Source organism: Kitasatospora sp. NPDC097691 (genome assembly GCF_040302665.1).
Lineage (GTDB): Bacteria > Actinomycetota > Actinomycetes > Streptomycetales > Streptomycetaceae > Kitasatospora.
The window spans coordinates 170,773-223,995 of sequence record NZ_JBEORY010000005.1; the positions used below are offsets into that span (position 1 = coordinate 170,773).

Sequence of the window (53,223 nt, forward strand, 5' to 3'; positions counted from 1 at the left end):
GCTTGGCGTTCAGCCAGAAGTCGAAGGTGAGGGTCTTGCCGTCCTCCTCCAGCGTCTTCTGGACGGCCTTGCGCTGGTCCTCGGGGAGCGCCGACATCCCGGCCACCAGGGCGGAGGTGTCCTCGACCGCCCGCAGGTGGGTGGTCTGGGTGCCCTTCAGGCTCTCCTGCCCGACCTTGGACGGCTTGCCGCTCTGGGCCGCGACGGTGAGCACGACGACCGGGTTCAGCATCTGGGCCGCCGCCCGGAAGCCGTCGCCGGCCTCGTTCCCGGCGGGCAGCTTCACCCAGTGCTTGCCGCCCAGGGCCGCGGCCGCGTCGTCGCCGCCGAGGTAGGCGTCCGCCCCGACCACCCGGATCCGGAGCTTCTTGCCCGCCATGTCGCCGGCCAGGTCCACGGAGGCCTTGCCCGGGTCCTTCCAGTCGGCGTCGCCGGTGCCGCCGCCCTTGGTGTCGTCCGGGGCGACCATGCTGACCTTGCCGTTGCCGGCCCTCTGCATGACCAGCGCGGAGGCGGCCAGCGCCCCCTTCGGGTCCCCGGCCAACGCCGCCGCGATCGGGTCGCCGCCGCCCTTGGCGTCGCCGGCCTTGGCGTCGTTGCCACCCTTGCTGCTGCAGGCGGTGACCGCACCGAGCAGGACGGCCGCCGTCGCGACGGCCGAGGCGAGGCGCACAGCGCGCATGGAGTCCCCCGTGAAGATCCTCGTCGACCCGTGGTGAAGCCGGTTCCCGGCTCTTCCCAGGTCGTTCCCAGTCATTCCCAGCCGGACTCTAACGGATCACCGGAGCCGCCACTCACCGGATGTCGGACCTCCCGTCAGCCGTCCGCGGCGGGCGACGCGTCCCCCGTCCCGGAGGACGGGACATCCGTCGTGGTCACGGTGGTTCCGGCGCTCCCCCGGGCCGTCTCACGCAGTCTCAGCAGCCGCTCGTCGGGCCCCACCCAGACGTCGAAGCCGATCGCCGTGACCCCGCGCTGCCGGTACCAGTCGACCGCGGCGGCACGCCGCTGCGGGCTCGACTCCCGGTCCGCACCGAAGAACTCGTCCACCGACGCGGAACCCCGGTAGTGCGCGACGGTCGTCCCGGCCAGCTGCTCGCCGCCGAGCGAAACGAGCGGGACGGTCTGGGCGATCGCGTACGCGCGGCTGCCCGGACCGGTGACCAGCGCGGTCGTCCAGCCGCCCGCGTAGCCGTCCGGATCGGGGCCTGCCGTCGGGTCCAGCGACTCGGCACCGGCCCGGTCGGCGTGCTTGGCCGCGCCACCCTGGTAGACGAGGTCGATCGCGCCGTTCTCCGACCTCAGCTGCCCGGTGCCGGCCTCGTCGGTGACGGTCAGCGCGGCCTCGTCCCGGGGGCCCCAGACCAGCGTGCCGCTCGCGGTGCGGCGCCCCTCCGGCCCCTCCCGCACCACCTCGATCCGGGCGCCGCCGGCGTCGTCCAGTGCCCGCGCGGCCGAGAGCACCACCTGCTTGGGCGGCACGGCCGTGGGGACGCCCGGCGTGCCCGTGTCAGGAGCGGCCAGGACGCTGCAGCCGGTGGCGGCCCCGAGCAGCAGCAGGGCGGCCGCCAGGGCGGCGGAGCGGGGGGCTGGCGGCACGGCACACTCCGTCGGTCGCAGGCTCTCCACGAGATCTGACCGGCAGAGCGTACGACGGTTCGTGCATCCGTTCCCATCCGGGCAGGTCCCGGCCCGGCAGCCGCTCCCGTCGCAACCCCGACCCCGGCTCCGGGAACGACTCCGGGAACGACGACGGGCCCGCACCCCCGGTGAAGGGGGTACGGGCCCGTCGTACGGACTGCTCTAGAGCACTGGGGCTCAGACCGCGGCCGGGTCCTCCTCGACGAGGAGGTTGCGGGTGCGGTTCGGGTCCACCATGATGCCGGGGCCCATGGTGGTCGAGAACGCGGTCTTCTTGATGTAGCGGCCCTTGGCGGCGGACGGCTTGGCGCGGAGCACCTCGTCCAGCGCGGCGGCGTAGTTCTCGACCAGCTGCTCGTCGGTGAAGGAGGCCTTACCGATGATGAAGTGCAGGTTCGAGTGCTTGTCGACGCGGAACTCGATCTTGCCGCCCTTGATGTCGTTGACAGCCTTGGCGACGTCCGGGGTCACGGTGCCGGTCTTCGGGTTCGGCATCAGACCACGGGGACCGAGCACGCGGCCCAGGCGGCCGACCTTGCCCATGAGGTCCGGGGTGGCGACGACGGCGTCGAAGTCCAGCTTGCCCTTCGCGACCTCGTCGATCAGCTCGTCGGCACCGACGATGTCGGCGCCCGCAGCACGCGCGGCCTCGGCACGCTCGCCGGTCGCGAAGACCAGGACCCGAGCGGTCTTACCGGTGCCGTGCGGGAGGATCACGGTGCTGCGGACCATCTGGTCGGCCTTGCGCGGGTCAACACCCAGACGCATGGCGACCTCGACGGTGCCGTCGAACTTGGTGGTGCTGGTGGCCTTGGCGAGGCGGACAGCCTCAAGGGGGGCGTAAAGGCGCTCGCGGTCGACCTTGGCGTCCGCGGCCTTCAGAGCCTTGCTGCGCTTCACTGCTGCTCCTGAATGGTGATTGGAGTTGTGGTGTCTCGGGCCTGCGCAGGCCCTACCACAGGGAACGAGAAGGGGATCAGCCCTCGACCGTGATGCCCATCGACCGGGCGGTGCCGGCGATGATCTTCTCCGCGGCGTCCAGGTCGTTGGCGTTCAGGTCGGGCATCTTGGTGGTGGCGATGTCGCGGACCTGGGCGCTGGTGAGCTTGGCGACCTTGGTCTTGTGCGGCTCGCTGGAGCCCTTCTCGATACCGGCGGCCTTCAGGATGAGGCGCGCGGCCGGCGGCGTCTTCGTGATGAAGGTGAAGGAACGGTCGTCGTAGACCGTGATCTCCACCGGCACGATCATGCCGCGCTGCGACTCGGTCGCAGCGTTGTAGGCCTTGCAGAACTCCATGATGTTGACGCCGTGCTGACCCAGCGCGGGGCCGACCGGCGGCGCCGGGTTGGCCGCGCCGGCGTTGATCTGGAGCTTGATAAGCCCCGTGACCTTCTTCTTCTTGGGAGGCATGTCTCTCCGGGTCCTTCCGAGAGGTGATTGCTGGTGCGTGCGGAACCGGGGCGACACCCGGCCGCCAGCACACACATCGAACCAGGCTAACGCGTCCGCGCCGCTGGACCAAAACGGATCCGGGGCGGGGCCGTCGGCCCCGCCCCGGATCCGAAGACCGTATGACTAGTTCTTCTGGATCTGGTCGAAGGAGAGCTCGACCGGGGTCTCCCGGCCGAAGATCTCGACCAGGCCCTTGACCTTCTTCGAGTCGGGGTTGATCTCGTTGATGGTCGCCTGCAGGGTCGCGAACGGGCCGTCGGTGACGGTGACCGAGTCGCCGACCTCGAAGTCCAGCACCTGGATCTCGCTCGGCTTGACCGGCGAGGGCTTGCCGGCCTCCTTGGCCGCCTGGCGCTCGACGTCGGGGGCGAGCATCTTGACGACCTCGTCCAGGGTCAGCGGGTACGGGTCGTAGGCGTTGCCGACGAAGCCGGTGACACCCGGGGTGTTGCGCACGACGCCCCAGGACTCGGGGGTGAGGTCCATGCGCACCAGGACGTAGCCGGGGAGCTTGTTCTGGCGGATGGTCTTGCGGTCGCCGTTCTTGATCTGGACGACCTCCTCCTGCGGCACCTCGGCCTGGAAGATGTACTCCTCGACGTTCAGCGAGACGGCGCGCTGCTCCAGGTTCTGCTTCACCCGGTTCTCGTAGCCGGCGTAGGTGTGGATCACGTACCACTCGCCCGGCATGAAGCGCAGGTCCTCGCGGAACTTGGCGACGGGGTCGACCTCGACCTCCTCGGCCTCCTCGACCTCGACCTCGGCCTCCTCGGCGGCGGCCTCGACGTCGCCCTCCTCGTGCAGCGCGGCCTCCTCGGCGGGCTCGCCGGCCTCGGCCTCGTCGTACGCCTCGACCTCGTCCTCGTCGCTGTCCGCGGCGTCCACGATCTGCTCGGCGGACTCGACGTCGTCAGCCAGCTCGGCCGCGTCCAGCTCGGCGGCGACATCCGCCTCGCGGACGGTCTCGTCGGCGTCGTACAGGGGGGACTCAGACACGGTGGCTGCTTCTTTCCTGGAGATGGTGAAGGTGGCGCGCTCCGGAACCGGACCCGGCACGCTGCCGCTCGCGCGGGCGCCTGGATGAGGCCTCGGAGACTTCAACAGTACCGAGTCAACGGTAACGGCGCGTACGACCTCCGCCGACAGCTCGACCCGGGCCGAAGATCGGCCCGGGTCGGGAGGCTGTTTCGAAGGTGGTCGGCTGCGTCAGCCAAAGATCCAGAGGCTCAGCTTGGAGAAGCCGTAGTCCAGGCCGGCCACGAAGGCCATCACGACGACGACGAACACGACCACGACGGTGGTGTAGTTGGTGAGCTCGCTCCGGGTGGGCCAGACCACCTTGCGCAGTTCGGCGATGATCTGGCGGTAGAACAGCGCCATGCGGGCGAACAGGCCCTTCTTGGCCCGCTTGCCGGACTTCTTGTCGCCCGAGCGGTTGGCCCGCTTGCGGTCGCGGCGCGACAGCGCCTTCTCCTCGCCCTCGGCAGGCGTGGTCCCGGCAGCGCCGTCGGCACCCTCGGGGTTGCCGCTCTCAGGCGTTGCGGTGGAGCCCGTGGTCTCCGTCACTCGTCCTCACCTGAATCCGGGTCCTGCCGGACCGTCGCCGCGCACCCTAGATGGAGCGCGACCGGCCGGCTTAGCGGTGCTGATCGGTGCCATCTCCGCATCAAGCCCGCTCGCTCTGTGGAGCGAACGGGCTGAATGCGGATCTAGCAGCAGGGCAAGAGGGACTCGAACCCCCAACCGCCGGTTTTGGAGACCGGTGCTCTACCAATTGAGCTATTGCCCTACGGTGCCTCGCGGCTCCGGTGGCGACCAACCTACCGCATCTCTCCCCGCTGTCTGCACAGGCGGTGAAAGCTCCGGTCTTTTCGGCGGGCCGTCGAGCAGCGAGTGTACGTGGTCGAGGGGCGTTTGGTCGAACCTCTTCTTCCGGGACGATCGATCGCCCGGCGGATGTCCGGTCCGACGGGGCGCCCGCCGACGGATCGCCGGGCGCCGGGATCCGGACGGAGCCGTACGGATACTGGAACCGCGCTGCCCGGTCCGTCCCGGTTCTGCGACGATGCAGGCATGAGCGCTTCCACCCCGCAGCCCGACCAGTCCATCCGCCCCGCCGACCGCCGGGTCTCCGCCCGGATCGGTGCGATCGCCGAGTCCGCGACCCTCGCCGTGGACGCCAAGGCCAAGGCCCTCAAGGCCGCCGGCCGCCCGGTCATCGGCTTCGGCGCCGGCGAGCCCGACTTCCCCACGCCGGATTACATCGTCGAGGCCGCCGTCGAGGCCTGCCGCGACCCGAAGAACCACCGGTACACCCCGGCGGGTGGCCTGCCCGAGCTGAAGGCCGCGATCGCCGCGAAGACGCTGCGCGACTCCGGCTACGAGGTGGACGCCTCCCAGGTGCTGGTCACCAACGGCGGCAAGCAGGCGATCTACGAGGCCTTCGCCGCGATCCTGGACCCGGGCGACGAGGTCATCGTCCCGGCCCCGTACTGGACCACCTACCCGGAGTCGATCCAGCTGGCCGGCGGCGTCGCGGTGGAGGTCGTGGCCGACGAGACCACCGGCTACAAGGTCTCGGTCGAGCAGCTGGAGGCCGCCCGCACCGAGAACACCAAGGTGGTGCTGTTCGTCTCGCCGTCCAACCCGACCGGCGCGGTGTACACCCGGGCCGAGGCCGAGGAGATCGGCCGCTGGGCGCTGGAGCACGGCCTGTGGGTGCTCACCGACGAGATCTACGAGCACCTGGTCTACGGCGACGCGGAGTTCACCTCGCTGCCGGCCCTGCTGCCCGAGCTGGCCGACAAGTGCATCGTGGTCAACGGTGTCGCCAAGACCTACGCGATGACCGGCTGGCGGGTGGGCTGGGTGATCGGCCCCAAGGACGTCATCAAGGCCGCGACCAACCTGCAGTCGCACGCCACCTCGAACGTCTCCAACGTCGCCCAGCGCGCCGCGATCGCCGCCGTCGCGGGCGACCTCTCGGCCGTGCACGAGATGCGCACCGCCTTCGACCGCCGCCGCCAGACCATCGTGAAGATGCTCAACGAGATCGACGGCGTCGTCTGCCCCGAGCCGCAGGGCGCGTTCTACGCGTACCCGTCGGTCAAGGGCCTGCTGGGCAAGGAGATCCGCGGCAAGCGCCCGCAGACCTCCGCCGAGCTGGCGAGCCTGATCCTGGACGAGGTCGAGGTCGCCGCCGTCCCCGGTGAGGCCTTCGGCACCCCCGGCTACCTGCGGTTCTCCTACGCGCTCGGGGACAACGACCTGGTCGAGGGCATCAGCCGGATCCAGAAGCTGCTGGCCGAGGCCCGCGACTGACGTCAAGCCGACATTCGGGATTCACCCGGCACACCGCCCTCTTTCACCCCTTCGGGGGACGAAAAGAGGGCGGTTCCCGTTCTGGGGCCGCATACGGCAGTATCGGTGAATGGAACGCCTGTTGAACCCGCGAGACGTCAGGGGCCTCCCGAAGGCCCACCTGCACCTGCACTTCACCGGCTCGATGCGCCCCGCCACGCTGATGGAGCTGGCCGACAAGCACGGCGTCCGGCTGCCGGAGGCACTGAGTTCCGGCGAGCCGCCCAAGCTGCGGGCCACCGACGAGCGCGGCTGGTTCCGCTTCCAGCGCCTGTACGACACCGCCCGCTCGGTGCTGCGGGACGAGACGGACATCCGCCGGCTGGTCCTGGAGACCGCGCAGGACGAGCGGCGGGACGGCTCCCGCTGGCTGGAGATCCAGGTCGACCCGACCTCGTACGCGCCCCGGCTGGGCGGGCTGATCCCGGCGCTGGAACTGATCCTGGACGCGGTGGACCAGGCCGCCCGGGCCACCGGGGTGGGCATCCGGGTGCTGGTCGCGGCCAACCGGATGAAGTCCCCGATGGACGCCCGGACGCTGGCCCGGCTGGCCGTCCGCTACGCCGACCACGGGGTGGTCGGCTTCGGCCTGTCCAACGACGAGCGCCGCGGCCTCGCCCGGGACTTCGACCGGGCCTTCGCGATCGCCCGCAGGGGCGGCCTGCTGGCCGCCCCGCACGGCGGGGAGCTGGCCGGCCCGGACTCCGTCCGGGACTGCCTGGACGACCTGGACGCCGGCCGGATCGGCCACGGCGTCCGGGCCGCCGAGGACCCGCGGCTGATGGAGCGGCTGGCGGCCCGGCAGATCACCTGCGAGGTGTGCCCGTCCTCCAACGTCTCGCTCGGCGTCTACGAGAACCCCGAGGAGGTCCCGCTGCGCAAGCTCTTCGACGCCGGGGTGCCGCTGGCGCTGGGCGCGGACGACCCACTGCTGTTCGGCAGCCGACTGGCCGCCCAGTACGACCTGGCCCGGGACGTCCTGGGCTTCAGTGACACCGAACTCGCCGAGCTGGCACGGCAGTCGGTGCGGGGCTCGGTCGCGCCGGAGGCCGTCCGCAAGGAGCTGCTGGCGGACATCGACGCCTGGCTGGCGAACGGGCACGCCCCCGCGGACGCGCCCGTCACCGCCGCCGCGACCCCCTAGGACGCGCGCCGCCGGGCCGCGGCAGCCGTCCGCGCCGCCGGGCCCCGCCGCCGGGCCCTCCGCTAGAGCGCGACGCCCACCATCACCGGCTCGTTCACCAGCTCCACCCCGAAGGCCGCGCGGACCCCGTCCCGGATCTCCCGGGCCAGGGCCAGCAGGTCCTCGGCGGTGGCCGAGCCGCGGTTGGTGAGCGCCAGGGTGTGCTTGGTGGAGAGCGTCGCCGGGCCGCTGCCGTAGCCCTTGCCGAAGCCGGCCTTGTCGATCAGCCAGGCCGCCGAGGTCTTGGTGCAGCCCTCCGGGGCCGGGTAGGCGGGGGCGTTCTCGGTGCCCGGGCGGGTCCGGAAGGACTCGTACTGCGCGGCCGTGAGCACCGGGTTGGTGAAGAAGGAGCCCGCCGACCAGGTGTCGTGGTCCGCCGGGTCCAGCACCATGCCCTTGCCGGCCCGCAGCCCCAGCACCGCCTCGAAGGCCTCGACCAGCGGCACTCGCTCGTCCTGCCCGACCCCGAAGTGCTTGGCCACCTCGGCGTACTTGACCGGGCCGGAGAGGCCGGCGTGGTCCGCCAGGGCGAACCTGACCCGCAGCACCACGTAGCGGTCCGGCTCGGCCTTGAACCGGCTGTGCCGGTAGGAGAACGCGCACTCGGCGTTCGAGAGCGTGACCACCTCGTCGGCGGTGCGGTCGTAGGCGACCACCTCGGTGATCGTCTGGGCGACCTCCTGGCCGTACGCGCCGACGTTCTGCACCGGGGTGGCGCCGGCCGAGCCGGGGATGCCGGCCAGGAACTCGATGCCGGCCAGGCCGTGCTCGCGCACCGCCCGGGCGACCGCCTCCGACCACACCTCGCCGGCGGCCAGCTCCAGCACGGTGCCGTCCACGGCGAAACCGTCGGTGGCGATCCGCAGCACGGTGCCGGGGAAGCCGGCGTCGCCGATCACCAGGTTGGAGCCGCCACCGAGGACCAGCAGCGGCTCACCGGCCGCGTCGGCCTCGCGGACGGCGGCGATGACCTCGTCGTCGGTGTGGGCGGTCACCAGGCGGCGGGCCGGGCCGCCGAGCCGGAGCGTGGTCAGCGGGGCGAGGGGGGCGTCGTTTTCTACCAGCACGCCCACCAGCGTACGGGGGGAAGGACGGCCCCCCGGCCGCCCTTCCCCCCGTCCCGGTCCGGACCCGGGCGGGACCGGCGCCGTCACCGGCTCAGACCCGGCCCGCCCCGGCCCGGTCCGCCACCGGCTGCCCGGTGGCGGCCCCGGCGGCGACTGCGGCCCCGGCTGCGGGTCCGGCTGCGGCCTTGCGACGGCGCGGGATGAGCACCGCGGCGAGCGCCCCGGCCCCGACGGCCGCCGCGCCGACGTACAGGGCGGGCACCAGCCCGTCCGCGAAGGCCTGGGCCGACTGGTAGCCGCCCTGCGCCGAGAAGACCGCCGAGAGCACGGCGACCCCGAGCGCCCCGCCGACCTCGCGCAGCGCGTTGTTGGCGCCGGAGGCGATGCCCTGCTCCTTCGGCCGGACGCTCGCCATCACCAGCTGGGCGGTCGGGCCGAAGTACAGCGACATGCCGATCCCGCAGATCACGATGACCGGCACCTGTGCGGCGTAGTCGAAGCCGCCGCCGTCGGCGACGAGGCCGAACAGCGCGAGGCCGACGGCCTGGAGCGCCAGCCCGGCCACCACGATCGGCCGGCCGCCGATCCGGTCGGAGACGATGCCCGCGATCGGCGAGACCAGCAGCGGCATCGCGGTCCACGGCAGCATCCGGATGCCGGCCTCCTGCGGGCTGTAGCCGCCGACCCCCTGGAGGTACTGGCTGATCAGGAAGATCGAGCCGAACATCCCGAGGTACATCAGCAGGCTGGCCGCGTTGACGGCCGAGAAGGTGCGGCTGCGGAAGAGCCGCATCGGCAGCATCGGGTGGGCGGCCCCGCGCTGCTCGTACCGGACGAAGGCGGCCAGCAGCGCGGCACCGCCGATCAGGGCCCCGAGGACCAGCGGGCTGGTCCAGCCGTCCGGGTTGCCGCGGATCAGGCCGAGCACCACCCCGAACATCCCCAGGCTGACCAGCGCCGTTCCGGGCACGTCCAGGGCCCGGTCCGCGCCGCGGCTCTCGCCGAGCCGCCGGAAGGCCAGCGGCAGCAGGACGAGGCCGACCGGGACGTTCACCCAGAAGATCCACTGCCAGGAGAAGTGTTCGGTCAGCGAGCCGCCGATCAGCGGTCCGGCGGCGACGGCGAGGCCGCTGACGCCCGACCAGATGCCGAAGGCCATCCCCCGCTTGGCCTCGGGCACGGCCGCGGTGAGCAGGGTGAGGGTGAGCGGCATCATCACCGCGGCTCCGACGCCCTGGACGGCGCGGGCGGCGATCAGCTCGCCGATCTCCGGGGAGAGGGCGGCCCCGGCGGAGCCGGCCGTGAAGATCGCCAGGCCGACCAGGAAGATCCTCCGGCGACCGAAGCGGTCGCCGAGGGCGGCGCCGAACATCAGCAGCACGGCGAAGCTCAGGGTGTAGGCGCTGACCGTCCATTCGAGGTCGGACAGCCCGCCGCCGAGCTCCTCGCGGATCGACGGCAGTGCGGTGGTGACCACCAGGTTGTCCAGGGCGGCCATGAAGCTCGCCACGCTGACGATCACCAGGGTCCAGATCGCGGTCCTGCCGAGGACCGGTTTCTCCGTCATGACTTTCCCCAGGTTCCTCTAGGTTCTTCCGGGAGCTTCCAGGTAGTTATTGCTCAATAACTTTCAGGGGCCGAAAAGAGGCCGCGCGGGTGTCACCGCGCGGCCCGCCTACTCGGCCTTGTCGCACGTGTCGTCGAAGCCGTTCCAGATCCGGTGGTCCGGCGGGAAGCCCAGGGCCACCAGGGTGTTGATCAGCATCCCGTGCGCGAAGAACTGCGTGGCGTCCCTCATGTCGCCGCCGATCCGGATCCTGACCCGCTCGAACAGGCCCTCCCACAGCCGCCGGGCGCTCTCGCCGATCTCCTCCTCGCCGGACGCCCTGGCCGCGAACACCGAGACGTAGAGCTGCATCTGCATCATGAGCTGGTCGCGGTCCTCGACCAGCCCCATGTACGCCCCGGACATCGCCTCGGCTGCCGCCTCGCCGGTCAGGCCGGCCGAGGCCTCGTCGAAGACCCGCCAGGTCTCCTCCACGCAGCGCTCGGCGGCCGCCTCGAAGATGGCCTGCTTGCCCGGGAACAGCCGGAACAGGTACGGCTGCGAGACGCCCACCCGGCGGGCGATCGCCTCGGTGGAGGTGCCCCGGTAGCCGCCCCGGGCGAACTCGATCATCGCGGCACGGACGACGCTCTCGCGCCGCTCCTCCGCACTCATCCGCATACTCGACCTCGCCACGCCTTCCAAGTTAGTGGCCAATCACTATCTTCGCAAGACCGGCGACCGCGGCCGGGGTTTCCGCCGTACGGCCCCCGGTCGCGGCCCGGCCGGTCGATCGAGCGCTCGACCGACCGGCCCCGGCATCCCGGACCGGCCGTTCTCGGACCCGGTCGTTCTCGGAGCGGTCGTTCTCGGAGCGGCCCGCCTCAGACCAGCCGGACGACCGCCCTGGACATCCCGAGGACCTTCTGCCCGCCCGTGGTGGCCAGCAGGTCGACCTGCACCTTGCGGTCGTCCAGCTTCTTGGCGACCTTGGCCGAGACCTCGACCACCGCGCCGACCCCGTCGTTGGGCACCGGCACCGGGCGGGTGAACCGCACGCCGTACTCGACCACCGCGGCCGGGTCGCCGACCCAGTCGGTGACCACCCGGATCGCCTCGGCCATGGTGAACATGCCGTGCGCGATGACGTCGGGCAGGCCGACCTCCAGGGCGAACTTCTCGTTCCAGTGGATCGGGTTGAAGTCGCCCGAGGCGCCCGCGTAGCGCACCAGTGTGTCGCGGGTCACCGGGAAGGACTGTGCCGGCAGCTCGGTGCCGACCTCGACCTCGTCGTAGCTGATCGCCATCGCGCTCACTCCCCCGCCTCGTCGGCGGCCCGGGCCACCAGGGTCATGACCGACGTCACCACGTGCTCGCCGGTCGCGTCCGTCACCTCGCCGCGCACGGTGAGCACGTCGTTGCCCGCGAGCGACTTGATGTTGTCGATGGTCACCTCGACCGACAGCCGGTCGCCGGCCCGCACCGGGCGGGTGTAGGCGAACTTCTGGTCGCCGTGCACCACCCGGGTGAAGTCCAGACCCAGCTCCGGGTCCTCGACGACCTGGCCGGCCGCGCCGTAGGTGACGACGAACGGGAAGGTCGGCGGGGCGATCACGTCCGGGTGGCCCAGCGCCTTCGCCGCCTCCGCGTCGGTGTACGCCGGGTTGGCGTCACCGATCGCGATCGCGAACTCACGGATCTTCTCCCGGCCGACCTCGTACGGCTCGGTGGGCGGGTAACTACGCCCGATGAAGGAGGGGTCGAGCGCCATGGCAGCTCCTCGGATCACGGATGGACACGAAGCGGACGGATACGGAAAAGACTCCGGGCCGCACCCCCCGTGAGGGATGCGGCCCGGAGTCGAAGACCTGAATTCACACAGGCCCGATGCCCTACGACGAGGTCAGCGGGTCTCGCGGTGCGCGGTGTGCGAGTTGCAGCGGGGGCAGTGCTTCTTCATCTCAAGACGGTCCGGGTCGTTACGCCGGTTCTTCTTGGTGATGTAGTTCCGCTCCTTGCACTCCACGCAGGCCAGCGTGATCTTCGGGCGGACGTCGGTGGCAGCCACGGGAGTGCCTTCCTTGGACAACGAATAAGAACACAACAAGAGTAGCCGACCGGGAGTGCGATCTCCCGACCGACTACGCGGGGTAGCGGTGACCGGACTTGAACCGGTGACACAGCGATTATGAGCCGCTTGCTCTACCAACTGAGCTACACCGCCACAGTGATCCGCAGCACAGCCGAAACTGACTGCTTCTCACCAGAGCCCCCATGCGGAATCGAACCGCAGACCTTCTCCTTACCATGGAGACGCTCTACCGACTGAGCTATAGGGGCGAACGAGGAAGAGATTACACGTTTCGCGCCCGGAGGTGAAATCCGTATCCCGCGGCGAAGTCCGCAGGTGGGCGAGGTGCACGGACGAGCGATCCAAGGCCGGCCGTTCGATCGGCCTCCGAGGCGCACGGCCCGACCCGATACGACTATTGCCCGCCTCCCGCCGCCCCGCCCCCGCGCGCCATAGGCTCGACGCTCATTGATCGGGATCGACTGGCCGACCGCACGGTCCGGCGGGAGAAGGAGCCGGCGATGGACAGCGAAGCCGCCGACGGGCCGCACCGCGGGCCCGGCCCGGCGGCCAATCCGCTCGGGCACGGCCCGGTCCTGCTGCTCACCGGCGCCCGGCTGGCCGACGGGCGGGTGGTGGACGTCCGGATCAGCGGCGACCGGATCCAGGCCGTCGGCACCGTCGGCAGCCTCGGCCCGCTGCCCGCCCTGCCCGGCGCGCCCACCGTGACCACCGGCGCCCGGATCGACCTCAAGGGCTACCTGCTGCTCCCGGCCCCCGCCGAGGCGCACGCCCACTACGACGAGGCCTTCTCCGCCGCCCTGCCCGCCCCGCCGCCGGACACCCCGGCCGACCTCACCCGCCGGGTCACCGAGGCCGCGCTCACCTCGCTCGGCTACGGCGCCACCGCCCAGCGCACCCACGTCCGGATCGGCGACGTGCACGGGCTGCGCCCGCTGGAGGCGGTGCTCACCGCCCGGCAGGCTCTGCGCGGGCTGGCCGACCTGCAGGCGGTCGCGATGCCCCGGCTGCTCACCGGGCGGGCCGGGGCGGACGGCCGGGCGCAGCTGCGCGAGGCGCTCAAGCTGGGCGCCACGGCGGCCGGCGGCTGCCCGGAGCTGGACCCGGACCCGTCCGGCTACGTGGAGCTGCTGCTGGAGGCCGCCCGGGAGGCGGACTGCCCGGTGGACCTGCACACCACCGCCGCCGACGCGGCCCAACTCGCCCGGCTGGCGAGCGCCTTGGCCCCGATGAGGCCGCGGGTGACGCTCGGGCCGTGCGGTGCGCTGCCGCGCGGCGCGTCGACGGTGCTGGCGACCAGCGGGGTGCGGGTGGTCTGCCTGCCGCAGAACGGCGGCTGCACCGGCCTGGAGGGCCGGTCGTCAGGTCTGCGGCCGGGCCTGCTGCGGGAGTTGGCGGCGGCCCGGGTGCCGCTGGCGGCGGGCAGCGGGGCCCTGCGCGACCCGTCCAACCCGGTCGGCCGGGCGGATCCGCTCGCGTCCGCCTACCTGCTGGCGGCGAGCGGGGAGTTGACACCGGAGGCGGCGTACGACGCGGTGGCGAACCAGGCACGGGCGGCGCTCGGGCTGGCGCCGGTCCGGGTGGACGCCGGGTTCCCCGCGGAGCTGCTGGCGGTGCGCGGGGACAGCCTGGCCGGGGCCCTCTCGGGCGGCCACAGCCGGCTGGTGGTGCACAGCGGCCGGGTGGTCAGCCGGACCAGCGCGGTGCGGGAGTTCGCGGACACCGTGGCGCTGGCGCTGCCCCGGCAGTCCGGGAGCACCGAGGGCTGACGTCCGGGGGAAAACCAAGGGGCGCGCGACAAGTCGTCGCGCGCCCCTCCCCCACTACTGGCCGCCTCTCGGGCGGCTGGAGCGGATCCAGGCCTCCCCCACACGGAGCCGGACCCGCTGACAGCACCGACGCTACGCCCGCGGACCACCGCGCCCGGCCGCCCTTGACGCTCCCCTGTCGGCGAACCCGCCGCTCTTGACGGGCCGTTGACGGCGCCGCGCCCGAGGTCGGACAACGAGCTCAGGGCACGTACCGGTACCCGATACCCGGCTCGGTGATCAGGTGCCGCGGCCGGGCCGGGTCCCGCTCCAGCTTGCGGCGCAGCCCGGCGAGGTAGACCCGCAGGTAGTTGCCGCGCCCCTCCTGGGCCGGGCCCCACACCTCGCGCAGGATCTGCCGGCCGGGCACCAGCCGACCGGGGTCGGCGAGCAGCAGGGCGAGGATCCGCCACTCGGTCGGGGTGAGCCGCACCGGGCCGTTGGGGCCGTTCACCGTGGTGGCCGCGAGGTCCACGGTGTGGTCGCCGATCACCGGCCGGGCCGGCCGGACGCCGCCCAGCGGCCGACGCAGCACCGCGCGCAGCCGGGCCAGCAGTTCGTCCATCAGGAACGGCTTGGTGAGGTAGTCGTCGGCGCCCGCGTCGAGGGCGCCGACCTTGTCCACGGCGTCGCTGCGGCCGGAGAGCACGATGATCGGCATCGCGCTGTGGCTGCGCAGGCCGCGCAGCACCTCCATCCCGTCGAGGTCGGGCAGCCCGAGGTCGAGCAGGACGGCGTCCGGGAGCGAGTGGGCGGCGCGGTCGAGCGCCTCGCCGCCGCTGGCCGCGGTGCGGACGGCGTACTGCCGGGCGCTGAGGTTGATCCTCAAGGTGCGCAGCAGGGCCGGTTCGTCGTCGACGATCAGGATCTCACTCATGCGGCGCCTCCTCCCCGGGGGCGACGGGCTCGACGGCGGGGTGCGCCGTGGCGGCGGGCAGGGTGAGCAGCATCGTGGTGCCGCCGCCGGGGGTGTCCTCGACCTCCAGGCCGCCGCCCATGGCCTCGGCGAGGCCGCGGGAGAGGGCGAGCCCGAGGCCGACGCCGGTGGTGTTGTCGGTGTCGCCGAGGCGCTGGAAGGGCAGGAAGATCCGGTCGCGGTCCTCGGGGGCGATGCCGGGGCCGCGGTCGATCACCCGGACCTGGACCTGGTCGGCGTGGTGGCTGGCGGTGACCAGGACGGGCGCGCCGGGGGCGTTGTGGCGCAGCGCGTTGGTGATCACGTTGGCGAGCACGCGTTCCAGCAGGGGCGGGTCGGCGAGCACCGCCGGGGCGGTGTCGAGGTCGAGCGGCTGGATAGGCGCGTACGGGTCGGTGAGGCTGTCGAGCGCCCGGGGCAGGACCTCGTCGAGGTGGGTCTCGGTGAGGTGCAGGGTGAGCGCGCCGGCCTGGAGGCGGCTCATGTCGAGCAGGTTGTCGACCAGGCGGGTGAGCTTGACCAGTGACTCGTCGGCGGTGGCGAGCAGTTCGGCCTGGTCCTCGGGCGAGAACTCGACGTCGGGGCTGCGCAGCGAGCCGACCGAGGCGCGGGCGGCGGCGAGCGGGGTGCGCAGGTCGTGGCTGACGGCGGCGAGCAGGGCGGTGCGCATCCGGTCGGCGGCCCTGATGGGTTCGACCTCGGCGGCGACCACGGCGAGCCGGTCGCGTTCCAGGGCGGCGGCGACGTGGGCGGCGAAGGCGGTGAGTACGCGCTGGTCCGCGGCGGGGAGGCGGCGACCGGTGAGGACCAGGACGGCGTCCGGGCCGACCGGGACCTCGGTGGTCTCGTGCGGGCCGTCGCCGTCGTCCGGGTGCTCGTCCGCGCAGTGCGCGAGCACCTCGCCGTCGGACTGGGAGAGCAGGGCGACGGCCCGCATGCCGAAGGCCGTCCGGGACTTCTCCAGCAGGGCGGGCAGCGCGTCGGCACCGCGCAGCACGCTGCCCGCCAGGGTGGAGAGGGTCTCGGCCTCGGCGGTGGCCCGGGCGGCCCGGGCGGTGAGCCGGCCGGCGTGGTCGACGACGGTGGAGACGGTGAGCGCGATGGCGGCGAAGACCACCAGGGCGACGATGTTGTTGGTCTCGCCGATGGTCAGGCTGTGGATCGGCGGGATGAAGTAGTAGTTCAGCAGCACCGAGGCGAAGAGCGCGGCCACCAGGGCGGACACGGCACCGCCGAGCAGGGCGACGATGACCACGCCGAGCTGGAAGATCAGCGCGTCGGTGGTGAGGTTGATCCGGTGGTGCGCCTGGGAGAGCAGGACGGTGAGCAGCCAGGGCAGGGCGAATCCGGCCGCGTAGCCGACGACGGTGCGGCGCCTGGAGTGGCGGCGGCCGAGCGAGGGCAGCCGGCCGCGGCCGGTGAACTCGTGGGTGACCATGTGGACGTCGATGTCCTCGGAGGCGTCCACGGTGGTCTCGCCGATGCCCGGGCCGGTGAGGAAGCGGTTGATCCGGCCCCGGCGACTGGTGCCGAGGACCAGCTGGGTGGCGTCGTGGGCGCGGGCGAAGGCGAGCAGCGCGGTGGGGATGTCGTCGCCGACGACCACGTGGTAGCTGCCGCCGAGGGTCTCCACCAGCAGCCGCTGCTGGGCGAGCGCGCCGGATGAGGCGCCCGCCAGGCCGTCGCTGCGGGTGACGTGGACGGCCAGCAGGTCGCCGCCGGCGGTGCGGTCCGCGATGCGGGCGGCGCGGCGGATGATCGTTTCGCCTTCGGGGCCGCCGGTGAGGGCGACCACAACGCGCTCGCGAGTCTCCCAGACCCGGTCGATGCGGTGGGCCGCCCGGTAGTCGCGCAGTCCCTCGTCCACCCGCCCGGCGACCCACAGCAGGGCGAGTTCGCGCAGGGCGGTGAGGTTCCCGACCCGGAAGTAGTTCGAGAGTGCGGCGTCCACCTTCTCCGCCTTGTAGACGTTGCCGTGGGCCATCCGGCGGCGCAGCGCCTGCGGGGCCATGTCGACGAGTTCGATCTGGTCGGCCCGGCGGACCACCTCGTCCGGGACGGTCTCGCGCTGCGGGATGCCGGTGATCTTCTGGACGACGTCGTTCAGCGATTCCAGGTGCTGGATGTTCACGGTGGTGACGACGTCGATCCCGGCGGCGAGCAGTTCCTCGACGTCCTGCCAGCGCTTGGCGTGCCGGCCGCCGGGGATGTTGGTGTGCGCCAGCTCGTCGACCAGGACGACGGACGGGCGGCGGGCGAGCACGGCTTCGAGGTCCATCTCCTCGAACTCGGCGTCCCGGTAGGAACGGTGGACCCTCGGCAGGACCTCCAGGCCCGCGAGCATGCCCTCGGTGTGGCGTCTGCCGTGGCACTCGATGTACCCGACCACGACGTCGGACCCGCGGTCCTGTCTGCGCCGGGCCTCGTCCAGCATCCGGTAGGTCTTGCCGACCCCCGGCGCGGAGCCGAGGTACACCCTCAGCCGGCCGCGGCGGATGCCGGAGCCGGGGGTGAGGTCGCGGGCCATGGGCACTGCTCTTTCCATCGGGTCGGAGGTGTCGGACGTCTGCGGACACGGGTCGGCCGACCCGGGCGCGGGAGGTGTCCTCCCGCGCCCGGGCCGGCCCGGTCATCCGCTCGTGTGAGGCGGTGTCACTTCTGCTCGCCGAGCGCCCTGTTGAGCAGGACGACGTTGACTCCCTCGTTGCCGAGGAAGCCGAGCGAGCGGCTCTCGGTGTACGTGTCGACCAGTGCGGCCACCTTCTCGACCGGCAGGCCGCGCTCCTTGGCGACCCGGGCGACCTGCTCCTTGGCGTAGGCCACCGAGATGTGCGGGTCGAGGCCGGAGCCGGAGGCGGTCAGCGCGTCGGCCGGGACGCTCGCCGGGTCGACGCCGTCGAACGCGGCCACGGCGGCGCGGCGGTCGTTGACGGCCTTCAGCAGGTCCTCGCTGTTCGGGCCCTGGTTCGAGGCGCCGGACGAGGACGCGTCGTAGCCGGCCCCGGCGGCGGAGGGGCGGGGCTGGAACCACTTCGGGTCCGGCCTGGCCTCCTCCTTCGGGTCGTCGGGGTTGACCTTGGCCAGGTTGAAGTTCTGGCCGATCAGGCTGGACCCGATCTCCTTGCCGTCGGCCTTCACGATCGAGCCGTTGGCCTTGTCGCTGAAGGCGACCTGCGAGATGCCGGTGACCAGCAGCGGGTAGACGACTCCCAGGATGACGGTCAGCACCAGGAGCACGCGCAGGGCGGTGAAGTGGGTCCGCACGGAGGCGGGCAGGGGCTTGGACATCGCGGTGGACTCCTCTCTCAACTCAGGCCGGGGATGAACTGGACGATCAGGTCGATCAGCTTGATGCCGACGAACGGCACCACCAGGCCGCCGAAGCCGTAGATCCCGATGTTGCGGCGCAGCAGCGAACTCGCGTCCGAGGGACGGTACTTCACGCCGCGCAGGGCGAGTGGGATCAGGCCGATGATGACCAGGGCGTTGAAGATGATCGCCGAGGTGATCGCGGACTGGGGGCTGTGCAGGCCCATGATGTTGAGGTGGCTCAGCCCCGGGTAGACCCCGGCGAACATCGCGGGGATGATCGCGAAGTACTTGGCCACGTCGTTGGCGATCGAGAAGGTGGTCAGCGCACCGCGGGTGATCAGCAGTTGCTTGCCGATCTCCACGATCTCGATCAGCTTGGTGGGGTTGGAGTCCAGGTCGACCATGTTGCCGGCCTCCTTGGCCGCCATGGTCCCGGTGTTCATCGCGACGCCGACGTCGGCCTGGGCGAGGGCGGGGGCGTCGTTGGTGCCGTCGCCGGTCATCGCGACCAGCTTGCCGCCCTCCTGCTCCTTCTTGATCAGGGCCATCTTGTCCTCGGGCGTGGCCTCGGCGAGGAAGTCGTCCACGCCGGCCTCCTCCGCGATCGCCTTGGCGGTCAGCGGGTTGTCGCCCGTGATCATGATGGTCTTGATGCCCATCCGGCGGAGCTCGTCGAAGCGCTCCCGCATGCCCTCCTTGACCACGTCCTTGAGGTAGATCACGCCGAGGGCCTTCGGGGCCGCACTGCCGATCCGGGACGCGACGAGCAGTGGGGTACCACCCGCGGCGGAGATGCCGTCGACGAGCTCGGCGATGTCCTTGCCGACCGTGCCACCGTTCTCGGTGACCCAGCTGGTGACCGAACCCGCCGCGCCCTTGCGCACGGAGTGGATGCCGTCGGTCTCGTCCAGGTCGACGCCGGACATCCGGGTCTGGGCGGTGAACGGGACCCAGGTGGCGTGCGTCAACTCGCCCTGGGCGCGGGCCCGCAGCCCGTACTCGGTCTTGGCGAGGACCACGATCGAGCGGCCCTCGGGGGTCTCGTCCGCGAGGGAGGACAGCTGCGCGGCGCTCGCGAGTTCCTCGACGCTCACGCCCTCGGCCGGCTGGAACTCCGCGGCCTGGCGGTTGCCCAGGGTGATGGTGCCGGTCTTGTCGAGCAGCAGGGTGTTGACGTCGCCGGCGGCCTCGACGGCACGGCCGGACATGGCCAGCACGTTGCGCTGCACCAGGCGGTCCATGCCGGCGATGCCGATCGCGGAGAGCAGCGCGCCGATGGTGGTCGGGATGAGCGCCACGATCAGGGCGACCAGGACGATCATCGACTGCGGGGCGCCCGCGTAGGTGGCCATCGGCTGCAGGGTCACCACGGCGACCAGGAAGACGATGGTCAGCGAGGCCAGCAGGATGTTGAGCGCGATCTCGTTCGGCGTCTTCTGCCGGGCGGCGCCCTCGACCAGGGCGATCATCCGGTCGATGAACGACTTGCCGGGCTCCGAGGCGATCTTCACCACGATGCGGTCGGACAGCACCTTGGTGCCGCCGGTCACCGCAGAGCGGTCGCCGCCGGACTCGCGGATGACCGGCGCGGACTCGCCGGTGATCGCCGACTCGTCCACGGACGCAACGCCCTCGACGACGTCACCGTCACCGGGGATGACCTGCCCGGCCTCCACAACGACGTGGTCGCCCAGCTGGAGCGCGGTCCCGGGGACCTCCTCCTCGTCCTGCGAGGCGGGCCAGTTCGTCAGCCGGCGGGCGACGCTCTCGGTCTTGGTCTTGCGCAGGGTGTCGGCCTGGGCCTTGCCCCGGCCCTCGGCGACGGCCTCAGCCAGGTTGGCGAAGATCGTGGTGAGCCAGAGCCACACGGTGATGGCCCAGGCGAACACGGACGGGTCGGCGATCGCGGAGATCGTGGTGACGACCGAGCCGACCTCGACCACGAACATCACCGGGTTCTTGATCATCACCCGGGGGTCAAGCTTCTTCACCGCGTCCGGCAGGGACGCGACGATCAGCTTCGGGTCGAGGAGGCCGCTCGACACTCTGTGCGGTGCGGCGGGCTCGGCCTGGTCGGCCTGGTCGGCCTGCTCGGCCGGTGCGGGGTGGAGCGTCGGGGTGGACATCAGGAGGTGAGACCTTCCGCGAGCGGCCCGAGGGCCAGGGCCGGGAAGTAGGTGAGGCCGACGACGATCAGGATCACGCCGGACAGCAGGCCCACGAACAGCGGCTTGTGGGTGGGCAGGGTGCCCGGGGTGGCCGGCACCGGCTGCTGCTGGGCGAGCGAGCCGGCCAGTGCCAGGACGAAGACGATCGGCAGGAAGCGGCCGAGGACCATCGCCAGGCCGAACGCGGTGTCGTACCAGTCGGTGTTGACGGTGATGCCGCCGAAGGCCGAGCCGTTGTTGTTGGCGGCGGAGGTGAAGGCGTACAGCACCTCGGAGAAGCCGTGGGCGCCCGAGTTGAGCATCCCGGCCCGCTCGCCCGGCAGGGCCATCGCCACTCCCGTACCGACCAGCACGATGGTCGGCGTGGTGAGGATGTACAGCGAGGCGAACTTCATCTCCCGGCCGCCGAGCTTCTTGCCCAGGTACTCCGGGGTGCGGCCGACCATCAGCCCGGCCACGAACACCGCGACGACCGCCAGCACGAGCATGCCGTACAGGCCTGAACCCACACCGCCGGGCGCGATCTCGCCCAGCATCATGTTGAAGATCGTCAGCCCGCCGCCGAACGGCGTGTACGAGTCGTGGAAGGAGTTCACCGCGCCGGTCGACGTCAGCGTCGTCGAGGCGGCGAAGAGACCGGAGGCCGCGATGCCGAAGCGCTGCTCCTTGCCCTCCATCGCCGCACCCGCGGCCTGCAGGGCGCTGCCGGAGTGCTGCGACTCGGCGAAGGTGATCAGCGCCGCCGAGGCGACCCAGAACAGGCCCATCACCGCGGCGATCGCGTAGCCCTGGCGGTTGTCGCCGACCATCCGGCCGAAGGCCCGCGGCAGCGCGAACGGGATCAGCAGGATCAGGAAGATCTCCAGCCAGTTCGTGAACCCGGTCGGGTTCTCGAACGGGTGCGCCGAGTTGGCGTTGAAGAAGCCGCCGCCGTTGGTGCCCAGCTCCTTGATGACCTCCTGCGAGGCCACCGGACCGCCCGGGATCCTCTGCACGTCGCCCGCGAGGTTGGTGACCTCGCGGAAGCCTTGGAAGTTCTGGATCACACCGTTCGCCACCAGCACCAGCGCGAAGACGAACGCGATCGGGAGCAGCAGACGGAGGTTGATCCGGACCAGGTCGACCCAGAAGTTGCCGAGCCGGTCCGTCCTGTTGCGGGTGAACCCGCGGATCAGCGCGGCCACGACGGCGATGCCGACGGCCGCGGACACGAAGTTCTGCACCGCCAGGCCCGCCATCTGCACCAGGTGGCCCATCGCGGACTCACCCGAGTACGACTGCCAGTTGGTGTTGGTGACGAACGAGATCGCGGTGTTCCAGGCCTGGTGGCCCTCCATCTGCGGAACGCCCAGGTTCAGCAGCAGGTAGCCCTGGAGGCGGATCAGGCCGTACAGGAAGAGGACGGAGACCGCCGAGAAGGCCAGCACCGAACGCAGGTACACCGGCCAGCGCTGATCGGCGTCGCCGTCGACGCCGATCACCTTGTGGATGCCGCGCTCGACTCTGAGGTGCTTGGAGGTGGTGAGGAGCTTGGCGATGTAGTCGCCAAGGGGGCGGTAGCACAGGGCCAGCGCGCCGACGAGGGCGAGGGCCTGCATCCAGCCCGCGAGAGTGGAGCTCATGTCAGAACTTCTCCGGGAAGATCAGCGCGACGACGAGATAGCCGACGAGGGCGACGGCCACGATCAGACCTGTGATGTTCTCGGCGCTCACAGCTTCTCCACCCCCCGTGCGATCAGGGCGATGACGGCGAACACGGCGACCGTGACACCGACGTAGATGAGATCGGACATGGGCTCCACCAGCGTGGTTCGGGAGATGCCGCGACCGGAGCCGAGGGGCTCGCGCGGCGCCGGCGGACGACCGGCAGATGCAGCAAACCAGCCGTCACGGGCGCGTCATCGGGCCCTGACGCCCTCCATACGGACGACCGTGCGGCGTTGACGCGACCTTGACGCGCGCTTCACCGGACCGAGACCGTCGAGATCGCGCCGAGACTCGAGATCGCGCCGAGACCGCCGTGATCGCGCCGAGATCCGCACCGTCCCGGTCGGAAAGCGGCAGAAAGGTGAAGGCCCCGGACAGCACCTGCTGTCCGAGGCCCTCGCCCGGGTGTCCCTCCGGTCACATCCGCATCCGCAGTCGGCAGACCACCGCGTCGGTGTGCCGGCGCAGGGCGCGGTCGATCACGGCGCCGCGCCGGTTCTGCAGCGCCCGCTGCCACCAGTGGGCGGGCTCCACCTCGGGGATCAGCACGGTCAGCCGGTCGTAGGCGTGCTCCGCCCCGAGCTCGTTGACGAACTCGGCGATCGGCCGCCCCAGCCGGCGGTGGTCGTCCGGGATCTCCACCAGCGGCACGCCCGGCTGCCACAGCTCCCAGTCGCGGCGCAGCGCTTCGGCCGCGGTCGGTTCGAGCACCACGGTCACCGCCATGACCTCGTCGCCGAGCGAGAGCGCGGCCGACAGGCCGTCCCTGGTGAGCCGGGTGATCGCCGTGACCGGGACGACGACCAGGCTGCGCTGCCGGGTCACCGGGCCGGGCACCCGGCCCAGCTCCAGCCGCTCGCCGATCCGCCCGTAACTGCGGTGGATCGCCTCGAACAGCACCACCAGCAGCGGCAGGGCCACCACGATGCCCCAGGCCCCCTCGGTGAACTTGGTGCCGGTGACGACCAGCGTGGCGACACCGGTGAGCAGCGCACCGAAGCCGTTCAGCGCGGCCTTCCACCGCCAGCCGGCCGGCCGGTGCAGGAACCAGTGCCGGACCATGCCGACCTGGCAGATGGTGAAGCCGACGAACACACCGATCGAGAACAGCGGCACCAGGCTGTTGACGTCCCCGCCGGAGCAGACCAGCAGCACCGCCGACACCACGGCCAGGAACAGCACGCCGTACCGGTACACCTGGCGGTCGGCGCGCAGCGCGAACACGTGCGGGAGGTGGTTGTCCCGGGCGAGCAGGTCGAGCAGCACCGGCAGTCCGCCGAAAGAGGTGTTGGCGGCCAGGCCGAGCAGAACCACGGTGGCGGACTGGACGACGTAGAAGCCGATGCCGTGGCCGAGCGAGGCGTCGGCGAGCTGGGCCAGCACCGTGACGCCCTCGACCGGCTGGAGGTGGAAGCGCCCGATCAGCACGGCCAGTCCGATCAGCATCACACCGAGCAGCGCGCCGAGCGCGACCTCGGTGTGCTGCGCGCGCCTGACCCGCGGGATGCGGAAGGAGGGGACGGCGTTGGCCACCGCCTCAACGCCGGTCAGCGCGGAGCACCCGGCCGCGAAGGCCTTGAGCAGCAGCAGCGCGCCGACGGCGGTGGCGTTCTCGGCGAGCACCGAGGCATGCCCGGCGGCGGCCGCGGCGCTCGCCGGGCCGTCCCGGAACAGGCCGACCACGATGACGGCCATGACGGAGAGGACGAAGACGGCCGTCGGCACCATGAACCAGCGCGCCGACTCGGCGATCCCGCGCAGGTTCACCGCGGTGACCAGCGCGAGCACGCCCAGGCAGAGCCAGACCCGCCGGTCGTACAGGCCCGGTACGGCCGACGTCAGCGCGGCCACGCCGGCGGTGACCGAGACCGCCACGTTCAGGATGTAGTCGATCACCAGCGAGGCGGCCGCGGTCAGCGCCGTCCGGCGGCCCAGGTGCGCCTTGGCGACCGCGTAGGAGCCGCCGCCGTCCGGGAACGCCGCGATCACCTGCCGGTAGGAGGCGACCAGCACCGCCAGCAGCACCGCGATCGCCGCCGTGACCGGCAGCGTGAAGCCCAACCCGTACCCGCCGGCGGCGGCCAGCACCAGGACGATCGACTCCGGCCCGTACGCGACCGAGGCCATGGCGTCCAGCGAGAGCGCCGCCAGTCCGCCGAGCGCGCTGAGCCGGTGCCGCTCGTCGCCGGCGCCGGTACCGGGCGGCTCGTCGGCCCTGACGGCCGGGGTCGTGGTGGCGCTGGACATCGGACGGAACCTCCGCGGTCGGTAGTTGCTCCGATCCTGCGGTCCGCGTGCCCGGCCCTCCCCTGGCCCCTACGCGTTCCTGACGCGGCCACGAGCGGCTCTGACGGGCCCTTGACGCGCCGGCCGTCCTGCCCGAGGGGCTGTTGGCGGGGGTGGGGTGAGCCGTTGTCCCGGCGGGCGCCGGTTGGGAAGACGATCAGCTCGAAGGACTCCCACCCCCGGCTCCCCACTCTGCTGCCTGGTGAACGTAATTGCAAGCAATGTGCAATAAGTGCGCCCGCCCGCGCGACCGGGGCGCGGGAAAAACAAAACAGCCCCTGATCTGCGTTTCCGCAGATCAGGGGCTGTTTTCTATCCTGTGGCTGGTGCAGGGTTCGAACCTGCGTAGCTTGCGCGACAGATTTACAGTCTGCTCCCTTTGGCCGCTCGGGCAACCAGCCAGGATCTTGTCCCCCGGGGGTGTTCGCCCCGTTCGACTTGGTAAACCATACCTGATGCCGGGGGGTGCTTCGCCACTCGATGGATCACGCGACGATCATGGAGCGCCGTGCGGTCGTCGCGGGCGAGGGCGGGGCGGCGCTGGATAGGCTGGGACGGCGGGCGCCCGGTGGGGCGGGCCGTGCCAGTGCAGCCAGAGCATCAAGGAGACCAACACCCATGGCCGACTCCAGTTTCGACATCGTCTCGAAGGTCGAGTGGCAGGAGGTCGACAACGCGATCAACCAGACCTCCCGTGAGATCGCGACGCGCTTCGACTTCAAGGGCGTGGGCGGCGAGATCAGCCGCTCCGGCGAAAAGATCGAGATGAAGGCCAACGGCGAGGAGCGCGTGCGCGCCATCCTCGACGTGCTGCAGACGAAGTTCGTCAAGCGCGGCCTGTCGCTGAAGGCTCTGGACGCCGCCGAGCCGCAGCTCTCCGGCAAGGAGTACAAGATCTTCGCCAACGTCAAGGAGGGCATCACCACGGAGGACGCGAAGAAGGTCGCGAAGATCATCCGTGACGAGGGCCCGAAGGGCGTCAAGGCCCAGGTCCAGGGCGACGAGCTGCGCGTCAGCTCGAAGAGCCGCGACGACCTCCAGACCGTGCAGGCCCTGCTCAAGGGCAAGGACCTGGACTTCGCGATCCAGTACGTGAACTACCGCTGATCGCGGACCACGCCTGACCACGGACCACGCCCGATCGTGGTCCGCCGTCGGCCTCCGGCCGACGGGACGAACGGCACGGCCCCGCTCCCGGGTTCGGGAGCGGGGCCGTTCGCGTCGCCGGTGGTCAGCCGGCGACGGGGTGGGTGCGGGCCGCCGCCACGGTCAGGGCCTGGGCCCGGGCCCTGAGGGCGTCGAGCTGCTGGTGCACGGTGGCCGCGGAGGTCGCGGCGGTGCCGGGGTGCCTGGACGGCGCCGGGGCGGGCGACGGCGGGAGGGCCGGGAGCGGTGGGAGGGCCGGGAGCGGCGGGAGGGCCGGGAGCTGCCCGATCAGGCCCTGCAGGACGGCCTGGAGGGCGGCGATGAGCTGCTGGAGGGCTCCGAGGTCGGGGACCGCGGAGCTCACCGTCGAGAGCAGGTCGGTGACCAGCTTGGCGATGTCGTCCACCGCCCCGAGGGCCGCGCTCGGATCCGATCCGGCGGGGAGGGCCGGGAGGTCGGGGACCTCCGACGCGACGGGGACTTCCGACGTGACGGGGACCGCCGGTTCGGAGGCCGGGAGCGTGGTCGGCGGGGCCGGGACCGTCACGGGGGAGACGGACAGCGCGGACAGGACGGGCACGGCGGGCATGACCGGGCCGGGGACGGTGGTACGGGCGGCCGCGGCTCCGTTGCCGGCGGCGGTGGCGGACGACGTGGCGACAGTGGTCAGCGCAAACGCTGCGGTCAGCACGACGGCCATCCGGGTGGCACGCATGGGTACTGCTTCCTCTCACCGTGGATCAGGCGAGATCGCCTGATCACACGGTCGGGCAGTCCTCCGGACGCAGCCACCGCACGTACGCCGAACGGTGCGTGACGGCTCAGTCGATCCCGGCCCAGCCTCCGGTGCTGCGGTACGCGCCCAGGCCGACCGAGTCGAACTCGTCGACCCGGCCCTCCTCGGTGCGCACGCCGATGCGCCGCAGGGCGAGGGAGATCGGCGTGTCGGTCGGCGCGGGCTCGAACTCGCCGACGGCGAGCGGGCCGAGGACGATCCGGCCGTTCTCCCAGACCACGGCGCGCTGGGTGCCGCTGCCGCCGTAGTACTCGGCCTCGACGCAGGCGATCGGGCCGGCCTTCGACCAGGCGGCCAGCCGGAGTTCGAAGCCGTCCGAGTGCCAGCCGAACCCGGATCCGCCGACGGGCTTCAGCACGCTGCCGTCGCCCTGGAGCGCGGCAAGGACGCCGGAGGTGACCGGGATCAGCGCCATCCCCTGCGCCAGCGCCACCACCCGGGCCGCCGGAACCTCCGCGGCTGCCACCCTGAGCAGCTCCAATGTTCCTATCAGCGCCTGGAGTTCGTAGGACATGCCGGTCATGGTGTCCCACCGCACCGACAGTCGGCCCGGAATTTATGATTCCGTGCCCGGTCGGAGACCGTAGAGCAGACTGAGCACCGTCAAGCACCGGGCCGCGGGCGCGAACGCGCCGCCGCCCGTGGCCGGCCACCCACTCGGTCACCCACTCGGGTGCGTGCCGCATGCGGCAGCCCCGGCATCCGGATGGACTGGCCGGGTGCGGCCCGCCCCGGGGCCATTCCCCCCGACTCCCGCGCCACCGGCCGACGCCGGTCGCAACCGGCCCACGCCGGCTGCAGTCTCCTGCGGCCGGGCATGGGCGATCGCTTCCAACCGCAGTCGACCGCGATCGACCGGAGCCGTACCGGAGGAGGATCGGATGAGTTCCACGGACGCGACGTCCTGGGTGGTGCTCGCCCTGGTGGCGACCGGTTCGGTGGCCGGTTCGGTGGCCGACCTGCGCTCCGCCTCTGCAGCAGCGGTCCACGGCCCGGCCTGCATCCTCCTCCGCCTCCTCCCCGCGGCCGGGCGGCCCGCTCGTGCACCCCTTCCGCCCGCCGCGCAAGCCGAGTCGGCGCTCTCCCGGCACGACCACGGACGCTGCCACGGACGCGACCACAGCCACGGCCACGGCGGCCGGACCGGCGGCGCAGCGGGCGTACGGACCGCGCGGCCCCGGGGCGATCCTGCGTGGCCACCGGGCCCGATGGCGACACCGTCCCCAGCCGAAATCCAGGGAGCCTCCGCATGACCGACACCGCGAACGCGGGCACGAGCAGCGACGACAGCGACGAACTCGCCCGCCGGATCGCCGGGTTGATGCCCCGCGCGCAGACCGACCTGGCCGAGCTGGTGGCCATCCCGTCGGTCGCCGACCCCCGGCAGTACCCACCGGAGAAGTGCCGCCAGGCCGCCGAGTGGGTCGCCGCCGCCTTCACCGAGGCCGGCCTGCGCGACGTCCACCTGGAGGAGACCCCGGACGGCAGCCACGCCGTGATCGGCCACCGCCCGCCGCCGCCCGGTGCCCCGACCGTGCTGCTCTACAGCCACTACGACGTCCAACCCCCGCTGGACGAAGCCGCCTGGGAGTCCCCGCCGTTCGCGCTGACCGAGCGCGACGGCCGCTGGTACGGGCGCGGCGCCGCCGACTGCAAGGGCAACATCGTCATGCACCTCACCGCGCTGCGCGCGCTCGGCGGGGACGTGCCGGTCGGCCTCAAGCTGGTGGTCGAGGGGTCCGAGGAACAGGGCACCGGCGGTCTGGAGCAGTACCTGCCGCCGCACGCCGGGGAGTTGCACGCGGACGCCCTGCTGATCTGCGACACCGGCAACGCGGCCGTCGGCGTCCCGACCGCCACCACCTCGCTGCGCGGGGTCACCAACGTGGTGGTCACCGTACGGGCGCTCGCGGGCGACCTGCACTCCGGCATGTTCGGCGGCCCCGCCCCGGACGCCCTCGCCGCGCTGATCCGGATGCTCGACTCGCTGCGCGACGCCGACGGCGGCACCCGGATCGACGGGCTGGACCACACCGGGACGTGGAGCGGCGTCGGCTATGACGAGACCGCGTTCCGCGCCGACGCCGGCGTCCTGGACGGCGTCCGGCTGACCGGCTCCGGCACGGTCGCCGACCGGCTCTGGGCCCGCCCCGCCGTCACCGTGCTCGGCATCGACTGCCCGCCCGTGGTCGGCTCGGCCGCCGCCGTCCCGGCCACCGCGCGGGCCCGGGTGAGCCTGCGGGTGCCGCCCGGCGCCGAGGCCCGCGCCGCCCAGGACGCGCTGATCGCACACCTGGAGGCCGCCGCGCCCTGGGGCGTGCTGGTGGACGTCGAACGGGAGGGCGCCGGCTCGCCGTTCCGGGCCGCTACCGGTGGGCCCGCCTACGCCGCGCTCGACCGGGCGATGCGGGAGGTCTACGGCGCACCGATGTCCTTCCTCGGCCAGGGCGGCTCGATCCCGCTCTGCAACGTCCTCGCCGCCACCTACCCCGACGCGGAGATCATCCTGATGGGCGTCGAGGAGCCGCGCTGCCTGATCCACGCGCCGAACGAGAGCGTCGACCCGGGCGAGATCGCGCACATGGCCCACGTCGAGGCGCTGTTCCTGCGGCACTTCGCCGACTCGGGGAGGCGCTGAGGTAATTCGAGGACGATGGAGTCCCAGCAGCGACCGTCCGCCCCCGAGGAGGAACCGCCGTGCCCCGACCCTTCACCGTCGAGGACCACACCGCCCGGATGACCCGGGCCGCCGCCGAGGCGGCCGCCGTCGGACTGGCCGGCCTGGTCGTCGCCCCCGGCCCGGACCTCGCCTACCTGTGCGGCTACACGCCCACCGCGATCACCGAGCGGCTGACCGCGCTCGTCCTCACCGCCGGGCGCGAACCCGTCCTGGTCGTCCCGAGGTTGGAGCGCCCGGACGCCGAGAAGGCGGTCGGCGCCGAGGCCGTCCGGATGCTCGACTGGTCCGACGGCGAGGACCCGTTCGCCACCGCCGGCCCGCTGCTCGACCCCACCGGGCGCTACGGCGTCTCCGACAACGCCTGGGCGATGCACCTGCTCGGCTTCCAGGCGGCGCTTCCCGGCGCCTCGTTCGCCTCGCTCACCGAGACCCTGCCGATGCTGCGCGCGGTCAAGGACGACGAGGAGCTGGAGCGCCTGGCCGCGGCCGGCGGCGCCGCGGACGCCGCCTACCGCGGGATCCTGGAGGTCACCTTCGCCGGCCGCCGGGAGACCGACGTGGCCGCCGATCTCGGCGGGCTGCTCATCCAGTACGGGCACAGCCAGGTGGACTTCACCGTGGTCGGCTCGGGCCCCAACGGCGCCGACCCGCACCACGAGGCCGGTGACCGGGTCATCCGAACGGGTGACACCGTGGTGCTGGACTTCGGTGGCCTCAAGGACGGCTACGGCTCCGACACCACGCGGACGGTGCACGTCGGCGCGGACGTCCCGGCCGAGGTACGGAAGGTGCACGACCTGGTCCGGCTCGCCCAGCAGACCGCCTTCGAGGCGGTCCGCCCCGGCGTCAGCTGCCAGGAGATCGACCGGATCGCCCGGCGTGTGATCACCGGGGGCGGCTACGGTGAGTACTTCATCCACCGCACCGGCCACGGCATCGGCACCACCACGCACGAACCGCCGTACCTGGTCGAGGGCGAGGAACGGCCGCTGGTGCCCGGGATGTGCTTCTCGATCGAGCCCGGGATCTACCTGCCCGGCCGGTTCGGGGTGCGGATCGAGGACATCGTCACCGTCACCGCGACCGGCGGCCGCCGCTTCAACAACACCCCGCACGAGCTGGGCATCGTGGCGTGAACGCGATGCCCAGGACGACGCCGACAACGGCGCCGACCGGATCCGACGTTCTTACGATCTGGTCATATTTCATCCAGAGTCCTCCAAGTTTCGATTGCTAGTTTCGGTGCGCATGACCAAGACCCTCCCCCCGGCCCCGCCCCCCGTGCGGACCGGGCGACCGCGCCCGGTGTCTCGACCCCGCCCCCGCGTGACGGGCTGGTCGAGACTCCGCTTCCTGGCCTGGCCGCTCTACCTGACCGGCCTCCTCTGGTTCCTGAGCGAGGAGGGCATCCCGGCGGCCAACGACGTGCTGTTCCTCTGGCTGATCGGCGCCCTGCTCACCGGTGCCGTGCACAGCGGGCACGGCCGCCGCGGCTTCCTCCTCGTCCTGCGCGACTGGGTGCCGGTGATGGCCGTGGTCTGGACGTACTCCCTGCTGCGCGGCTACGGCGCGCACACCCCGTGGGCCCCGCACTGGCTGCCGCAGCTGCGCTTCGACGAGGTGCTCGGCTTCGGCGAGACCTGGACGGTCCGGCTCCAGCACGCCCTGTACACCCCCGGCTCGCCGCACTGGTACGACTACGCGGCGGTGGGCGTCTACCTCTCGCACTTCTTCGTGGTCTTCCTGCTGCTCGCGGTGCTCTGGCGACGCGCGCACCACCGGTTCCGACAGCTGCTCGCCTGCTACCTGACGCTCACCTTCGCGGGCTTCGCCACCTACCTGCTCTACCCGGCCGACCCGCCGTGGCTGGTCGCCCAGGAGGGCAACCTGCCGCAGGTGTCCCGGGTGGTCTGGGAGGTGATCTCGGTGAGCGGGCTGCCGCAGGCCGACTCGCTGCTGGAGAACGGCAGCCAGTTCGCCAACGACGTCGCCGCGATGCCCTCGCTGCACTCCGCCTACCCGGCGATGCTGCTGTTCTTCTTCTGGCCCACCGCCCGGCCCTGGCTGCGGGCGGTCCTGGTCGCCTACCCGCTCGCGATGACGTTCACCCTGGTCTACGGCGCGGAGCACTTCATCATCGACGTGTTCGTCGGCTGGGCGTACGCGGCCGTGGTGGTGTTCGGCCTGCGGTGGCTGCGCAGCCGCCGCACGGCACCGGCGCAGGGCACGGCAGACTTGGCCGGGTGAAGCCGCACCCGCCGATGAAGCCCACCGCCGAACAGCTGCTGGCCGCCGAGGACACCACCATCCCGGACGTCACCGGGCCGGGGCTGCGGGTGCTGTTCTGCGGCATCAACCCGGGCCTGTGGTCCGGCGCCACCGGGCACCACTTCGCCCGGCCCGGCAACCGCTTCTGGCCCGCGCTGCACCGTTCCGGCTTCACCCGGCGCCAGTACCGGCCGGACGAGCAGGAGCAGCTGCTCGCGCTCGGCCTTGGCATCACCAACGTCGCCCCGCGCACCACCGCCAAGGCGGACGAGCTCACCGCCGAGGAGCTGCGCGAGGGAGGCGCCGCGCTGCGTGACCGGGTGCTGCGGCTGCGCCCGCGGGTGCTGGCCGTCCTCGGCATCGGCGCCTACCGGACGGCCTTCGGGCACCGGCGGGCCGCGATCGGGCGCCAGGACGAGGGCATCGGCGACACCGAGGTGTGGGTGCTGCCCAACCCCAGCGGCCTCAACGCGCACTACACCCTGGACGCGCTGGCCGGGGAGTTCCGCAAGCTCCGGGAGGCGGTCGACGGCGGCCCGGCCGACGAGGACCGAGCCGCCACCGAGGGCTGAGTCGTCACCGAGGACCGAGCCGCCGACGGGCGAACCGGCGTCGACGCCGACACCGGCAGGACGCCGGTCCGGATCGCCGACTGAGCCGTTCGACGACCCGACCAGCGGCCGGACCGTTGGCCGGCCTTGGAGGTCACCCCGGCAGCACGGCCAGGTCGAGGGCGGCGAGCCGGGCCGGATCGGCGACCACCTCGTAACCGGCCACCCGGCCGTCCGCCACCGCCACCCTCAGCACCAGCCACAGCCGCCCGCCCGGCGCGATCAGGATGCCGGGCGCCCCGTCCACCAGGGCCACCGCACCGTGGCGGGCCCGGCGGCCGAGGACGGTGGTCTCCCGGGCGACCGTCGCCGCGCCCCGGGCCACCGGGGAGCGGCCGGGCGGCAGCGCGGCCGGGTCCGCCCGGCGCACCACGTCCGGGGCGAGGACGGCGAGCAGCCCGGCCAGGTCCCCGTCGCGGGCCGCGGCCAGGAAGGCCTCCACCACCCGCCGGTGCCCGGCCAGCGGCCCCGGGGGCAGCGCGGCCGTGCCCCGCACCCGCTGCCGGGCACGGCTGGCCAGCTTCTTGGCGGCGACCGGCGTCCGTCCGACGATCGGCGCGATCTGTTCGAAGGGCACCGCGAAGCCGTCGTGCAGCACGAAGGCGACCCGCTCGGCCGGGCCCAGCCGGTCCAGCACCACGAGCAGCGCCCGGCCCACCGACTCGACCAGCAGCGCCTCCCGCTCCGGATCCGCGCCGCCGCCCGCCGCGTCCGGCAGCGCCTCGCCGGTCGGCTCCTCGCGGCGCGCGGCACGGGCCCGCAGCAGGTCCAGGCAGATCCGGGAGACCACGGTGGTCAGCCAGCCGGGCAGGTTGTCGATCTCCGCCGGGTCGGTCCGGACCAGCCGCAGCCAGGCCTCCTGCACGGCGTCCTCGGCCTCACCGGTCGACCCGAGCATCCGCTGGGCGACCGCCCGCAGCCGCCCGCGCTCGGCCTCGAACCGCGCCGCCGTCCCCTCGGGCGTCGCCCCGCCGGCGGTCGTCCCCTCGGGGGTCGCTCCCCCGATCGTCGCCTCGGGCGGTGCTCCCCCAGGGGTCGCTCCCTCGGGCGGTGCCCCCTCGGGCGTCGCTCCGACCATCCCGTCCCGGTCCATCGGTCACCTTTCCTCGGCCCGATCCGTCACCGCTATGACGATCCGTCCGCCCCCGAGGTGACCAGGAGAACGCCATGACCTCCGCAACGCTGCTCCACCTGGACTCCGGCATCAGCCCGACCGGCTCGGTCAGCCGCACCCTGACCGACCGCTTCGCCGCCACCTGGCGCGCCCGGCACGGCGACGCCGCCCGGCACCGGTACCGCGACCTCGCCGCCGACCCGGTGCCCGCGGTGGGCGCCGCCTACGACACCCTCGGCCGCCGGACCGAGCGCAAGGGCCCGCTCCCGCCGGAGGACGTCGCCGCGCTGGCCGAGAACCCGGACGAGGTGCGCGAATGGGCGCTCAGCCGACCGCTGATCGAGGAGCTGCGGGCCGCCGACACGCTGCTGCTCGGCAGCCCGATGTACAACTTCACCGTCTCGACCGGCCTCAAGGCGTGGATCGACCGGGTCTCCTTCCCCGGCGCGTACGTCGACCCGGACACCGGCGCGCGGCTGCTGCGCGACACCCGCGTGGTGGTCGTCGCCGTCCGCGGCGGCGGGTACGGGCCGGGCACCCCGCGCGAGCACTTCGACTTCCAGCTCCCGTACCTGCGGGCGTACTTCGGCGCCCTCGGGGTCACCGCGGCGCACCTGCACGTCGTCACCGCCGAACTCACCCGGGCCGCGGACGTGCCGGCGCTGAACGGCCTGGAGCCGCTCGCCGCCGAGTCGCTGGCGGCGGCCGAGGCCGCCGTCGACGAACTGGCCGCGGTGCTCTGAGCCGCACCGCCGCTCGGTCCTACAGCGGGGTGACGGCCTTCAGTACCAGCAGCAGCGCCACGGCGGCGTTGAGCGCGCACAGCGCCGACGCCGCCGTGCCGACGGCGGCGACCATCGCGGCCAGGCCCGCCGGGGTCTTGGCCGGCGGCCAGTTGCGGGAGGTCGGCACCGGGCCGAGCAGCGCGGCGACCCGGCGCGGCACCGGGCCGGCCGCCGCGGTCGGGGCGGCGAAGGCCGCGAAGCCGGGCGCCGGGGCCGCGTGTGAGACCAGGGCCGCCCGGGCCACCGCCCGCGCGGTGATCCGGCGGTCCCCCACGGCCTGCGCCGAGTCCTCGTCCGCCCACCGCTCCGCGCTGTACGCCACCGCCGACTGCAGCGGCCGCAGGAAGGGGTTGACGCAGGCGGCGAGCTGGGTGGTCAGCAGGTACCGGTGGTGACGGTGGCGCAGGTGCGCCCGCTCGTGCGCGAGCAGCGCCTCCCGCTCGTCCGCCGCCAGACCGTCCAGCATCCCGGTGGAGACCACCACCCGACCGGGCGAGCCCGGCAGCGCGTAGGCGTACGGGCTGCGGTCCGGCAGCACCGCGAGGTCACCGGCCGGCGCCGGCCCCGCGGGCAGCCCGGACAGCGCCCGCCGGGCCCGGGCGCGCACCCGCAGGTGCCGCACGACCGTCCGGGCGCAGGCGAGGCCCACCAGCGCCAGCAGCCACATCGCGGCCGTCCCGACCGTCTCGTGGTACGGCAGGGCGGCCCGCACCTCCGGGTCGGACCAGCTGTCCGGCAGCGGATTGCCGGGGATCTGCGCGGTGCCCACCACGCCGATCAGCCCGAGGCAGAGCACGCTGCACACCGCCATCACCGCGCTGATCGCGGTCATCAGCCGGGTCGCGCCACGCGGGTGCAGGTGCTGCTCGGTCAGGCGCGCGATCGGAACCGCGGTGAGCGGCAGGACGAGCGGGAGGAAGACGAAGAGGCCCACGGGTCAGCTCTCGCGGTCGGTCGCCGTCGGATCGGCGGAGGCCGCGTCGAGCAGCGCCCGCAGCAGGTCCTCGTCGTGCGGCAGCAGCGCGCTGACGAAGCTGGCCAGGACGGCGTCCCGGTCCGCCTCCCCGTCGAGCATCCGCCGCATCCGCAGTGCCGCCAGCCCGGCGGCGTCCGAGGAGGCCTGCCACAGGTAGGACCGGCCGGAGCGGGAGCGCGAGACGGCGTTCTTGGCGTGCAGCCGGGACAGGATGGTCATCACGGTGGTGTACGCCAGGTCGCCCTCCAGGCGCTCCTGGACCCACCCCGCAGTGGCCGGGCCCGGCGCCCGCTGGAGCACCGCCAGCACCTGCGCCTCCAGTTCGCCCTGGCCGCGTCGTCGGGCCGGCGCGTCCCCGGCCGCCGGGGCGTGCCTCTCGTCTGCCATGACGGCCACTCCCTCCGGATGCCGCGCCCGGACCGACGGGCGCGGCTTCATCCTAACGAGCGGAGGACAGCTCCGAAGCGGTCGGCGCGGAGGTTCGGAGGCGTACGGGCGGCCGCGCCCGGGGCCTTCCGTCCCCCTCCACGATCAGGTCCGGGCCCGCTGGGTCACGGCGATGCAGACCAGCACCACCACCGCCGTGACCGGTGCGGCGGCCGGCAGGTCCTCGCCGAGCAGCAGCACCGACCAGACCAGCGTCAGCAGCGGCTGGCCGAGCTGCAGCTGACTGGCCCTCGGCACGCCGATGGCGGCCATCCCCCGGTACCAGAGCACGAACCCGCCGAACTGCGACACCGCCGCGACGTACGCCAGCCCGACCAGCGCCTTCGGGCCGAACCGCACCGGCTCGGTGGCCAGTCCGAACGCCGAGGTCAGCAGCATCACGGGCAGTGCGGCCAGCACCGCCCAGGCGATCACCTGGGCGCCCGGGAGGTCCCGGGAGAGCCGCCCGCCCTCCGCGTACCCGGCCGCGCAGACCACCAGCCCGACGAACAGGTAGAGGTCGGCGAGGGTCGGTCGGCCGTGGCTCTGCAGCAGGGTGAACACCAGGACGGCCGCCGCCCCCGCCAGCGCCGCCGCCCAGAACGCCCGGGACGGCCGACGGCCGGTGCGCAGGGCCGAGGCCACCGCGGTGGCCAGCGGCAGGACCCCGATCACCACCGCCGAGTGGGCGGTCGAGGAGGTGCGCAGGGCGAGCGTGGTCAGCAGCGGGAAGCCGAGGACACAGCCGCCGGAGACGACCAGCAGGGCCGGCCAGTGCCGCCGCTTCGGCAGCGGGGCCGCGGCGGTCAGGAGGTAGAGCGCCGCCAGCACCCCGGCCAGGACGCCGCGCAGGCCGGTCGCGGACCACGGGCCGAAACCGGTCAGGGACCACGCGGTGGCCGGGAAGCTGAGCGAGAAGGAGGCCACCCCGAGGGCGGCGAGGGCGGTGCCGGAGACCGCGGCGTGCTGCGGTGCTATCGCTCGGGGCAGGGTAGCGCTATCTTGTGCCGTCATGAACGAGCGTAGCAGTGTGGCCGAACTCGCCGACATCCTCCGGCGGGAGGTCGAGCGCTACCCGGAGGGGCGGAAGCTGCCCGCCAGCCGGGCGCTGATGGAACGCCACCAGGTCAGTCCGGTGACGGTCTCCCGGGCCATCGCCGTGCTCGTCGCCGAAGGGCTGGTGGTCTCCCGGCCCGGCGCCGGGGTCTTCCGGGCGGCGGCCTTCGCCGCGGCCCCGACCGCCCCCGCCGCACCGCCCCGCCGCACCGGCGACCTCTCCTGGCAGGAGATCGCGCTCAGCGCCGAGTCCGGCCCGCGCGACCTGCTCGCCGCCCCGGTGTTCGCCACCCTCCGGGTGCCGCCGCCCGACGTCATCGACCTCAACAGCGGCTACCCGCACTCCTCGCTGCTGCCCGAACGCCTGCTCGCCACCGCCCTCGCCCGGGCCGGCCGGCGCCCCGGCGCCTGGGACCGCCCGCCCGTCGACGGCCTCACCGAACTGCGCGGCTGGTTCGCCCGCGACATCGGCGGCCACGGTGGACCGATCGGCGCCGGGGACGTCCTGATCACCGCCGGCGGCCAGGGCGGGCTCACCGTCGCCATGCGCTCGCTGGCCGCACCCGGCTCGCCGGTCCTGGTGGAGTCGCCGACGTACCCGGGCATCCTGGCGGTCGTCAGCGCCGCCGGGCTGCGGCCCGTGCCAGTCCCGATCGACGCCGACGGCGTCCGCACCGACCTGCTGGCGGACGCCTTCGCGGCCACCCGGGCCCGGGTCTTCGTCTGCCAGCCGCTGTTCCAGAACCCCACCGGCGCGGTGCTCTCACCCCGGCGGCGGGAGGAGGTCCTGCGGATCGCCCGCGCGGCCGGCGCGTTCGTGATCGAGGACGACTTCGCCCGGCTCCTGGTCCACACGGACGCCCCCGCACTGCCGCGACCGCTCGCCGCCGACGACCGGGACGGCGTCGTGGTGCACCTGCGCTCGCTGACCAAGGCCGCTTCGCCCAACCTGCGGATCGGCGCCCTCACCGCCCGGGGCCCCGCCCTGGCCCGACTGCGGGCCACCCAGGTGGTGGACAGCTTCTTCGTGCCCCGACCGCTCCAGGAGGCGACGCTGGAACTGGTCGCCGACCCGGCCTGGGCCCGCCACCTGCGCACCCTCGGCGCCGAACTGCGCGACCGCCGCACCGCCGCCGTCGCCGCCCTGCACCGCGAGCTGCCCGGCCTCCTCACCATCCACCGCCCGGGCGGCTACCACCTGTGGCTGCGCCTCCCGGAGGGCACCGACGACGGCGCCCTCGCCGCCGCCGCCCTGCGCACCGGCGTCCAGGTCACCCCCGGCCGCCCGTACCACGCCGCCGAGCCCCCGGCCCCCCACCTCCGCCTCAGCTACGCCGCCGCCGAAAGCCCCGCCCAGGTGGCCGAGGGCATCCACCGCCTCCGGCTGGCCTACGAGGAGACGACGCGCTGAGGGGAGACGGAGCGGACGCCACGAGCAGAGCCCCGCCCGGCGGACGGGCAGTACGCAGGCGCAGCCCTCCACAGCGAACAGGCGACGCGCCGTGCCCGACCCCGCGCAGCGGACCCCTACCGCCCGTGACCCGCCATCCGCTCCAGGCGGGCGATGCGCTCCGCCATCGGCGGGTGGGTGGAGAACAGCCTGGCGCCGGCCTCGCCCGGGCGGAAGGGGCTGGCGATCATCATGTGGCTCGCCGTCTGGAGCTGCGGCTCGGGCGGGAGGGGCAGCCGGCGGGTGCCGGCGTCGAGCTTGCGGAGGGCGCCGGCGAGGGCCAGCGGGTCGCCGGTGATCCGGGCGCCGTCGGCGTCGGCCTGGTACTCGCGGGAGCGGCTGACCGCGAGCTGGATCAGTCCGGCCGCGAGCGGTCCGAGGATCATGATGGCGAGCATCCCGAACAGCCCCGGCCCGTCGTCGTCCTCGGAGCGGCCGAAGGGGATCAGCCAGGCGAAGTTCACCAGGAACATCACCACCGAGGCGAGTGCCCCGGCGACCGAGGAGATCAGGATGTCCCGGTTGTAGACGTGGCTCAGCTCGTGCCCGAGCACTCCCCGCAGCTCCCGCTCGTCCAGGATCTGCAGGATGCCCTCCGTGCAGCAGACCGCCGCGGTGCGCGGGTTGCGGCCGGTGGCGAAGGCGTTGGGGGCCGGGGTCGGGGAGATGTAGAGGCGGGGCATCGGCTGTCGGGCGGCCGTGGAGAGCTCGCGCACGATCCGGTACAGCTGCGGCGCCTCGAACTCGCTGACCGGCCGGGCCCGCATGGCCCGCAGTGCGAGCTTGTCGCTGTTCCAGTACGCGTAGGCGTTGGTCCCGAGGGCGACCAGCAGGGCGATGATGAAGCCGGTGCGGCCGAAGAAGCTTCCGATCACCAGGATCAGCGCCGAGAGGCCGCCGAGCAGGACGGCGGTCCTCAGTCCGTTGTGCCGGCGGTGCACGTCAGGCCCTCCAGTGGTGCGGTGGGGAAGCCCTTTCTGCCTCGTCCCTCTTGCCCGCTCAACGGGCGGGGCCGGGGACCTTGTTCCCTTGTGACCGACGCGACACCGCCGCGCCACCCGGCCGTGCCACCCGGCACCCGGCACCCGGCACCCCGCACGCCGGAGCCGACACCGCACCACGTCGTCGGCACCGGCACCGGCACCGGCCCGCCCATCCGGCGGGTCCGGGCTCAGAACAACGAACCGCCCGCGACCTGCAGGACGAGCTGCGGCGCCACGGACAGGACCACCGCCGCCGAGGCGGTGAGCCCCAGGGTCGCGGTCAGGCTGACCGGCAGCCGGCGCTCGGTCTCGACGGCGGCGCCCGTGGGCACCTCGGCCGCCGGGGCGAACAGCCGCGCCGTCCACAGCAGGTAGTAGTACAGAGCGATGACCACGTTGACGGCCATCACCACGGCCAGCCAGCCCAGCCCGGCGTCGACGGCCGCGCGGAACACCACGACCTTGCCGAACAGGCCGATCACGCCCGGCGGCAGCCCGGCCAGGCAGAGCAGGAAGAAGGCGAGCGCGAGCGCCGTCCAGCGGCGGCGGGCGAAGAGTCCGCGGAAGTCGTCCACGCTGGTCCCGGCCCGGCGGCCGACCGCCGCGACCACCCCGAAGGCACCCAGGTTCACCACGCCGTAGATCAGCGCGTACGCGGCGGTGGCGCCGAGCTGGTCGGCCCCGGTGGGTGCGTAGCCGGCCGCGGCGAGCGGCACCAGCAGGTACCCGGCCTGGCCGACCGAGGACCAGGCGAGCAGCCGGACCGCGCTGTACCGGGTGTCGAAGCGCTGGCGCAGCGCGCCGACGTTGCCGACGGTCATGGTGACGGCGGCCAGCACCGCGAGGACCAGGCCCCAGGTGTGCGCGTACGGCCGGAAGGCGATGGTGATGGCGAGGGCGAGTCCGGAGAGGCCGGCCGCCTTTCCGACCACCGAGAGGTAACCGGCCACCGGCAGCGGGGCGCCGGTGTAGGTGTCGGGCACCCAGAAGTGGAACGGGACCGCGGCGACCTTGAACGCGAAGCCGACCAGGGTCAGCACGGCACCCGCCTCGGCCAGCGGCTTGAGCTGCCCGGGGGCGTGCTCCAGGCCCTGGGCGACGGCGCCGAGGTGCAGGCTGCCGCTCGCCGCGTAGACGAAGCCGACGCCCAGCAGCATCACGGCGGTCGCGGTCACGGAGGAGACGAAGAACTTGAGCGCGGCCTCCGCGCCCCGGCCGTCCCGGCGCAGCGCGACCAGGGCGAAGGCGGGCAGCGAGGCGACCTCCAGGGCGATCACCATGGTGGCGAGGTCGCGGGAGGCGGGCAGCAGGGCGGCGCCGGTGGCGCTGGAGAGCAGCAGGAACCAGTACTCGCCCCGGGGGAGCTTCTCGTCGTCCACGGTGTGGACCGACAGCAGCGCCGCGATCAGCGCCCCGCCGAGGGCGAGCAACTGGAACACCAGGGCGAAGTGGTCGGCGACGTAGGAGCAGCCGACCGCGGCGGAGCCGCCGATCGGCTGAGTGTCAGTGCCGCCTGTTACGTTCTGCACGCAGAAGGTCGCGCGGGGTGATCCACCGGTGAGGGGAAGGAGTGCGATGAGGGCGAGGGCGAGTCCGGCCGCGGTGAGGCGGCCGAGCCACTTCTTGTGCCGCTCGGGCAGGAACAGGTCCGTGACCAGCACGGCGAGGGCGGCAACGGCGGCGATCAGCGGGGGCGCGATCGCCACCCAGTCCACGGACTGGATCAGGCTGCCCGGGTTGGCTACGGCGAGGGAGGTCACAGTGTGCTGCCCCGTGGAGTGAGGTCCGAGTGCGGCGGTCTGGGCTGCGAGCACGGTCAGCCACCCCCGAGGAGGTGCTTGACGGCGGGGTTCGAGAGGCCGAGCAGCAGCGCGGGCCAGAGGCCGGCGAGCAGGGTGAGCGCGGCCAGCGGCGTCCAGCTGACGGCCTCGTACGGGCGCAGGTCGGCCACCTCGGCCACCGGCGCGGGCTGCTCGGGGTCGCCCATGCAGACGCGCTTGACCATGATCAGCAGGTAGGCGGCGGTGAGGAGGGTGCCGAGACCGGCCAGGACCATGTAGGTGACGAAGGCGGGGCGCGACAGGCCGTCGGCCGGGTCGAACGCGCCGAACATGGCGAGCACCTCGCCCCAGAAGCCGGCCAGGCCGGGCAGGCCGAGGCTGGCGACGGCGGCGAAGGCGAGCAGTACGCCGAGTCGCGGCGCCCTGCCGTACAGCGCCGCTCCGGTGGCGCCGGAGAGGGTGTCGAGGTCGGCCGTGCCGTAGCGGTCCTTGAGCGCGCCGACGACGAAGAACAGCAGACCGGTGATCAGGCCGTGGGCGATGTTGGCGAACAGCGCGCCGTTGACGCCCACCGGGGTGAGGGAGGCGATGCCGAGCAGCACGAAGCCCATGTGGCCGACGGAGGAGTAGGCGATCAGGCGCTTGAGGTCGCCCTTGGCGCCGGGGCGGGCCAGCGCCAGGCAGGCCAGTGAGCCGTAGACGATGCCGACGGCCGCGAACGCGCCCAGGTAGGGGGCGAGCGTGGCGGTGCCGTCCGGCACGATCGGGAGGAGGACGCGGACCAGACCGTACGTACCCATCTTCAGCAGCACACCGGCGAGCAGCACCGAGCCCACCGTCGGGGCGGCGGTGTGCGCGTCGGGGAGCCAGCTGTGCAGCGGCCAGGCGGGGGCCTTGACCGCGAGGCCGACCAGGATCGCGAGCCCGGCGGTCACCTGGGTGGTGTGGCTCAGTCCGCTGCCGTGCGCGGCGGCCAGCGCCTGCATGTCGAAGGTGCCGGCCTTGCTGCCGATCAGCAGGAAGCCGAGCAGCATCAGGGCCGAGCCGAGCAGCGTGTAGAGGATGAACCGGTTGGCGGCCGGGACCTTCGCGCCGCTCCCCCAGCGGGCGATCAGGAAGTACATCGGGATCAGCACGATCTCGAAGGCCAGGAAGAAGAGCAGGAGGTCCAGCACCACGAAGGTGGCGAGCATGCCGACTTCGAGGAGGAGGAGCAGCCCGACGAAGGCCTGCGCGGACGGACGGTGCTCATCAGGGGCTCCGCCCCGGTCGGCCCCGTTCGGCAGCCGCTTCTCCGAGTACAGCGCGCAGAGGAAGGTGAGCAGCGCGGTCAGCACGATCAGCGGCAGCGAGATGCCGTCCACGCCGAGGTGGAGGCGCACGTGTAGGGCCGGAATCCAGGACACGTCGGTGGTGGCCTGCATCCGGGCGGGGTCGTCGTGGTCGAAGCCGGCCGCGAGGGCGCCGGCGAGCAGCAGCACCGCGCCGGTGACGACGGTGTTCAGTCGCAGCGCCCGCCGGTCGGCGACGGCCCGGTCCGGTCCGAACACCGGCGCCAGGGTGAGCGCGGCGCCGAGCAGCGGCAGCACCAGGAGGGCGATGAGGACTGCGTTCATCGGGGGCTCCTACGTGCGGCGGTCGAGGGGACGGGGGTAAAGGACAGCACCGGCTACACCGCCACCAGGACGGTCAGCAGGACGACGCCGGCCAGCAGGGCGCTGAGGTACGTCTGCGCGTTGCCGGTCTGCGCGAGCCGGACGGCCCGGCCGAGCAGGTTGACGCCCGCGCCGCTGCCGCGCACGTAGGTCTCGATGACCTCGCGGTCGAGGAAGCGGACCAGTCGGGCGGCGCCGACCACCGGTCGGACGAACAGCACGTGGTACAGCCGGTCGATGCCGAAGCCGTGCCGGGCCGGTCCGAACAGCGGGCCGAGCAGGATGCGCCCGGGGTCGGCGACGATCACCTCGACGGCCGGGGCTCCGGCCTGCTCCGGCACCCGGCCTGCCGCGACCGGGGCCGGCCTGCCAGGGCCCAGCCGGGCGGTCGCCGAGCGCCAGGCACCGTACGCCGCGAGCATGCCGACCACGGCGAGTGCGGTGCCGGTGACGGCGGTGACCCCGGAGGGCCGCAGCGAGCCGCCGTCCAGCAGCTCGGGCAGCCAGTCCGTGCGCAGGCTGGTGACGCCGAAGGCCATGGTCGGGACGGCCAGCACCCAGAGCGGCCAGCGCATCGCGGGCGGCTCGGCGGTGGCCGGGTCGGCCTCGTCCAGCTCGGGCGAGTACGGCGCGTCCGCCTCGTGGTCGGCCACGACGGTGGCCCGGTCGTCGGCGGGCAGCACCTGCGGTGCGGCAGCGGCGGCCCCGGCCGGGCTGTGGAAGGCGACCAGGAAGAGCCGGGTGGCGTACGCGGCGGTGAGCAGTGCGGTGAGCGCGGCGGAGATCAGCACGATCCACCCGGCCGCCTCCGGCACGGCCGAGGCCGGGCCGAGCCCGTTGGTGAGCGCGTCGCCGTTGGCGGCGTGCTCGGCGGCGGTCAGCACCGCCTCCTTGCTGAAGAAGCCGGAGAACGGCGGCAGTCCGATCAGGGCGACCAGCGCGATGCCCATCGTCCAGTAGGCGTCCGGGACGCGCTTGCGCAGCCCCGGCATCCGGGACATCGCGGAGATCGAGTTGGTGTGCGCGGCGTGGATCACCACACCGGCGGCCAGGAACAGCAGTGCCTTGAAGGCGCCGTGGCTGACCAGGTGGAAGACGGAGGCCTCGCGGTCGCCGCTGGCCAGCGCGCCGGCCATGTAGCCGAGCTGGCCGACGGTGGAGTAGGCGAGCACCCGTTTGAGGTCGTCCTGGGCGAGCGCGCAGAGCGCCGAACCGATCATCGTCACGGCGGCCATCACCGCGAGCACGACCAACGCCGCTCCGGACAGCAGGAAGACCGGCAGCAGCCGGGCGACCAGGTAGATGCCGGCCGCGACCATGGTGGCGGCGTGGATCAGCGCGGAGACCGGCGTCGGGCCGGCCATCGCGTCCGGGAGCCAGGTGTGCAGCGGGAACTGCGCGCTCTTGCCGGCGACCCCGGCGAGCAGCAGCAGCGCGATCAGCGTCGGGTGGCCGAGCCTGCCCTCGGTGGCGGCGGCCAGCACGTCGGTGATCCGGAAGCTGCCGGCGTCCGCGCCCAGCAGGAAGAGCCCGAACAGGAAGGGCACGTCGCCGAGCTTGGTGACCAGGAAGGCCTTGAGCGAGGCCGAGCGGGCGTCCTCGGTCTCCCAGTGGTGGCCGATCAGGAAGTACGAGCAGACGCCCATGACCTCCCAGCCGACCAGCAGCACGATCAGGTCGCCCGAGTAGACCACCAGCAGCATGGCCGCGGTGAACAGCGAGACCAGTGCGGCGTACGACGGGTAGCGCGGGTCCTGCTTGAGGTACGCGGTCGAGTAGACCTGGACGCAGGTGGCGACCAGGCCGACCAGCACGGAGATCAGCGAGCTGTAGCCGTCCAGGTGGAGGGCGAGCGCGATGTCCGGGCCGCCGGTCGGGGTGAGCCGGGTCGCGGCGTCCAGGGTCTGGCCGGTGCCGAGCTGGATCGCGACGACCAGGGCGAGTACGGCCGAGACGGCGACCGGGACGATCGCCAGCGGCCGGGCCAGCCCGGGCGCCTTCTTGCCGACGGCCAGGATCGCGGCCGCGCCGAGCGCGGGCAGCACGGGGACGAGTACGGGCAGGGCGAGGTTCATGCGGCGGCCTGGCCCTTCAGCGCCTCGGCTCCGGTCGGCGCCTCCTCGGCGGCGAGCGCCTCGGCCGGGTCGCCGAGCGCGGTGGCCCGGTCGATGTCCGCGGTGCCCCGGGCCCGGAACAGCAGCAGGACGATGGCGAGCCCCAGACCGATCTCGGCGGCGGCGACGGTGATGGTGAACAGGGTGAGCGCCTGCCCGGCGTGCAGCGAGTCGCGCAGCCAGGCGTCGAAGGCGACCAGGTTGAGGTTGACGGCGTTGAGCATCAGCTCGACCGACATCAGCACCAGGACGGCGTTGCGCCGGGCGAGCACGCCGTACACGCCGACGCTGAACAGCAGCGCGGCGAGGACGACGGGGTAGGCGAGGTGCATCAGCTCTCCTCCGACGCGGCAGAAGCGGGTGCGGCGGCCTCCGGCGCGGTACGGGGCGCGGTCGCGGCCACCGTCCCGTTCGACCCGACCGGCCGCCCGGCACGCAGCTTGCCCGCCCGGGGCGCCGGCACCCGCCGCTTGTCCCCGCGCGACAGCACGATCGCGCCGACCAGCGCCGCCAGCAGCAGGACGGACAGAGCTTCGAAGGGCAGCACCCAGTGCCGGAACAGGCTGGCCCCGGTGACGGCGGCGGAGCCACCGCCCGCCCCGAGGTCGATCCAGGAGGTCCGGAAGGCGTCGACCACCAGCGTGACCAGCGTCCCGGCCGAGGCCAGCGCCACGACCAGGGCGACCCAGCGGTTCTTGGAGTCGGCGTCCGGCGAGCGCCCGATCGGCGCCTTGGTGAGCATCAGTCCGAACAGCACCAGGACGACCACCGAGCCGAGGTAGATCAGCACCTGCACCCAGGCGATGAACTCGGCCGTGAGCAGCAGGAACTCCACCGCCAGCCCGCCGAGCGCGACGACCAGCCAGAGCGCGGCGTGCACCAGCTGCTTGGTGGTGACGGCAACCACGGCCGAGCCGAGCACGGCGATGCCGACCAGCAGGAAGACGATCTCCTGGCCGCTCGGGGACAGGAAGGAACGGGCGGCCGGCTCCAACGAGCCGGTCGCCGCGAGAAGCGTGGCGGCGGTGCTCATGCGTCGTCACCCTTCCCTTCCGATTCCGGTGCTTCCGGCGCTTCCGCCACCTCGGCCGCCGCGGCGGCGGCCGCGGCCAGCTTGTCCGCGGCCTTGCGCGCGGTGACGATCTCCTTGGGCTCCTCGGCCGCCGGGTCCAGCGCCGGCGGCGCCGGGACGGTCCACATCCACTCGCGGAGCTTCTCCCGCTCGTGGGTCAGCTCGTGGATGTCCGTCTCGGCGTACTCGAACTCCGGCGACCAGAACAGCGCGTCGAAGGGGCAGACCTCGATGCAGATCCCGCAGTACATGCAGAGCGAGAAGTCGATGGCGAACCGGTCCAGCACGTTGCGGGTGCGGGCCCGGGCGTTCGGCTCGGCGGCCGGCAGCGTCTCCTTGTGGGAGTCGATGTAGATGCACCAGTCCGGGCACTCGCGCGCGCAGAGCATGCACACCGTGCAGTTCTCCTCCAGCAGCGCGATGACGCCGCGCGAACGCGGCGGCAGCACCGGCTGCACGTCGGGGTACTGCGCGGTGACGCTCTTCTTCGTCATCGTCCGCAGCGTCACGGCCAGGCCCTTCGCCAGGCCGACACCGGGAAAACTCATGAGATCGCCACCTTGATGATGCCGGTGAGGGCCAGCTGGACCAGGGCGAGCGGGATCAGCCCCACCCACGCGAAGCGCATCAGCTGGTCCTCGCGCAGGCGCGGGTAGGTGACCCGCAGCCAGATGACCACGAAGGCCAGCGCGAAGGTCTTGAGGAGCATCCAGAGCCAGCCGAGCTGGTCCGACATCGGCCCGTGCCAGCCGCCCAGGAAGAGCACCGCGGTCAGCGCGGAGACCACCAGGATGCCCACGTACTCGGACAGCAGGAACAGCGCGAACCGCAGGCCGGTGTACTCGGTGTACGCGCCGAAGATGATCTCCGAGTCGGCGACCGGCATGTCGAACGGCGGGCGCTGCAGCTCGGCCAGACCGGCCGTGAAGAACACGAACGCGCCGATGAGCTGCCAGGGCAGCCAGTACCACTGCCAGGAGTCCACGATCGCGGGCAGCGACAGCGTGCCGGCGGCCATCGCCACCGAGGCCGCCGCCAGCACCATCGGCAGCTCGTACGACATCAGCTGCGCGGCCGTGCGCAGACCGCCGAGCAGCGAGAACTTGTTCGCCGAGGCCCAGCCGGCCATCAGCTTGCCGATCACGCCGATGCCCATCACGGCCAGTACGAAGAACAGCCCGGCGTCGATCGCCTGACCGACGAAGCCGTTCGGACCGACCGGGATCGCCAGCAGCACGAAGAGGTACGGCAGCAGCGAGACGGCGGGCGCCAGCTGGAAGATCCGGCGGTCCGCCCCGGCCGGGACGATGTCCTCCTTCTGCGCGAACTTCACGCCGTCCGCGACGAGCTGTGCCCAGCCGTGGAAGCCACCCGCGTACATCGGGCCGAGCCGGCCCTGCATGTGCGCCATGACCTTGTGCTCGGTCTGGCCGATGACCAGCGGGAAGACCAGGAAGACGACGAGGGTGGCGACGCAGCGCAGCACCGTGTCGAGCAGGTTCACGCGCCGTCTCCGTCCCGGTCGGCCGGGGCGGCCGCCGTGTCGTCCTTCTGCTCCGGCTCGCCCGGCTGCTCCGCGGGCCGGTCACCCGACGGATCCGCGGGCTCGCGGCCCGGCGTCTCCTCGTCGTGGGCCGGCACCGGGTTGTGCCACGGCGCGTCGGAGGACGAGGGCCGCACCGGAGCCGGACGCTCCGGCTTCGGCTCGTCGGCGGCCTGGCTGACCGACCCGTCGGAGACCGACCTGGTCCGTCGCGGCCGGTCCGCCCGCACCGCGGGCGCACCCTCGGCGGGACCAGCGGCAGCAGCACCGGCAGCGGAGGCATCGGCAGCGGGAGCCTCGGCGGGAGCCGGCTGGCTCGCCGAGCCCTCCGACACCGAACGCGTCCGCCGCGGCCGGTCCGCCCGCACCGCGGGCGCACCCTCGGCGGGAGCACCGGCAGCGGCACCGGCGGCAGCGGCCGCCCGGGGCGTGCGCGCCGCCGCGCCCGCCGCCCGCGCACCGCGCGCGGGCCGCTCGGCGACCGGCGGCAGGGTGCCCTTGAGCGGTCCCCACTCGTTCGGGTCCGGCACACCGGCCGGCTGCATCTTGCGGCGGGCCGGCCCGCCACCGTGGTCGGACTCGCCCGGTTCCTTGGCGCCCGGCCAGTCCTTGGCCACCCGGGCCGCGAGCACGAACTCCTTGCGCAGCGGGTGCCCCTCGAAGCCGTCCGGCAGCAGCAGGGTGGCCAGGTAGGGGTGCCCGGGGAAGTCGATGCCGAACATCTCGTGCGTCTCGCGCTCGTGCCAGGCGGCACCGGCGTAGACGGGGACGGCGGTCGGCAGCGCCGCCTTGTCGCGCGGCACCCTGGTGCGCAGCGCGAGGTGCCGGACGCCCGGCGCCTCGACGGCGGCCAGGTGCGCGACCACGGCGAAACCCTCGGCGAGCTCGTCGACGGCGCTCAGCCAGTCGAAGAAGCCCAGGCCCAGGACGTCCCTGGCGTTGGTGAGCGCCTCGATCCAGTTCTCGGCCGGGACGTCGACGGTGATCAGCCCGTACGCCTCGGCGCCGGTCGCCCACTCCCCGACCGACGCCGCGTACTGCTCCGCCGTGGTCACGAGACCCCTCCCTCACTCGAAGACCCCGCCGCCGAGCCGGCCGCGGAACCCGCCGACGGCCCCGCCACCAGCGGACGGCGCAGCGCCGCCGCGGGCGCGGCGTAGCGGCCGGGCAGCGACTCCTCGGCGATCTTCTCCTGCAGCTTGAGGATGCCCTGGAGCAGCGCCTCGGGCCGGGGCGGGCAGCCGGGCACGTAGACGTCGACCGGGATGATCTGGTCCACGCCCTTGGTGACCGAGTACGAGTCCCAGTAGGGGCCGCCCGAGTTGGAGCAGGCGCCGAAGGAGATGACGTACTTCGGCTCGGGCATCTGCTCGTAGAGCCGCTTGACGGCCGGCGCCATCTTGTCGGTGACCGTCCCCGAGACGATCATCAGGTCCGCCTGACGGGGGCCGGGCGCGAACGGGATGACGCCCATCCGGATGAAGTCGTGCTTGGCCATGGACGCGGCGATGAACTCGATCGCGCAGCAGGCCAGGCCGAAGTTGAAGCACCAGAGGCTGTAGCGGCGGCCCCAGTTGAGCACCACCTTGACCGGGTCCGGCGCGAGCCGGGCCAGCGGTCCGATGCCGCGGCGCTCGACGGCGCCGGGGCGTGCGGGGTCCGGCAGCCCGAGCGGGACGGGACCGCCCTGGGCGCCGTGCGAGTGGGAGTGCGTCACGTCCATTCGAGAACGCCCTTCTTCCAGGCGTAGAGCAGCCCGACCGCGAGAAAGCCGATGAAGAGGAACATCTCGATCAGCGTTCCGGCGCCGTACCCGGCGGCGGCGAAGACGGTCGCCCACGGGAACAGGTAGATCGCGTCGACCGCGAAGATCACGTACAGGAAGGCGTACACGTAGTAGCGGACCTGGGTGTGCGCCCAGTCCTCGCCCACCGGGTCCACGCCGCACTCGTAGGCGAGGAGTTTCTCGGGCGAGTGGACCACCGGCCGCAGCAGGCGGTTGGCGGTGAACGCCACGGCGACGAAGAGCACCCCGACGACGGCCAGCAGGCCCATCGCGGCGTACGCGTCGAAGTAGCCGCTGCCGACCGCCGGGTCGGCCGCGACGGCAGCCGCGTGCTGCCCCTTCATGCCTTCGCCTCCACCTCGGCCGTGAACCAGCCCCTCAAGGCAGTTCTACGTCGTTTCCTCGCACGGTCATAACCACGATCACAACCATGGCCAATGCGTGAGTCTAAGGGGACGGCTCCGCTCCACCCGAACCCTGCCCGCTCCGCAAGACGACCCGTGGACACTCCGGTGAACACCCGGCGCCCGGGACGGGGGGTGGGGATAACCCCCGGCCGGGAAGATGTATCACCCCCATGGCATCCACCGCCCCCGGTTCGGGAAGCTTGCTCCAGTCACACGACCGAGAGGGACGGTAGATCCGGATGAAGCCGCTGCACCGCCGCGCCATGGGCGCCATCAAGGAGCAGGACGCCCGGATGGAGCGCCCTCCGCTGTACGGGGCGCGGATGTGGCACCGGGCCGGGCACCTGCTGCTCAACCTGCCGCTCGGCATCGCCGGGTTCGTCCTCGCCGTCACCACGCTCTCGGTCGGCCTGGGCCTGTCGGTCACCGTGGTCGGCCTGCCGCTGCTGGCGGCGGGCCTGGCCGCGCAGCGTGCCTTCGGCGCGCTGGGCCGCCGCCGGGCGCGGGCGGCGTACGGCTCCCGGATCGACGAGCCGGAACCGGTGCGCCCGCGCCGCCCGGGTGTGGTCGGCTTCACCATCGCCCACCTCACCGACCTGCTGAACTGGCGCACCGCGCTCTACAACGTGCTGATGCTGCCCTGGGGCATCCTCAGCTTCACCCTGACCCTGGTCTCGGTCGTGGTGCTGTGGCCGGTGCTGCCCTGGGTGGTCCGCGGCATGGCCGCGACCGACCGGATCCTGATCGAGTCGCTGCTCTTCCCCGGCGCCCTGGCCGAGCGGGTGCGCGAGCTGGAGGACGACCGCGGCACGGTGGTCGACACCGCCGCGGCCGACCTGCGCCGGATCGAGCGCGACCTGCACGACGGCGCCCAGGCCCGGCTGGTCGCGCTGGCGATGGACCTCGGCATGGCCAAGGAGCGGCTGCGCGAGGTGGAGACCGAGCAGGACGTGGAGGTCGCCGCGAAGATGGTCGACAACGCGCACGGCGAGGTGAAGCTGGCCCTGCAGGAGCTGCGCGACCTGGCCCGCGGCATCCACCCGGCCGTGCTCACCGACCGCGGCCTGGACGCCGCGCTGTCCGCGGTCGCGGCCCGCTGCACCGTCCCCGGCGGGGTCAAGGTGAACGTCGACCTGGCCGGCCCGGACGGCGAGCCCGAGCGTCCGGACTCGGCGGTCGAGGGCATCGCCTACTTCACGGTCAGCGAGTTGCTGACCAACGTCTCCAAGCACGCCGGCGCCCGCACCGCCTCGGTCGACGTCTGGCGCTCCGACGACCAGCTGATGGTGCTGGTCCAGGACGACGGCAAGGGCGGCGCGGCCCCCTACCCGGGCAGCGGCCTGGCCGGGCTGGCCGAGCGGATCCGCGCGGTGGACGGGGTCTTCCTGGTGGAGAGCCCGGACGGCGGCCCGACCACCGTCACCATCGAGCTGCCCTGGCGTACCCGCACCGCCCGCCGCTGACCCCCCGGACACGGCAAGGCGCCGGGCCCCCGTCGAGGCAGTGACGGGGGCCCGGCGCCGGTCCGGTACGGAGGCGGCCCGCGGAACCCTTGCGCGGCGTGCGGCCCGTCGCGCCGTACCGGGGCTACGGGGACTGCAGCGTGCCGAGGGTGACGTCGGCGGTCTGGGTGTTGCCGTCCCGGGTGTAGGTGACGGTGACCTTGGTGCCCGGGGTGAGCGAGGCGAGCGCGGTGGTGAGCGCGTTCAGCGAGTCGACCGGGGTGTCGCCGATCTTGGTGATGACGTCGCCGGGCTGCAGCCCCGCCGAGGCGGCCGCGCCGCCCGGACTGACCGTGACGATCACCGCGCCGGCCGGCTGGAACTGCTGGTCGAAGGTCGTCCGGGCGGTGATGCCGAGCGCGGCACGGCCGGAGTTGGTGACCTTGCCCTGCTTGATCAGCTGGTCGGCGATGTTGGTGATGGTGGACGCCGGGATGGCGAAGCCGATGCCGGGGGCGGCCGCGCCGTTGCTCTCGGGTTCGGTGGCGGCGAGCGTGTTGATGCCGATCACCCGGCTGTCCAGGTTGACCAGCGCGCCGCCGCTGTTGCCCGGGTTGATCGCGGCCGAGGTCTGCACCATGTTGGCGATGGTGGCGCCCGGCGAGCCGCCGCCCTGGGGCTCGGAGACGGTCCGGCCGGTGGCCGAGACGATGCCCTGGGTGACGCTGCCGGCGAGCCCGAGCGGGCTGCCCATGGCGAGCGTGATCTGGCCGAGCTCGACCTTCCCCGAATCGCCGAAGACGGCGGGCTTGAGGGCGCTCGGCGGGCTGTTCAGCCGGATCACCGCGAGGTCGGAGTCGGGGTAGCTGCCGACCAGGCCGGCGTCCAGTGCCTTGGTGCTGTTGGCGAGGGTGACGGTGAAGGTGGTCGCGGAGCCGACCACGTGGGCGTTGGTGACGATGTCGCCCTTGTCGTCGTAGACGATCCCGGAGCCGAGGCTGTCGCCGGTGATGATCTGCACCACCGAGGGCAGTACGTCGGCGATCACCTTCTGGTACGCGTCCTGCAACTGGTTCCCGCTCTGCGCGGGGGCCGAGGAGGCCTGCTTGGAGGCGGACGAGGCGCCGGGCGAGGACGAGCCGGAGGAGGAGGACGAGCCGCTGCTGCACCCGGTCAGGGCCAGTGCGGCGGCCACCGCGGCCACGCCCGTCGCCGGCAGCCGGGTGGGCGCCGCCTTGGGCCCGGTCGGCCGCGGCCCGGCTGGGAGGGGGCGGGTGTGTTCCTTCTTACGGCTCACCTGGCTGCCTCCGATTCGTCACCACGCCGAGGGCGCGGGCATGAGAGCACGGAAATCTTTGTCAGCATTTCACCGGTTTGTCCGGTTCGCTGGCCTGGCTCGCCCGAAAGGCCCATCGAAACCGACGCCCAGGGCACGGGCCCTAGGATTCGGCGCATGACTTGGTTGATCACCGGCGGTGCCGGATACATCGGCGGGCACGTCGTCCGCCAGCTGCTCGATGCCGGTGAGCGCGTCGTCGTCCTGGACGACCTGAGCACCGGCGACGCGTCCCGCCTCCCGGCCGGAGTCCCCCTGGTCGAGGGCTCCACCCTGGACCGTGCCGTCCTGGACGCCGCGATCCGCGAGCACGGCATCGAGGGCGTCCTGCACTTCGCCGCCAAGAAGCAGGTCGGCGAGTCGGTCGAGCAGCCGTTCCTGTACTACCGCGAGAACATGATCGGCCTGCAGACCGTCCTGGAGGCCGCCGCCGAGGGCGGGGTCAAGCGCTTCCTGTTCTCCTCCTCCGCCGCGGTCTACGGCATGCCCGACGTCGACCTGGTCACCGAGTCCACCCCCTGCGCCCCGATGAGCCCGTACGGCGAGACCAAGCTCGCCGGCGAGTGGCTGGTCGCCGCGGCCGGGAAGGCCCACGGGATGTCCACCGTGGCCCTGCGCTACTTCAACGTGGCCGGCGCCGCCTCCCCCGAGCTCTCCGACGCCGGGGTGTTCAACCTGATCCCGATGGTCTTCGAGCGGCTCACCGCCGGCGAGGCCCCGCGGGTCTTCGGCGCCGACTACCCGACGCCGGACGGCACCTGCGTGCGCGACTTCATCCACGTCTCCGACATCGCCTCGGCCCACGTGGCGGCGGCGAAGCGGCTGGCCGCAGACCCGGCCGGGGCCACCGCGCTGGTGCTCAACATCGGCCGCGGCGAGGGCGTCAGCGTCACGGAGATGCTGGAGGTGATCGGCGAGGTCACCGGCTACGACACCACCCCCGAGGTGACGCCGCGCCGCGCCGGCGACCCCGCCCGGGTGGTGGCCTCCGCCGACCTGATCCACCGCGAGCTGGGCTGGAGCGCGCGCCACGGCGTGGCGGAGATGGTCGCCTCCGCGTGGGAGGGCTGGTGCGGCCGCCACCCGGAGGCCCGCAAGGCCTGACGGTCCCGGGCTGACCCGCCCCCGGGCAGACGTGCCCCGGGGCGCCCCGGGCAGACGTGCCGGTGAGGAGGGCCTGCAGGAGGTCGGGTCCGGTGTCCACCGCGGCCACGACCTCGAAGTCGTAGGCCTGCAGCATCCGGACCAGACCGTCCC

At 73.0% G+C, this 53,223-nt stretch carries 49 protein-coding genes, 4 tRNA genes and 1 pseudogene (1 of these 54 only partly in view); 12 read left to right on the top strand and 42 right to left on the bottom strand.

Annotation, left to right across the window (positions count from 1 at the left end; translation table 11 throughout):
* From ABTY56_RS05770 to ABTY56_RS05800, 7 genes are all read right to left on the bottom strand, one after another.
* Positions 1 to 682 carry the 5' portion of an SCO4651 family lipoprotein gene (locus ABTY56_RS05770; protein ID WP_350626880.1) on the bottom strand. The gene continues 158 nt to the left of window position 1, outside the view, so the window shows 682 of its 840 coding nt (coding positions 1–682); the start codon lies at positions 680 to 682; its stop codon lies off the left edge, out of view.
* A gap of 134 nt (positions 683 to 816) precedes the next feature.
* Positions 817 to 1,599 (bottom strand): hypothetical protein, encoded by a 783-nt coding sequence (locus ABTY56_RS05775; protein WP_350626882.1) that lies wholly within the window; start codon positions 1,597 to 1,599, stop codon positions 817 to 819.
* Positions 1,600 to 1,818: 219 nt separating this feature from the next.
* Positions 1,819 to 2,541: a 50S ribosomal protein L1 gene (gene rplA, locus ABTY56_RS05780; protein ID WP_350626884.1), complete on the bottom strand. Its 723-nt coding sequence runs from the start codon at positions 2,539 to 2,541 to the stop codon at positions 1,819 to 1,821.
* Between the two features lie 76 nt (positions 2,542 to 2,617).
* Complete coding sequence (gene rplK, locus ABTY56_RS05785; RefSeq protein ID WP_350626886.1) at positions 2,618 to 3,052, bottom strand: 50S ribosomal protein L11; 435 nt, start codon at positions 3,050 to 3,052, stop codon at positions 2,618 to 2,620.
* Between the two features lie 165 nt (positions 3,053 to 3,217).
* On the bottom strand, positions 3,218 to 4,090 hold the full coding sequence (gene nusG / locus ABTY56_RS05790) for a transcription termination/antitermination protein NusG (protein WP_350626888.1): 873 nt from the start codon (positions 4,088 to 4,090) through the stop codon (positions 3,218 to 3,220).
* Positions 4,091 to 4,300: 210 nt separating this feature from the next.
* Entirely contained in the window at positions 4,301 to 4,660 is a 360-nt protein-coding gene (gene secE, locus ABTY56_RS05795) for a preprotein translocase subunit SecE (RefSeq protein ID WP_350519872.1), read from the bottom strand.
* A 150-nt stretch (positions 4,661 to 4,810) separates the two neighbouring features.
* Positions 4,811 to 4,883, bottom strand: a tRNA-Trp gene (locus ABTY56_RS05800).
* A gap of 284 nt (positions 4,884 to 5,167) precedes the next feature.
* Here ABTY56_RS05800 and ABTY56_RS05805 point away from each other — a divergent pair.
* Positions 5,168 to 6,415 carry a pyridoxal phosphate-dependent aminotransferase gene (locus ABTY56_RS05805; RefSeq protein WP_350626890.1) on the top strand — a complete coding sequence of 416 codons (1,248 nt, stop codon included), beginning with the start codon at positions 5,168 to 5,170 and terminating at the stop codon, positions 6,413 to 6,415.
* A 109-nt stretch (positions 6,416 to 6,524) separates the two neighbouring features.
* Positions 6,525 to 7,598, top strand: a complete 1,074-nt coding sequence (locus ABTY56_RS05810; RefSeq protein ID WP_350626892.1) for an adenosine deaminase — start codon at positions 6,525 to 6,527, stop codon at positions 7,596 to 7,598.
* A 62-nt stretch (positions 7,599 to 7,660) separates the two neighbouring features.
* Here ABTY56_RS05810 and ABTY56_RS05815 read toward each other — a convergent pair whose 3' ends face one another.
* The 8 genes from ABTY56_RS05815 to ABTY56_RS05850 all read right to left on the bottom strand — a co-directional run bounded on the left by ABTY56_RS05815 (position 7,661) and on the right by ABTY56_RS05850 (position 12,590).
* Positions 7,661 to 8,713: a UDP-N-acetylmuramate dehydrogenase gene (locus tag ABTY56_RS05815; protein ID WP_502893034.1), complete on the bottom strand. Its 1,053-nt coding sequence runs from the start codon at positions 8,711 to 8,713 to the stop codon at positions 7,661 to 7,663.
* Positions 8,714 to 8,795: 82 nt separating this feature from the next.
* Positions 8,796 to 10,271 (bottom strand): MFS transporter, encoded by a 1,476-nt coding sequence (locus ABTY56_RS05820; RefSeq protein ID WP_350626896.1) that lies wholly within the window; start codon positions 10,269 to 10,271, stop codon positions 8,796 to 8,798.
* 108 nt (positions 10,272 to 10,379) lie between these two features.
* Entirely contained in the window at positions 10,380 to 10,925 is a 546-nt protein-coding gene (locus ABTY56_RS05825; RefSeq protein WP_350626976.1) for a TetR/AcrR family transcriptional regulator, read from the bottom strand.
* Positions 10,926 to 11,134: 209 nt separating this feature from the next.
* Entirely contained in the window at positions 11,135 to 11,557 is a 423-nt protein-coding gene (locus ABTY56_RS05830) for a MaoC family dehydratase (RefSeq protein ID WP_316523468.1), read from the bottom strand.
* Positions 11,558 to 11,562: 5 nt separating this feature from the next.
* On the bottom strand, positions 11,563 to 12,021 hold the full coding sequence (locus tag ABTY56_RS05835) for an FAS1-like dehydratase domain-containing protein (protein ID WP_350519865.1): 459 nt from the start codon (positions 12,019 to 12,021) through the stop codon (positions 11,563 to 11,565).
* A gap of 132 nt (positions 12,022 to 12,153) precedes the next feature.
* Positions 12,154 to 12,318 carry a 50S ribosomal protein L33 gene (rpmG, locus tag ABTY56_RS05840; RefSeq protein WP_006604855.1) on the bottom strand — a complete coding sequence of 55 codons (165 nt, stop codon included), beginning with the start codon at positions 12,316 to 12,318 and terminating at the stop codon, positions 12,154 to 12,156.
* A gap of 83 nt (positions 12,319 to 12,401) precedes the next feature.
* Positions 12,402 to 12,474, bottom strand: a tRNA-Met gene (locus ABTY56_RS05845).
* Positions 12,475 to 12,517: 43 nt separating this feature from the next.
* Positions 12,518 to 12,590: transfer RNA gene (locus ABTY56_RS05850), tRNA-Thr, on the bottom strand.
* A 252-nt stretch (positions 12,591 to 12,842) separates the two neighbouring features.
* Between ABTY56_RS05850 and ABTY56_RS05855 the strand changes: the two genes are divergently transcribed.
* Positions 12,843 to 14,111 (top strand): amidohydrolase family protein, encoded by a 1,269-nt coding sequence (locus tag ABTY56_RS05855; RefSeq protein WP_350626898.1) that lies wholly within the window; start codon positions 12,843 to 12,845, stop codon positions 14,109 to 14,111.
* Between the two features lie 241 nt (positions 14,112 to 14,352).
* Here ABTY56_RS05855 and ABTY56_RS05860 read toward each other — a convergent pair whose 3' ends face one another.
* The 8 genes from ABTY56_RS05860 to ABTY56_RS05895 form a co-directional block, all read right to left on the bottom strand.
* On the bottom strand, positions 14,353 to 15,027 hold the full coding sequence (locus ABTY56_RS05860; protein WP_350626900.1) for a response regulator: 675 nt from the start codon (positions 15,025 to 15,027) through the stop codon (positions 14,353 to 14,355).
* Positions 15,020 to 17,593, bottom strand: coding sequence for an ATP-binding protein (locus ABTY56_RS05865; protein WP_350626902.1), 2,574 nt, complete (start codon positions 17,591 to 17,593; stop codon positions 15,020 to 15,022). The genes ABTY56_RS05860 and ABTY56_RS05865 overlap by 8 nt, the downstream gene beginning before the upstream one ends.
* A 125-nt stretch (positions 17,594 to 17,718) precedes the next feature.
* On the bottom strand, positions 17,719 to 18,354 hold the full coding sequence (gene kdpC, locus ABTY56_RS05870) for a potassium-transporting ATPase subunit KdpC (RefSeq protein ID WP_350626904.1): 636 nt from the start codon (positions 18,352 to 18,354) through the stop codon (positions 17,719 to 17,721).
* A gap of 17 nt (positions 18,355 to 18,371) precedes the next feature.
* On the bottom strand, positions 18,372 to 20,504 hold the full coding sequence (gene kdpB / locus ABTY56_RS05875; protein ID WP_350626906.1) for a potassium-transporting ATPase subunit KdpB: 2,133 nt from the start codon (positions 20,502 to 20,504) through the stop codon (positions 18,372 to 18,374).
* Positions 20,504 to 22,168 carry a potassium-transporting ATPase subunit KdpA gene (gene kdpA, locus ABTY56_RS05880; protein WP_350626908.1) on the bottom strand — a complete coding sequence of 555 codons (1,665 nt, stop codon included), beginning with the start codon at positions 22,166 to 22,168 and terminating at the stop codon, positions 20,504 to 20,506. Before kdpA ends, kdpB begins: the two co-directional genes overlap by 1 nt.
* Position 22,169: 1 nt before the next feature.
* A complete protein-coding gene (kdpF, locus tag ABTY56_RS05885) occupies positions 22,170 to 22,259 on the bottom strand; it encodes a K(+)-transporting ATPase subunit F (RefSeq protein ID WP_350626910.1) in 90 nt (29 codons plus the stop codon).
* A gap of 411 nt (positions 22,260 to 22,670) precedes the next feature.
* On the bottom strand, positions 22,671 to 24,500 hold the full coding sequence (locus ABTY56_RS05890) for an APC family permease (RefSeq protein ID WP_350626912.1): 1,830 nt from the start codon (positions 24,498 to 24,500) through the stop codon (positions 22,671 to 22,673).
* Positions 24,501 to 24,859: 359 nt separating this feature from the next.
* Positions 24,860 to 24,940, bottom strand: a tRNA-Tyr gene (locus ABTY56_RS05895).
* 217 nt (positions 24,941 to 25,157) lie between these two features.
* Between ABTY56_RS05895 and ABTY56_RS05900 the strand changes: the two genes are divergently transcribed.
* Entirely contained in the window at positions 25,158 to 25,646 is a 489-nt protein-coding gene (locus tag ABTY56_RS05900) for a YajQ family cyclic di-GMP-binding protein (RefSeq protein ID WP_350626914.1), read from the top strand.
* 124 nt (positions 25,647 to 25,770) lie between these two features.
* Here the strand turns inward: ABTY56_RS05900 and ABTY56_RS05905 are convergent, their stop codons facing one another.
* Positions 25,771 to 26,400: a hypothetical protein gene (locus tag ABTY56_RS05905; RefSeq protein ID WP_350626916.1), complete on the bottom strand. Its 630-nt coding sequence runs from the start codon at positions 26,398 to 26,400 to the stop codon at positions 25,771 to 25,773.
* A 106-nt stretch (positions 26,401 to 26,506) separates the two neighbouring features.
* Positions 26,507 to 26,995 carry a hypothetical protein gene (locus ABTY56_RS05910; RefSeq protein ID WP_350626918.1) on the bottom strand — a complete coding sequence of 163 codons (489 nt, stop codon included), beginning with the start codon at positions 26,993 to 26,995 and terminating at the stop codon, positions 26,507 to 26,509.
* A gap of 735 nt (positions 26,996 to 27,730) precedes the next feature.
* On the opposite strand from ABTY56_RS05910, the gene ABTY56_RS05915 reads away from it, so the two are divergent.
* From ABTY56_RS05915 to mug, 4 genes are all read left to right on the top strand, one after another.
* Positions 27,731 to 29,119 carry a dipeptidase gene (locus ABTY56_RS05915; protein ID WP_350626920.1) on the top strand — a complete coding sequence of 463 codons (1,389 nt, stop codon included), beginning with the start codon at positions 27,731 to 27,733 and terminating at the stop codon, positions 29,117 to 29,119.
* A gap of 98 nt (positions 29,120 to 29,217) precedes the next feature.
* Positions 29,218 to 30,297, top strand: a complete 1,080-nt coding sequence (locus ABTY56_RS05920) for a M24 family metallopeptidase (protein ID WP_350626978.1) — start codon at positions 29,218 to 29,220, stop codon at positions 30,295 to 30,297.
* A 190-nt stretch (positions 30,298 to 30,487) separates the two neighbouring features.
* Complete coding sequence (locus tag ABTY56_RS05925; RefSeq protein ID WP_350626922.1) at positions 30,488 to 31,408, top strand: phosphatase PAP2 family protein; 921 nt, start codon at positions 30,488 to 30,490, stop codon at positions 31,406 to 31,408.
* A 14-nt stretch (positions 31,409 to 31,422) separates the two neighbouring features.
* Positions 31,423 to 32,001, top strand: coding sequence for a G/U mismatch-specific DNA glycosylase (gene mug, locus ABTY56_RS05930; protein WP_350626980.1), 579 nt, complete (start codon positions 31,423 to 31,425; stop codon positions 31,999 to 32,001).
* Positions 32,002 to 32,134: 133 nt separating this feature from the next.
* Here the strand turns inward: mug and ABTY56_RS05935 are convergent, their stop codons facing one another.
* Complete coding sequence (locus tag ABTY56_RS05935) at positions 32,135 to 33,133, bottom strand: sigma-70 family RNA polymerase sigma factor (protein ID WP_350626924.1); 999 nt, start codon at positions 33,131 to 33,133, stop codon at positions 32,135 to 32,137.
* Positions 33,134 to 33,207: 74 nt separating this feature from the next.
* Between ABTY56_RS05935 and ABTY56_RS05940 the strand changes: the two genes are divergently transcribed.
* Positions 33,208 to 33,897, top strand: coding sequence for an FMN-dependent NADH-azoreductase (locus tag ABTY56_RS05940; protein ID WP_350626926.1), 690 nt, complete (start codon positions 33,208 to 33,210; stop codon positions 33,895 to 33,897).
* Between the two features lie 19 nt (positions 33,898 to 33,916).
* Here ABTY56_RS05940 and ABTY56_RS05945 read toward each other — a convergent pair whose 3' ends face one another.
* The 3 genes from ABTY56_RS05945 to ABTY56_RS05955 form a co-directional block, all read right to left on the bottom strand.
* A complete protein-coding gene (locus ABTY56_RS05945) occupies positions 33,917 to 34,873 on the bottom strand; it encodes a M48 family metalloprotease (protein ID WP_350626928.1) in 957 nt (318 codons plus the stop codon).
* A 3-nt stretch (positions 34,874 to 34,876) separates the two neighbouring features.
* A complete protein-coding gene (locus ABTY56_RS05950; protein WP_350626930.1) occupies positions 34,877 to 35,302 on the bottom strand; it encodes a BlaI/MecI/CopY family transcriptional regulator in 426 nt (141 codons plus the stop codon).
* A 144-nt stretch (positions 35,303 to 35,446) separates the two neighbouring features.
* Positions 35,447 to 36,355, bottom strand: coding sequence for a DMT family transporter (locus ABTY56_RS05955; protein WP_350626932.1), 909 nt, complete (start codon positions 36,353 to 36,355; stop codon positions 35,447 to 35,449).
* On the opposite strand from ABTY56_RS05955, the gene ABTY56_RS05960 reads away from it, so the two are divergent.
* The gene (locus tag ABTY56_RS05960) at positions 36,354 to 37,808 is read left to right on the top strand and encodes an aminotransferase-like domain-containing protein (protein WP_350626934.1); all 1,455 of its coding nucleotides are present in this window, start codon (positions 36,354 to 36,356) and stop codon (positions 37,806 to 37,808) included. The genes ABTY56_RS05955 and ABTY56_RS05960 overlap by 2 nt on opposite strands.
* Positions 37,809 to 37,924: 116 nt before the next feature.
* Here the strand turns inward: ABTY56_RS05960 and htpX are convergent, their stop codons facing one another.
* The 11 genes from htpX to ABTY56_RS06015 form a co-directional block, all read right to left on the bottom strand.
* Positions 37,925 to 38,788, bottom strand: a complete 864-nt coding sequence (gene htpX, locus ABTY56_RS05965; RefSeq protein ID WP_350626936.1) for a zinc metalloprotease HtpX — start codon at positions 38,786 to 38,788, stop codon at positions 37,925 to 37,927.
* A gap of 230 nt (positions 38,789 to 39,018) precedes the next feature.
* Complete coding sequence (locus ABTY56_RS05970; RefSeq protein ID WP_350626938.1) at positions 39,019 to 40,590, bottom strand: NADH-quinone oxidoreductase subunit N; 1,572 nt, start codon at positions 40,588 to 40,590, stop codon at positions 39,019 to 39,021.
* A gap of 56 nt (positions 40,591 to 40,646) precedes the next feature.
* A complete protein-coding gene (locus ABTY56_RS05975) occupies positions 40,647 to 42,227 on the bottom strand; it encodes a complex I subunit 4 family protein (RefSeq protein WP_350626940.1) in 1,581 nt (526 codons plus the stop codon).
* A gap of 53 nt (positions 42,228 to 42,280) precedes the next feature.
* Positions 42,281 to 44,341, bottom strand: coding sequence for an NADH-quinone oxidoreductase subunit 5 family protein (locus tag ABTY56_RS05980; RefSeq protein WP_350626942.1), 2,061 nt, complete (start codon positions 44,339 to 44,341; stop codon positions 42,281 to 42,283).
* Entirely contained in the window at positions 44,338 to 44,712 is a 375-nt protein-coding gene (gene nuoK / locus ABTY56_RS05985; RefSeq protein ID WP_350626944.1) for an NADH-quinone oxidoreductase subunit NuoK, read from the bottom strand. Before nuoK ends, ABTY56_RS05980 begins: the two co-directional genes overlap by 4 nt.
* The gene (locus tag ABTY56_RS05990) at positions 44,712 to 45,413 is read right to left on the bottom strand and encodes an NADH-quinone oxidoreductase subunit J family protein (protein ID WP_350626946.1); all 702 of its coding nucleotides are present in this window, start codon (positions 45,411 to 45,413) and stop codon (positions 44,712 to 44,714) included. The genes nuoK and ABTY56_RS05990 overlap by 1 nt, the downstream gene beginning before the upstream one ends.
* Positions 45,410 to 46,000, bottom strand: coding sequence for a NuoI/complex I 23 kDa subunit family protein (locus ABTY56_RS05995; protein WP_350626948.1), 591 nt, complete (start codon positions 45,998 to 46,000; stop codon positions 45,410 to 45,412). Before ABTY56_RS05995 ends, ABTY56_RS05990 begins: the two co-directional genes overlap by 4 nt.
* On the bottom strand, positions 45,997 to 46,956 hold the full coding sequence (gene nuoH / locus ABTY56_RS06000) for an NADH-quinone oxidoreductase subunit NuoH (protein WP_502893030.1): 960 nt from the start codon (positions 46,954 to 46,956) through the stop codon (positions 45,997 to 45,999). Before nuoH ends, ABTY56_RS05995 begins: the two co-directional genes overlap by 4 nt.
* Positions 46,953 to 48,050: an NADH-quinone oxidoreductase subunit C gene (locus ABTY56_RS06005; protein ID WP_350626950.1), complete on the bottom strand. Its 1,098-nt coding sequence runs from the start codon at positions 48,048 to 48,050 to the stop codon at positions 46,953 to 46,955. Before ABTY56_RS06005 ends, nuoH begins: the two co-directional genes overlap by 4 nt.
* The gene (locus ABTY56_RS06010) at positions 48,047 to 48,718 is read right to left on the bottom strand and encodes an NADH-quinone oxidoreductase subunit B (RefSeq protein ID WP_350626952.1); all 672 of its coding nucleotides are present in this window, start codon (positions 48,716 to 48,718) and stop codon (positions 48,047 to 48,049) included. The genes ABTY56_RS06005 and ABTY56_RS06010 overlap by 4 nt, the downstream gene beginning before the upstream one ends.
* Positions 48,709 to 49,125 (bottom strand): NADH-quinone oxidoreductase subunit A, encoded by a 417-nt coding sequence (locus tag ABTY56_RS06015; RefSeq protein ID WP_350626954.1) that lies wholly within the window; start codon positions 49,123 to 49,125, stop codon positions 48,709 to 48,711. Before ABTY56_RS06015 ends, ABTY56_RS06010 begins: the two co-directional genes overlap by 10 nt.
* A 302-nt stretch (positions 49,126 to 49,427) precedes the next feature.
* On the opposite strand from ABTY56_RS06015, the gene ABTY56_RS06020 reads away from it, so the two are divergent.
* The gene (locus ABTY56_RS06020; RefSeq protein WP_502893031.1) at positions 49,428 to 50,651 is read left to right on the top strand and encodes a sensor histidine kinase; all 1,224 of its coding nucleotides are present in this window, start codon (positions 49,428 to 49,430) and stop codon (positions 50,649 to 50,651) included.
* Between the two features lie 124 nt (positions 50,652 to 50,775).
* Here ABTY56_RS06020 and ABTY56_RS06025 read toward each other — a convergent pair whose 3' ends face one another.
* A complete protein-coding gene (locus tag ABTY56_RS06025; protein ID WP_502893035.1) occupies positions 50,776 to 51,834 on the bottom strand; it encodes a S1C family serine protease in 1,059 nt (352 codons plus the stop codon).
* A gap of 249 nt (positions 51,835 to 52,083) precedes the next feature.
* Between ABTY56_RS06025 and galE the strand changes: the two genes are divergently transcribed.
* The gene (gene galE / locus ABTY56_RS06030) at positions 52,084 to 53,070 is read left to right on the top strand and encodes a UDP-glucose 4-epimerase GalE (RefSeq protein ID WP_350626956.1); all 987 of its coding nucleotides are present in this window, start codon (positions 52,084 to 52,086) and stop codon (positions 53,068 to 53,070) included.
* A gap of 67 nt (positions 53,071 to 53,137) precedes the next feature.
* Here the strand turns inward: galE and ABTY56_RS06035 are convergent.
* Positions 53,138 to 53,223 (bottom strand): annotated as a pseudogene (locus ABTY56_RS06035) (DNA-binding response regulator); the annotation flags it as partial.

Bases quoted from the DNA above. Each gene is read 5' to 3' on its own strand.
- ABTY56_RS05910 (WP_350626918.1), bottom strand. From the start codon at position 26,995: ATGTCCTACGAACTCCAGGCGCTGATAGGAACATTGGAGCTGCTCAGG.
- ABTY56_RS05950 (WP_350626930.1), bottom strand. From the start codon at position 35,302: ATGGCAGACGAGAGGCACGCCCCGGCGGCCGGGGACGCGCCGGCCCGA.
- ABTY56_RS06010 (WP_350626952.1), bottom strand. From the start codon at position 48,718: ATGGACGTGACGCACTCCCACTCGCACGGCGCCCAGGGCGGTCCCGTC.
- ABTY56_RS05905 (WP_350626916.1), bottom strand. From the start codon at position 26,400: ATGCGTGCCACCCGGATGGCCGTCGTGCTGACCGCAGCGTTTGCGCTG.
- ABTY56_RS05935 (WP_350626924.1), bottom strand. From the start codon at position 33,133: ATGGACCGGGACGGGATGGTCGGAGCGACGCCCGAGGGGGCACCGCCC.
- nuoK (WP_350626944.1), bottom strand. From the start codon at position 44,712: ATGCACCTCGCCTACCCCGTCGTCCTCGCCGCGCTGCTGTTCAGCGTC.
- ABTY56_RS05805 (WP_350626890.1), top strand. From the start codon at position 5,168: ATGAGCGCTTCCACCCCGCAGCCCGACCAGTCCATCCGCCCCGCCGAC.
- ABTY56_RS05980 (WP_350626942.1), bottom strand. From the start codon at position 44,341: ATGAACCTCGCCCTGCCCGTACTCGTCCCCGTGCTGCCCGCGCTCGGC.
- ABTY56_RS05825 (WP_350626976.1), bottom strand. From the start codon at position 10,925: ATGAGTGCGGAGGAGCGGCGCGAGAGCGTCGTCCGTGCCGCGATGATC.
- kdpC (WP_350626904.1), bottom strand. From the start codon at position 18,354: ATGTCCAAGCCCCTGCCCGCCTCCGTGCGGACCCACTTCACCGCCCTG.
- kdpA (WP_350626908.1), bottom strand. From the start codon at position 22,168: ATGAGCTCCACTCTCGCGGGCTGGATGCAGGCCCTCGCCCTCGTCGGC.
- ABTY56_RS06015 (WP_350626954.1), bottom strand. From the start codon at position 49,125: ATGAAGGGGCAGCACGCGGCTGCCGTCGCGGCCGACCCGGCGGTCGGC.
- ABTY56_RS06020 (WP_502893031.1), top strand. From the start codon at position 49,428: ATGAAGCCGCTGCACCGCCGCGCCATGGGCGCCATCAAGGAGCAGGAC.
- ABTY56_RS05920 (WP_350626978.1), top strand. From the start codon at position 29,218: ATGACCCGGGCCGCCGCCGAGGCGGCCGCCGTCGGACTGGCCGGCCTG.
- ABTY56_RS05830 (WP_316523468.1), bottom strand. From the start codon at position 11,557: ATGGCGATCAGCTACGACGAGGTCGAGGTCGGCACCGAGCTGCCGGCA.
- ABTY56_RS05900 (WP_350626914.1), top strand. From the start codon at position 25,158: ATGGCCGACTCCAGTTTCGACATCGTCTCGAAGGTCGAGTGGCAGGAG.
- ABTY56_RS05960 (WP_350626934.1), top strand. From the start codon at position 36,354: ATGAACGAGCGTAGCAGTGTGGCCGAACTCGCCGACATCCTCCGGCGG.
- ABTY56_RS05955 (WP_350626932.1), bottom strand. From the start codon at position 36,355: ATGACGGCACAAGATAGCGCTACCCTGCCCCGAGCGATAGCACCGCAG.
- kdpB (WP_350626906.1), bottom strand. From the start codon at position 20,504: ATGTCCACCCCGACGCTCCACCCCGCACCGGCCGAGCAGGCCGACCAG.
- ABTY56_RS05890 (WP_350626912.1), bottom strand. From the start codon at position 24,500: ATGTCCAGCGCCACCACGACCCCGGCCGTCAGGGCCGACGAGCCGCCC.
- ABTY56_RS05990 (WP_350626946.1), bottom strand. From the start codon at position 45,413: ATGAGCACCGCCGCCACGCTTCTCGCGGCGACCGGCTCGTTGGAGCCG.
- mug (WP_350626980.1), top strand. From the start codon at position 31,423: ATGAAGCCCACCGCCGAACAGCTGCTGGCCGCCGAGGACACCACCATC.
- ABTY56_RS05915 (WP_350626920.1), top strand. From the start codon at position 27,731: ATGACCGACACCGCGAACGCGGGCACGAGCAGCGACGACAGCGACGAA.
- galE (WP_350626956.1), top strand. From the start codon at position 52,084: ATGACTTGGTTGATCACCGGCGGTGCCGGATACATCGGCGGGCACGTC.
- ABTY56_RS05810 (WP_350626892.1), top strand. From the start codon at position 6,525: ATGGAACGCCTGTTGAACCCGCGAGACGTCAGGGGCCTCCCGAAGGCC.
- ABTY56_RS05835 (WP_350519865.1), bottom strand. From the start codon at position 12,021: ATGGCGCTCGACCCCTCCTTCATCGGGCGTAGTTACCCGCCCACCGAG.
- ABTY56_RS05975 (WP_350626940.1), bottom strand. From the start codon at position 42,227: ATGAACGCAGTCCTCATCGCCCTCCTGGTGCTGCCGCTGCTCGGCGCC.
- ABTY56_RS05865 (WP_350626902.1), bottom strand. From the start codon at position 17,593: ATGGCCCGCGACCTCACCCCCGGCTCCGGCATCCGCCGCGGCCGGCTG.
- ABTY56_RS05940 (WP_350626926.1), top strand. From the start codon at position 33,208: ATGACCTCCGCAACGCTGCTCCACCTGGACTCCGGCATCAGCCCGACC.
- rplK (WP_350626886.1), bottom strand. From the start codon at position 3,052: ATGCCTCCCAAGAAGAAGAAGGTCACGGGGCTTATCAAGCTCCAGATC.
- ABTY56_RS05820 (WP_350626896.1), bottom strand. From the start codon at position 10,271: ATGACGGAGAAACCGGTCCTCGGCAGGACCGCGATCTGGACCCTGGTG.
- ABTY56_RS05855 (WP_350626898.1), top strand. From the start codon at position 12,843: ATGGACAGCGAAGCCGCCGACGGGCCGCACCGCGGGCCCGGCCCGGCG.
- ABTY56_RS05995 (WP_350626948.1), bottom strand. From the start codon at position 46,000: ATGAGTTTTCCCGGTGTCGGCCTGGCGAAGGGCCTGGCCGTGACGCTG.
- ABTY56_RS05860 (WP_350626900.1), bottom strand. From the start codon at position 15,027: ATGAGTGAGATCCTGATCGTCGACGACGAACCGGCCCTGCTGCGCACC.